The sequence below is a fragment of the uncultured Massilia sp. genome, assembly GCF_913773735.1.
Taxonomy (GTDB): Bacteria; Pseudomonadota; Gammaproteobacteria; order Burkholderiales; family Burkholderiaceae_D; genus Telluria.
Window position 1 is genome coordinate 1 of sequence record NZ_CAJYEB010000046.1, and the last position, 56665, is coordinate 56665.

Below are 56665 nucleotides of genomic sequence, written 5' to 3' on the forward strand. Positions count from 1 at the left end.
GGTTCGTAGCCAAGTACTCTATCCAGCTGAGCTACAGCCGCCCCGAGGCACGGATTATAGCAGCCATTCCCGGAATGGCAAAGCGCGTCGGGTCGCAGTCCGGTGGGCGCGCGGCCGGAAAAGAAAAAGGCCAGATCCGCGGATCTGGCCTTTCGAATGGGTTGGTGCGGCTGGCAGGAATCGAACCCACGACCCCTTGGTTCGTAGCCAAGTACTCTATCCAGCTGAGCTACAGCCGCCCCGAGGCCGGTATTATAGCAGCGCCGGCGCGATCGGCAAAGCCCGTTTCCGCGATGATCCTGCCCGGCACGGGACGCACATGGCGCAGGGGCAAAAGAAAAAGGCCAGATCCGGAGATCTGGCCTTTCGTATGCATTGGTGCGGCTGGCAGGAATCGAACCCACGACCCCTTGGTTCGTAGCCAAGTACTCTATCCAGCTGAGCTACAGCCGCCCGATGCACGCATTATAGCAGCGGGATGCCGAATGATAAAGTCTTAATTTCTTTCAACATTTTCGATCGTTCTGGTAGATTAGGGCGGGTCCTCCGCCGCGCCCGTAGACCGCCACCATGATCCGTCCGCTCCCGCCCCGTGCCGTCGCCCCCGCCGCGCTTGCGCTGCCTGGCGGGCCGCGTCGCCCGTCACGCCACCCGTTGCGCCGCCTGCTGTGCCGCACGCTGTGCCTCACGCTGTGCCACCTGTCGAGCCTCGTGCTGGCGCTGGGCCTGTGCCTGCCGGCGGTGGCCGGCGCCCCGCGCGGCCTGCGTTTCGAACACATCGGCCTCGAGGAAGGCCTGTCGCAGGAATCGGTGCTCACCATCCTGCAGGACCGCGAGGGCTTCATGTGGTTCGGCACCCAGTCCGGCCTGAACCGTTTCGACGGCTACCGCAACCGCATCTTCCGCAACGATCCCAACGATCCGGACAGCCTGGTCGACAACTACGTCAAGGCGTCCTACGAGGACGCGCAGGGCCGGCTGTGGTTCGGCACGCGCGGCGGCCTGGTGCGCTTCGACGGCGGCGCCGAGCGCTTCACCCGCTATCCGCTGACCCGGCGCAGCGAGGGCACGGCGCGCAACGCCGCCGTCAACGCCATCGTCGGCGACGGCCGCGGCGGCCTGTGGATCGGCACTGGCGACGGCCTCGTTCACCTCGATCCGGACACCGGCCAGTTCCGCACGCTGCGCCACGACGCCGCCAATGCCGGCACCCTGCGCGACGACCGCGTCAACGCGCTGGCGCTGGATGCGCGCGGCGGCCTGTGGATCGGCACCGGCGCCGGCATCGACTACCTGCCGGCGAACGCCGCGCGCGTCGAGCACGTCGGCACCGGCGCGCGCGGGGACGGCAAGCGCGACAACGTCAACGCGCTGGCGCTCGACGCGCGCGACGTGCTGTGGATCGGCACCAGCGGCGGGCTGCTGGCCTGGCGCGTCGGCGACGGGCCGCCGCAGCGCGAGGTCGTCGGCGTGATGGACGGCCTGGGCGAGACACGCATCCGCAGCCTGTACCTCGACGCCGGCAACAACCTGTGGGTCGGCACCGAATTCGACGGCCTGAAATGGCGCGATCCGGCCAGCGGCCGCTTCGTCGGCTACGTCAACCAGCCGCTCGACCGGCACACGCTGTCCGACAACCAGGTCACCGCGATCTGGGTCGACCGCACCGGCACGCTGTGGGCCGGCACCAATTTCGGCGGCGTCAACCGGGCCGACCTGGCCAGCGGCGGCTTCGCGCGCTTCGTCAACCTGGCCGGGCAGAGCGCGGACAGCGGGGCGCGCAAGATGCGCGCGATCGCCGTCGGCGGCGACGGCGGCCTGTGGGTCGGCACCACAGGCGGCGGCGTGTTGCGCCTGGATGCGGCCGGCCGCCACGTCGAGACGATCCGCCACGATCCGCGCCGCCCGGGCAGCCTGCCGGACGACGTGGCCAGCGCGCTGGCGACCGCGCACGGGCGCCTGTGGGTCGGCTCGCCCAGCGGCCTGGCCTGGCGCCCCGAAGGCGGCGGTCCGTTCACCCGCGTCGCGCTGGGCCGCGACGCGGCGGCCAACTATGTCCAGGAACTCAAGCCGGGCCGCGACGGCGCGCTGTGGATTTCCACGCGCGGCGGGCTGTTCATGCTGGAGGCGGACGGACGCACGCTGCACGGGTGGCGCCACGATCCCGCCGACGACCGCTCGCTGGGCGACAACTACCTCTACGGCGTGCTGGAGGACCGCAGCGGCGCCATCTGGGTCGGCACCGAGAACGGCCTGGACCGGCTCGACCGCCGCACCGGCACGTTCTCCCACTTCCGCCACGACCCGCGCGACCCGTCCACCCTGCGCCACAGCCGCATCTACGACCTGTACCAGTCGGCGCGCGGCGACATCTGGATCGGCACGGCCGGCGGCCTGCACCGGATGGAGCGCGGCGCCGACGGGCGCATCGTGTTCCGCCTGTTCTCGGTGACGGCGGCGCGCGAGCAGGTGCCGATCGGCGCCATCCTCGACGACGCCCGGGGCGCCATCTGGGCCAGCACCATCGTCGGCATCACGCGCGTCGATCCGGACTCGGGCCGCTACAAGAACTACAGCGCCAAGGACGGGCTGGTCGACGGCGCCTACTTCGTCGGCGCGGCCGCGCGCGGCGCCGACGGCGAGCTGCATTTCGGGGGCGGCAACGGCATGACCTCGTTCCATCCCGACGATATCCGCGACAATCCGTACGCGCCGATCGTCGTGATCACCGACTTCTGGGTGTTCAACCGCCCGCGCCCGCTGATCGGCGGCAGCGGCGACGCCCGGTCGGTCGAGCTGGGCCACCGCGACGCCGTGTTCACGCTGGAATTCGCCGCGCTGCACTACGCCGACCCGCAGGCCAACCGCTATGCCTACCGCCTGCTCGGCTTCGATCCCGCCTGGACCGACGCCGACGCGTCCAAGCGCTTCGCCACCTACACCAACCTCGACCCGGGCAGCTATGTGTTCGAGGTGCGCGCCGCCAACAAGGACGGCGTCTGGAGCGAGAAGCCGGCCCGCCTGCAGATCACGATCACGCCGCCGTACTGGATGACCTGGTGGTTCCGCCTGCTGGCGACCGTGCTGGTGCTGGGCAGCGCGGCGCTGGTGTACCGCGTGCGCGTGCGCGTGCTGGTGCAGCAGACCGCCCAGCTGGAGCGCCAGGTCGGCGCGCGCACCGCCGAGCTGGTGCTGCAGAAGGAGCGTGCCGAGCGGCGCAAGCAGGAAGCCGAGGCGCAGAAGGAGGCCGTGGAACAGGCGCGCCGCAACATCGCGCTGCTGTCCGAGATCGGACGCGAGCTGACGGCCAACCTGGACAGCGAGGCGATCATGGCCAACGTCTACGGCCAGGTGCGGCGCCTGATGGACACGCGGGTGTTCGCGATCGGCCTGGCGCGCGCCGGCGGCCGCCTCGAATATCCGTACGTGGTGGAGGACGGCAGCCGCGCCGACGGCGAGCGCGACTGGCCCGACGCCGTGCGGCGCCTGGGCGAGCATTGCCTGGCGACCGGCGAGGAGATCCTGATCGGCGACCTGCGCCGCGAAGCCGGCCTGTACGTCGACGCGGACCTGGACGCCGCCGGCCACGCGCCGCTTCCGGGCTCGCTGCTGTTCGTCCCGATCGCCGTGGGCACCAGCGTGCTGGGCGTGATCTCGGTCCAGAGCTGGCGCGAGGACGCCTACCAGAACGTGCAGCTCGACATGCTCAGCACGCTGGCATCCTACGTCGGCGTCGCGCTCGACAATGCCGCCGCCTACCGCCAGCTGAAGGAAACCCAGGCCCAGCTGGCCGCGCACGAAAAGCTGGCCTCGCTCGGCTCGCTGGTGGCCGGCGTGGCGCACGAGCTGAACACCCCGATCGGCAACAGCCTGCTGATGGCCAGCACGCTGCAGGAAAAGACCGACGACCTGGCCGCGCGCTTCGCGTCCAGCAACCTGAAGAAGTCGGACCTGGAAGCCTGGATCGCGGCGGCGCGCGAGGCGACGGGGCTGATCATGCGCAGCCTGCAGGCGGCGGCCGACCTGGTCAACAGCTTCAAGCAGGTCTCGGTCGACCAGGCCAGCACCCAGCGCCGCCGCTTCGGCCTGGGCCAGGCCTGCCAGGAAATCGCCGCGACGATGATGAACCAGGTGCGTCGCGCCGGCCACGTGCTGGAGCTGGAGGTGGGGCACGGCATCGAGATGGACAGCTTCCCGGGGCCGTTCGGCCAGGTGGTGATCAACTTCATCAACAACGCGCTGCTGCACGCCTTCGACGCGCCCGGCGGCCACATGGTGCTGAGCGCCGCGCCGCTCGACGGCGAGCGGGTGCGCATCGTGTTCCGCGACGACGGCCGCGGCATCGCCCCCGAGCACTTGGGGCGCATCTTCGACCCGTTCTTCACGACCCGCATGGGGCAGGGCGGCACGGGCCTCGGCCTGAACATCGCCTACACGATCGTGACGACGCTGCTCGGCGGGACGATCCGCGTCGAGAGCGAGCCGGGACGCGGCACCGCGTTCATCCTCGACCTGCCGCTGCGGCCGGCCGACGTGCCAGTGGTGGGCCAGGTGGAAACCGAATCCGCGTGAGCGCCCGCGTGGGTGCGCCAACGTCGGGATACGCCGGGCGGCGTGACGGCGTCGGTTACGCGACGACGTTCTTCGGCGCTCCCGCCGCCCACGCCTCCAGGTTATCGACCAGCATGTCCGCCAGCGTCTGCATCGCCCCGCCGCTGGCCCAGGCCACGTGCGGCGTCAGCACGAAGTTCGGCAGCCGCAGGCGCAGCAGCGGGTTGTCCGGCGGCGGCGGTTCCTGGCTCAGGACGTCGAAGCCGGCGCCGGCGATCGTGCCGTCGCGCAGGGCGGCCGCCAGCGCCGCCTCGTCCACCAGGCCGCCGCGCGCCGTGTTGACCAGGATGCTGCTGCGCTTCATCGTGGCCAGCTCGCGCGCGCCGATCATGTTGCGGGTCTGCGGCGTCAGCGGCACGTGCAGGCTGACGACGTCCGAAGTCGCCAGCAGCTCGTCCAGCGGCAGCGCCAGCACGTCCGGATCGGCGATGGGCGAGCGCGCGCTGGCGGCGACCTCCATGCCGAACGCGCGCCCGATCGCGGCCACCCGCTTGCCCAGCGCGCCGTAGCCGACGATGCCCAGGCGGCTGCCGGCCAGGTCGGCGATCGGGTGGTCGAGCAGGCAGAAGCGCGTCGAGCGCTCCCACCGGCCGGCCTCGACGTCGGCGGCGTAGGCGCGCAGGTTGCGGCGCACGGCCAGCATCAGCGCGAAGCAGTGCTCGGGCACCGACACCACCGAATAATCGCGGATGTTGGCGACGACGATGCCGCGCGCGCGGCAGGCGGCGAGGTCGACGTTGTCGGTGCCGGTGGCCGCGACCGCGATCATGCGCAGGCGCGGCAGTTGCGCGATGTCGGCGGCCCCGATCTTCACCTTGTTGACGACGGCGATGGTGGCGTCGCGCAGGCGCGGCACGACCTCGTGCGGCGCGCTGGCCGGATGGTCGGTCCAGCGGTGGGCGAAGGCGGGGGTGCGGAGGGTGGCGAGCAGGCTGTCGCGGTCGAGGAAGACGATGTCGTGCATGGCGGTTCCGGTGGGAGGCGGACCGTCATTGTAGAAGACGGGCGAAAAAAAGACAGGGCGAGCCCTGTCTTTCGAGGATGGCGGGGCGTGAGCCGCTCCGGCCGCGGCGCGGGATCAGTGCGCGGCGGCGGTGTCGACTTTCTTGTCTGCGTGGTCGGCGGCCTTGTCGGCAGCTGCCTCCGCTTTGGCTTTTTCGGTCTTCTTGTGGGCCTTGGCCTTGTGCTTGGCCGCATCGGCCTTCGCCTCGGCGACGTCCGCCTTCGCTTCGGCGGCCTTCTTCTCGACTTTCGCATCGGCCTTGGCGGCAGCCTTGTCTTCCTTGGCCTGGGCCTTGGCGACATCCTTGTCGGCCTTGACTTCCGCCTTGGTGGCCGGCGTCGTCGTGGACGGCGTGGTGGCGGTCGACTGGGCGGCGAATGCCGAGGTGGCGAACAGGCCTGCGATCAGGGTAGCGACGATTTTGCTCATGGCGAGGTTCCTTCAGGAGTCGTTGATCTAGTGGGGACAATCCCCGTGCTGCTGACCGGAAAACGCGGGCGCTACAGCGCCGGTTGACGTCCGCCGCCAGCCATTTACATCCGCTTACAACTGCGCGCGAAACCGCGCCGTTTGACAGGGACAGGCGCGCCGACGATACTCGTGCGGCATGCGCGCACCCGTCGCGCCGGCCTACGCCGCCAACGCGGCGACCCATGCCGACCATACCAACGATACCGGAGCGTCCCGCTTGAAGATCGCCTTCCGCCTTGCCGCCATCGCCCTCGCCGCCGCCGTGCCGTGCGCGCAGGCGGACGACGCCGTCCACATCGACCCGAAGCGCCTGTCGCAGGACGTCAAGGTACTGTCGTCCGACGCCTTCGAAGGCCGCGCGCCGGACAGCGCCGGCGAGAAGAAGACCGTCGCCTACCTGGTCGAGCAGTTCGCCAGGGCCGGCCTGCAGCCGGGCGGCGACGTCGTGGACGGCAAGCGCGGCTGGACCCAGGACGTGCCGCTGGGCCGCTTCGAGATCCAGGGCCCGGTCGCGGCGTTTATCGGCGGCGCCGGCGGCGGATTGACGCTGGCGCAGGGCGAGCAGGTCGCGTTCCGCGCCGCGATGACGGGCGCCAGGGCGGTCGACGTGAAGGATGCGCCGCTGGTCTTCGTCGGCTACGGCGTCACCGCGCCGGAGCGCAAGTGGGACGACTTCAAGGGCGTCGACCTGAAGGGCAAGCTGGCCGTGGTGCTGATCAACGATCCCGACTTCGAGACGGGAGCGGGCGACTTCGGCGGCAAGGCCATGACCTACTATGGCCGCTGGACCTACAAGTTCGAGGAAATGGCCCGCCGCGGCGCGCTCGGCACGATCATCGTGCACGAGACCGCGCCGGCATCCTATGGCTGGGCGACCGTCAAGAATTCCAACACCAACGTGATGTACGACGTGGTGCGCAAGCACCCGCTCGAGGCGCACGCGCCGGTGGAAGCCTGGATCCAGCGCGACGTCGCGCAGGACCTGTTCCGGCGCGCCGGCCTCGACTTCGACAAGCTCAAGCGGGAAGCGCAGGGCCGCGCGTTCCGGCCGGTCGAACTGCGGGGCGTCACGCTGTCGGCGCGCTACGCGGTGGACGCGCAGGTGATCACGTCGAAGAACGTGGTCGCGCTGCGTCCGGGCAGCAAGCACCCCGGCCAGTACGTCGTCTACAGCGGCCACTGGGACCACCTGGGCATCGGCCTGCCGGACGCGAAGGGCGACAGGATCTACAACGGCGCCGTCGACAACGGCACCGGCATCGCCGCGCTGCTGGAACTGGCGCGCGCCTACGGCAAGGCGCCGGCGCCGCAGCGCAGCGTCGTGTTCCTGGCCGTGACGGCGGAAGAAAAGGGCCTGCTGGGTTCCGAATACTACGCGACGAACCCCGTGTATCCGCTGGCGCAGACGGTCGGCGTGATCAATATGGACGCGCTCAGCCCCTACGGCCCGGCACGCGACTTCACCATTTCCGGCAGCGCGAAGCTGGACCTGCTGGACCGGCTGGTCGCCGGGGCGAAGCAGCGCGGTATCCGCTTTTCGCCGGACCCGAAACCGGAAGCCGGCCACTTCTTCCGCTCCGACCACTTCCCGTTCGCCAAGCGCGGCGTGCCGGCGATCTCGTTCGGCTCCGGCGAGGACTGGGAGCAGGGCGGCGTCGCGGCCGGCAAGGCGGCCGAGGAACGCTACGTGACCGACAGCTACCACCAGCCGTCGGACGAGTGGCGCGCCGACTGGCCGTTCACCGGCATGGCGCGCGACCTCGGCATGCTGTATGCGCTGGGCCGCGACCTGGCCGACGGCACCGCCTGGCCGAACTGGGCGTCCGACTCGGAATTCCGCGCGGCGCGCGACCGCAGCGCGGCCGAGCGCAAGTAGGCCGGGCCGGCGGCGCCCGGCCATCGGCCTGGCGTTAGCTGGCGTACAGTCCCGTCCACGCCTTTTTGCCTACACTGGCCATCTCGTGGACGTAGAGGTGATGCCATGCCCGACGCACTCAAGCTGTACAAAGCCAAGCGCAATTTTTCCATCACGTCGGAGCCGGAAGAGGGTGGCGAGGCCGGCAAGGACGCGCTGACCTTCGTGATCCAGAAGCACTGGGCCACCAGGCTGCACTACGATTTCCGCCTGGAACTGGACGGCACGATGAAGAGCTGGGCCGTGCCCAAGGGGCCCAGCTACGACACCCACGACCGCCGCATGGCGATCCACGTGGAAGACCACCCGATTTCCTATTCCGACTTCGAAGGCACGATCCCGCCGCACCAGTACGGCGCCGGCGAGGTGATCATCTGGGACAAGGGCACCTGGGCGCCCATCGGCGATCCGCGCGCCGGCTTCGCCAAGGGCGAGGTCAAGTTCGAGATCCACGGCCACAAGATGCACGGCCGCTGGGTGCTGGTGCGCATGCGCGGCAAGCCGGGGGACAAGCAGGAACCCTGGCTGCTGATCAAGGAAAACGACGAGTACGCGCGCCCGGCCGCGGAATTCTCCGTCGTCGACGCCTTCCCGGACAGCGTCAAGGACCTGCCCATGCCCGCCGGGCCGGGGGAGAAGGACGCGGCCGGCGCCAGGGGCGCGGGATTGAAGACGGGGCGCGCGCCGGCGAAGCGCGCCGCCGCCAAGGCGGCGACCACCAAGGCGACCACCAAGGCGACCACCAAGGCGGCAGGCACCAAGGCGGCGGCCGCGACCGCGCCTGCGGCCGCGTCGCGCCGCGCGAAGCTGCCCGCCGGCGCCGTCAAGGCCGACCTGCCCGAGAAACTGACGCCGCAGCTGGCCACGCTGGTCGACGGCCCGCCGCCCGATCCGGACGACTGGATCTACGAGATCAAGTTCGACGGCTACCGCATGCTGGCGCGGGTCGAGGGCAAGGACGTGCGCCTGGTCACGCGCAACGGCAACGACTGGACCGACAAGCTGGCGCCGCTGCAGGCCGAGATCCGCCGCATGAAGCTGCCCGACGGCTGGTACGACGGCGAGATCGTCGTGCACGACGAGAACGGCAAGCCGAACTTCAACCTGCTGCAACTGGCCTTCGACGGTTCCAATACCGCGCAGATCGTCTACTTCGTGTTCGACATCCCCTACTACAAGGGCTACGACCTGCGCGCCGCGCGCCTGGATGCGCGCCGGCCGCTGCTGCAGGAGCTGCTCGCGCAGCGCCAGTCCGACACCGTGCGCTTTTCCGCCGAATTCGGCACCGATCCGGCCCAGCTCGTGGTCGCGGCCTGCCAGGTCGGCCTGGAAGGCGTGATCGGCAAGCGCCGCGACGCGCGCTACGTGACGCGCCGGTCGCCGGACTGGATCAAGCTCAAGTGCGGCCAGCGCCAGGAGTTCGTCATCGGCGGCTACACCGACCCGCAGGGATCGCGCACCGGCATCGGCGCGCTGCTGCTCGGCTACTACGACGACGCGGGCTTGCTGCGCTACGCCGGCCACGTCGGCAGCGGCTTCAACGGCGCCTCGCTGCGCCACCTGCGCGAGGTACTCGAAGGCATCGGCGCCAAGGCCAGCCCGTTCCCGCCGCGCGCGGTGCCGGGCAAGGGCAAGCACTGGGTCGAACCGAAGCTGGTGGCCGAGGTCAGCTTTTCCGAATGGACGCCGGCCGGCGTGATCCGCCATCCGGTCTTCCAGGGCCTGCGCGAGGACAAGCGGCCGAAGAGCATCCGGCGCGAGCGCGCGCAGCACCTGGAGGAGGCCGGCGCCAGGCCGGCGCGCGCCAGCCAGGCCGCGCCCGCGGCCGGCAAGGCGCCGGCGTCCGGGCTGCCGGGCGACCTGCCGGCCACGTTCAAGGTCACGCACGGCGAGCGCGTGATGGATGCCGAGAGCGGCGTGACCAAGATGGACCTGGTGCGCTACTACGCGCTGGTCGGCGAACTGATGATGGCGCACCTGGCGGATCGTCCCGTGTCCCTGGTGCGCGCGCCCGAGGGCGTGGGCGGCGAACTGTTCTTCCAGAAGCACGTGGGCGCGACGGACAAGATGCCGGGCGTCGCGCAGATGGACCAGGCGCTCGATCCGGACCATCCGCGCATGACCCGGATCGCCACCGCCGAGGGCCTGCTGTCGGCCGCGCAGTGGAACGTGGTCGAGATCCACAGCCAGAATGCCACCGGGCGCCGCTACGACACGCCGGACCGCTTCGTGTTCGACCTCGACCCGGGCGAAGGCGTCGCCTGGCCGCAGGTGCAGGAAGCGGCGGCGCTGCTGCGCGCCTTCCTGGTCGAGCTGGGCCTGCATCCGTTCCTGAAGACCAGCGGCGGCAAGGGCCTGCACGTCGTGGTGCCGATCAAGCCGAAGCTGGACTGGGATACCGTCAAGGACTTCAGCCGAGCGATCGTCGAGCACCTGGCGCGCACGCTGCCGGAGCGCTTCGCCGCGAAGAGCGGCGCGAAGAACCGCGTGGGGCGCATCTACGTCGACTACCTGCGCAACGGGCGCGGGGCGACGACCGTCGCCGCCTGGTCGGCGCGCGTGCGCCCCGGGCTGGGGATCTCGGTGCCGGTGCGCTGGGAAGAGCTGCCGGCGCTGGAATCCGGCGCGCACTGGACCGTCGCGACGGTGCACGAGCGCCTGCACGAGGGCAATGCCCCGTGGGCGGACTATGCGAAGAGCGCGACCACGCTGACCAAGGCGATGAAGGCGCTCGGCTTCAAGCCCGGCAAATGAGCATGGAGCTGGCGTGGGCGGCGCCGGACGCGCGCCGCCCGCGCCCGCGCGGGGGCGGCGTCAGGACGCCGCGTCGTTGCGGATGATCCCGCGCACGTTCATCGCGCACAGGCCCGCCTGCAGGGTGATCAGGGCCCAGGCCTCGTCGTGCACGCCCCAGATGATCCACAGCACGTTGCTGGCGATGAAGGCATAGAAGCCGACGATGCGCCGCCTGGCATGGCGCGCGCCGACGAGGAAGGCGGCGCACAGCGTCACCAGCATCGCCGGCCACTGCAGCAGGTCGATCAGCGTGTCCCAGTCCATCAGGCCGCCTTCCTGCGCGCCGGCGTCCTGGTTGCGGTCTTTGCCGCTGTCTTTACTGCGGATTTTACTGCGGATTTTGCCGCGGACGTTGCCGCCGTCTTTGCGGCGGTCTTGCGCGCCGGCGCCTTCTGCGCCGCCGGCTTGGCCGCGGACGCATGCGCGCCGGACCGTGCCGGCGCCTTGCGACCGCGCGGCGGCGCGGCGCCGCCTGCGTCGTCGTTCGCGTCGTCCTCGCCGGCGGACGGCTTGCGCGCACGGCGCGGCGGCGGATCGTCGTCGTCGTCGTCGTCGTCGTCGGCTGCGGCGCGCGCGGGCTTCTTGCCCAGGCTCGCCTGGAGCAGGGCCACGAGGTCCACGACGTTCGACTTCGCCGGCTTGTCCTCCTCCGGTTCGGGCTCGGTCAGGGTCTTGGTCTGGTTGGCGGCGATCTTCTTCTTGATCAGCGCCATCAGGTCTTCGCGGTAGGTGTCGCGGTACTGGCCGGGCTTCCAGCGCTCGCTCATGCCTTCCACGAGGGCCCGGGCCATCTGCAGTTCCTTGGGCGTGACGCGTGCCGCCTTGGCGTCGTCGGACGGGATCGACAGCTCGTCGGTCGGGCGGATCTCGTCGGGATAGCGGATCGTGTTGAGCACGATGGCGTCGCCGATGCAGATCAACGCGGCCAGATGCTGCTTGACGCGGATGACGACGTTGGCGATGCCGATCTTGCCGACGTCGCGCAGCGTCTCGCGCAGCAGCGCGTACACCTTCTCGCCGCCCTTGCCGGGCGCGAGGTAGTAGGGCTGGTCGTAGTAGATCAGCGGCACCTGGCCGGCGTCGACGAAGGCCAGGATGTCGATGGTGCGCGTCGCCTCCGGGTTGGCGCGGCGCAGGTCCTCGTCGGACAGCACGACGTACTCGCCGTCCTTGTACTCGTAGCCCTTGACGATGTCGTCCCAGGCGACTTCCTTGCCGGTGTTCTTGTTGTAGCGCTTGAACCCGATCGGCGAGAAGTCGCGCCGGTCGAGCATCGACAGGTCGAGCGCATGGTCGCTCGTCGCCGGGTACATCTCGACCGGGATGTGGACCAGCCCGAAACTGATCGCTCCCTTCCACAGGCTTCTCGCCATCATGCGCTCCTTTCGCGGTTTATTCGCCGACCACCCCGGTGATCGGCAGCACGACGCCCGTCACGTAGCCCGAGCAGACGTTCGAAGCCAGGTAGACGTAGGCCGGCGACAGCTCTTCCGGCTGGGCCGGGCGGCCGTAGGTCGTGCCCTGGCCGAACTTGGCGATCTTGTCGGCGCTCTGGTCGGCCGGGTTCAGCGGCGTCCACACCGGGCCGGGGGCGACGGCGTTCACGCGGATGCCCTTGTCCAGCAGGTTGGCGGCCAGCGACATCGTGAAGGCGTGGATCGCGCCCTTGGTGGTCGAATAGTCGAGCAGCTTGCCCGACCCCTTCAGGCCCGTGACCGACCCCGTGTTGACGATGGCGGCGCCGCGCTTCAGGTAGGGCAGGCAGGCCTTGGCCATGTGGAAGTAGCCGTAGATATTCGTGCGCATGGTCTCGTCGAAGCGGTCCTCGTCGAGGTCGAGCAGCGATTCCGCGTGTTCCTGGAACGCGGCGTTGTTCACCAGCACGTCCAGGCGGCCCCACTTGGCGACGACCTGATCGACGGCCTGCTGGCAGAACGCCATGTCCTTGACGTCGCCGGCGATGGTCACGCAGCGCTGGCCTTCGGCCTCGATGCAGCGCTGGGTCTCGGCGGCGTCCTCGTGCTCGTTCAGGTACAGGATGGCGACGTCGGCGCCTTCGCGCGCGAACAGCACCGCGACCGCGCGCCCGATGCCGGAATCGCCGCCGGTGACGATGGCGACCTGGCCGGCCAGCTTGCCGCTGCCCTTGTAGCCCTCGGCCATGAATTTCGGCTTGAGTTCCAGCTGGGCCTCGATGCCCGGCTTGGCGATGTGCTGGGCCGGAAAGTCGCCGGCCGGCTGGTCGACCCCGGTCTGGGCCGCGCCGCCGCCGTTGCCCGCATCGCCCTTCTGCATGCTGGCGTCGCGCTGGTCCTGGCGGTTCTGGATCGCCTTCTGCTTGTTCGCTACGTCATCCTGGTTTGCCATGTTTCCCTCCTGTGCATGATCCCGCCAGTATTCCCCTCGCATGGACCGCGTGACGGTGCGCTTCCACACACAGGCGTGCATTCGCTGGCCGCTCCATGTGCTTTATGGCAAACTCACGCGCACTGTCTTCCAGGAGTCCCCGATGTCGCAGCCTCCCGAGCCGTCCGCCCGCCGGACCGGTATCTACCTCAGCCCGCTGGCGCAGCGGCGCGCCGAGTTTTCCGGCGCCTGCGGCGCGGCCTTCGCCTCGCTGCACCTGGCCGACAGCGTCGATGCCGCGGCCAGCCTGCTGGCGCAGGGCCAGCCGGACCTGCTGGTGCTCGACCTGGAACGCTTCGAACCGAGCATCGACCTGGCCGCGCTGGGCGCGCTGGTCGGGGCGCGCGCCGGCGCGCCGACGCTGCTGCTGTGCCCCTTCGGCGGCGCCGGCTGGCTGCCGGCGCTGATGGCCTTCGGCCCGGCCGGCTATGCGATGACGCCGCTGCCGCCCGAGGAACTGGGCGCGACCGTGGCGCGCCGCCTCGCCGATCCGGCGCGCTGCGCGCCCGCCAGCGACGCCGACGGCCTGCGCGGCCTGCTGGCGCTGCGCGCCGGCGCCCAGGCGGCGCTGGCCGGGGCCGAGGACAGCGCGCGGCTGGTCGAGGACCTGTGCCAGGTGCTGTGCGCCTGGCCGGGCGTGCTGCACGCGGCCGTGCTGCGCCGCCAGCCCGACGGCGACCTGCAGGTCGAGGCCCAGCAGGGGCCGCGCGGCCTGCTGCTCGGCGCGCTGCTGCAGCGGACCGACCGCCTGCTGCAGGCGCCACTGCGCCACGCCTTCCCGGGCCTGCTGGCGGCCGCCAGCGGCGCCACCGTCCTGCTCGACCCGCCCGAGCAGGCGGGCGAACCGGCGCTGGCCGCCGGCCTGCGCGCGCACGGCGTCGAGATGGCGCTCGGCCTGCCGGTCCCGGCCGACGGTCCCGGCCCCGCGCGCGGCGCGCTGTCGCTGCTGTTCGACGTGCGCCGCGAATTCTCGCGCGACGAACTGGACACCCTGCGCGACGTGGCGGCCCTGGCGGCGCTGGGCCTGCGCATGACCGAGACGGCCCAGGAGAACGAGGCGCTGCTGGCGCGCCTGACCGTCATCTCGAGCACCGACGCGCTGACCGGCGTGGCCAACCGCCGCCACGGCGAGGAGCTGCTGGAAAAGGAAATCCGCCGCGCGCGCCGCTACCGCGTGCCGCTGGCGCTGCTGTCCTTCGACATCGACCGCTTCAAGGTCGTCAACGATACCTATGGCTATCCGGTGGGCGACGTCGCCCTGCGCATCGTCGCCGACTGCGCGCGCGGCGTGCTGCGCGCCAGCGATATCCTGGTGCGCTCGGGCGGCGAGGAGTTCCAGATCGTCGCCCCGCACACCAGCGCCATCGACGGCCTGCGCATGGCCGAGAAGGTGCGCCAGGCGATCGCGCTGGCCGAGATTCCCGGCTGCGACCACGTCACGGTGAGCATCGGCGTGGCCCAGCTGGGCGAGCAGGAGAGCGCCGACTCGCTGACCCAGCGCGTCGACGCCGCCGTGGCGCGCGCCAAGCGGGCAGGGCGCAACTGCGTCGAACTGGCGATGCAATAAGGACCGGCATGCTCGAGTGGCTCAGGACGTACCGGAAGGACTACCTGGCCGGCGACGTCGGCGCCGGCGTGGTCGTCGCCATGATGATGATCCCGCAGGGGATGGCCTATGCGCTGGTGGCCGGCCTGCCGCCGGTGACGGGGCTGTACGCGAGCATCGTGCCGCCGCTGCTGTACGCGCTGCTGGGCACCAGTTCCACGCAGTCGGTCGGGCCGATGGCCATCGTCTCGCTGATGACGGCATCGGCGCTGGCGCCGCTGGCCGCGCCGGGCAGCAGCCTGTACGCCACCCTGGCGGGCCAGCTCGCCATCCTGGCCGGCGTGGTGCTGCTGGCCTGCGGCCTGCTGCGCGTGGGCTTCCTGGCCAACTTCTTCTCGCGTCCCGTGATGAACGGTTTCACGCTCGGCTCGTCGCTGACGATCGCGCTCGGCCAGGTGGACACGCTGCTGGGCGCCGCGCCGCCGCGCTGGCACGCCCCCAGCGCGGCCCTCGGCCTGGGCGCGGTCGCGTTCCTGCTGCTGGCGCGGCGCTGGCTGGCGCCGCTGCTGCGCCGCGCCGGCGCGCCGCCGGCGGCGGCCGACGTCGGGGCGCGCCTGGCGCCGATGCTGCTGGTGCTGGCGAGCGTGGCGCTGGTGGCGCTGCTGCGCCTGGACGCGCGCGGCGTGCACGTCATCGGCGCCGTCCCGGCCGGGCTGCCGCAGCTGCACCTGGCGCAGTCGGGCCAGCACTGGCTGCCGCTCCTCAAGCCGGCCCTCCTGATCGGCTTCGTCAGCTTCCTGGTGGCGATGTCGGGCGCCCAGGCGCTGGCGCTGAAGCGCGCCGAAAAGCTGCACACCGACCGCGAGCTGGCGGCGCTGGGCGCGGCCAACGTCGGCAGCGCGCTGAGCGGCGGCTTCCCCGTCACCGGCAGCCTGTCGCGCTCCGCCGTCAACTTCGCGGCGGGCGCCAACACCCAACTGGCCGGCGTCGTCACGGCGCTGCTGCTGGCGGGTGCCCTGGTGCTGCCGACCGGCTGGCTGGCGCTGCTGCCGCTGCCGGTGCTGTCGGCCACGATCATCGTCGCCGTGCTGGGCATGCTGGAATGGCATACGCTGCGCACCTCCTGGGCCTACGACCGCGCCGACGCGCTGGCGCTGCTGGCCACCGCCGGCGGCGTGCTGGTGCTGGGAGTGGAGGGCGGCGTCGTGCTCGGACTGGCGCTGTCGCTGGGCGCGATGATCTGGCGCGAGAGCCGCCCGCACATGGCGCTGCTGGGGCGGATCCCCGGCACCGAGCACTTCCGCAACGTCGAGCGCCACGCCGTCGAGACCGATCCGCGCGTGCTGCTGCTGCGCGTCGACGCCGCTTTGTTCTTCGGCAACGTCGAAGCCGTCAACGCGCGGATCGAAGACCTGCTGGCCGCGCATCCGGCCGCGCGCCACCTGGTGCTGGTGTTGTCGGCGGTGAACACCATCGACACGTCGGCCCTGTTCGGCCTGCTCGACCTGCACCAGACCCTGGGCCAGCGTGGCGTGCAGTTGCACCTTGCAGAGGTCAAAGGGCCGGTGATGGACCGATTGCGCGCATCGAGCCTTGTAGAAAAGCTCCATGGCCATATCTTTCTCAGTACTGCCAATGCCTGGGACGCGCTCACGCGCACAACACATGATTGCAAGCAAAACCCGGATGTGGCAGGATGAACCCAACGGCTTTTGACAGAAAGGTGACACCATGCCCCGCCCGAGTACCCTCGTTATCCTGATTGCAAGTCTCGTGCTGTCGCTGTTCGGCGTGGCCGCCGCGCTGCCGGCCGGTATCGCCATGGCGCTGGCCCTGGAACTCGTCGTGTGGAAGGCCGAGGCCGACCGCCAGCGCGAGATGCGCCTGGCACGCGTGGCACGGCCGGTGCGGAACCAGCGCGGGAGGCGTTGACCCGGTTGCCGGCGCGGGTCTCCGGGCCACCATGGCCCGTAGGACCCGCTCGGCCCCTTTTGCCCGCATGACCCGCATCGTGCGCGCGGGTCGGCCCGGCGCGTGGCTGGTGCCGGGGTCCGGGCGCGCCGGCGCTGCGTGACGCGCGGCGCACGGCGGCGTCGTGCACGACGCGGCATCGTCCCGTCCCTGCGCGTTCCCGAGCGTCGTGCCCATCCGCGACGTGCGCGGCCGGGCGGCTTACGCGGCCCGCTCCCGACCACTCGTCCGCCACACCGGCGGCACGCCCTCGGTGTGGTTTGTCGTCGAACCGCGATCCGCCCGTCGCCGGCAATTCCCCGTCCCCCTGTCTTCTTGTCACCCTTCGCCGTGTCCGGCAGTCGCTCGTGCTCCGGATCGCGACATGCGTCCCGATGCGGGCGCGGTCTCCTTCTCCCTGTGCGTACCCGGCGCTGCTGACGTTCCGGCGCCAACGCTGAGCATACGGCCGGTTTTGCACCAATATGGTGCAACCATCCTAAGGTAGTGCACGTTCGCCAACCTCGTTCGCGCAGATGCGGTCCCGAATGCCGCCAGGACGGTGGCACGCATCGTGCTAAAGCCCAGGTATGCCCGACTGCAACCACTCCGCCGTTCCCGCCGATCCCGCGCCTGCCTGGCAAGCCACGCTGCGCCTGGGCTTCGCCCGCGACGGCGCCACCACGCGCCTGTTGCGGCGCGAACACCGCGGCCCGCTGCGCGTGCAGAAGGCGCTGTACCCGGAAGGACCGCAGCACTGCCACGTGATCGTCGTCCACCCGCCGGGCGGCGTGGTCGGCGGCGACCGCCTGGACATCGCGCTCGACGCCGGCGCCGGCTGCCGCGTGCTCGCGACCAGTCCCGGCGCGGCCAAGTGGTACCGCGCCAACGGCCGCGTGTCGCGCCAAGACGTGCGCCTGCGCGTGGCGGAGGGCGGCGCCATCGAGTGGCTGCCGCAGGAAACCATTGTCTACGACGACGCCAGCGTCGAACTCGAGCACGAGGTCGAGCTGGGCGCCGGCGCCGTCTATCTCGGCAGCGAGGTGCTGTGCTTCGGCCGGCAGGCGTCCGGGGAGCGCTTCGTGCGCGGCCAGGTGCGCCAGCGCACGCGCATCCGCCAGGACGGACGCCTGCTGTGGTGGGAGCAGGGCGCGCTGACGCCGGCCGCCATCGCCAGCCCGCTCGGCCTGCACGGCGCCTCGGTGTGCGCGACCTTCCTCGCGGTCGGCAAGCCGGTGCCGCCGGCGCTGCAGGCCGCCATGCGCGCGCAGGATCCGCAGCTGGCGCTGAGCCAGGTGAAATCGGTGTTCGTCGCGCGCCACGTGGGCGACGACGGCGAGGCGGCGCGCGCGGCCATGCTGCGCGTGTGGCAGGCGCTGCGCCGGCACTATCTCGACCGGCCCGCCTGCGTGCCGCGCATCTGGCATACCTGAAGGAGAACCATGGACCTGACCCCGCGCGAAAAAGACAAGCTGCTGATCTTCACCGCCGCCCTGCTGGCCGAGCGCCGCCGCGCGCGCGGCCTGAAGCTGAACTACCCGGAAGCCGTGGCGCTGATCACGGCCGCCATCATGGAGGGCGCGCGCGATGGGCGCAGCGTGGCCGAGTTGATGAGCGAGGGGACCACCGTGCTGGCGCGCGCCGACGTGATGGAGGGCGTGCCGGAGATGATCCCGGAGATCCAGGTCGAGGCGACCTTCCCGGACGGCAGCAAGCTGGTCACCGTCCACCACCCGATTCCCTGAGCCGAGGAGATGCCATGAAGATCTGCAAGCTCGATGCCATGGCCTGCGCCGCGGCCCTCGACCAGCTGGACGACCTGCTGCTGGACGCGGTGGCGCACGGCGCCTCGCTCGGCTTCCTGGCCGGCGTCGACGGCGGCGAGGCGCGGCGCTACTGGGACGGCGTGCGCGCGGCCGTCGCCGACGGCACGCACGTGCTGCTGGCCGCGGCCCACGAGGGCACGCTCGTCGGCACCGTGCAGCTGGCGCTGTGCCAGAAGGCCAACGGGCGCCACCGCGCCGAGGTGCAGAAGATGATCGTGCACAGCCGCGTGCGCCGGCGCGGCCTCGGCAGCGTGCTGCTGCGCGCGGCCGAGGCCGAGGCGCGCGCGCTGAACCGCGGCCTGCTGTTCCTCGACACCGAGGCCGGCTCGGGCGCCGAGCAGCTGTACCGCGACCTGGGCTACACGCGCGTGGGCGAGGTGCCGGACTACGCCTGCACGCCGGGCGGCAAGTGGCACCCGACCGCCATCTACTACAAGACCCTGTTCGCACCGGAGAGCGCATGATCCCTGGAGAATACTTCCTCGACGACGGCGAGATCGCCATCAACGCCGGCCGGCGCACGCTGGTCGTCACCGTGGCCAATGCGGGCGACCGGCCGGTGCAGGTGGGCTCGCACTACCATTTCTTCGAAACCAACGATGCGCTGCAGTTCGAGCGCGCGCCCACGCGCGGCATGCGCCTGAACATCCCGGCCGGCACCGCGGTGCGCTTCGAGCCGGGCCAGCGCCGCACGGTGGAGCTGGTCGAGCTGGCCGGCGCGCGCGTCGTGCACGGCTTCCAGGGCCGCGTCGCCGGCCCGCTGGACGGCGCCGACGGCGCGGGAGGACACTGATGGCCACGATCACGCGGCAGGCCTATGCCGACATGTACGGTCCCACCACGGGCGACCGCATCCGCCTGGCCGACACCGGCCTGGTCATCGAGATCGAGCGCGACTACGCCACCTACGGCGAGGAAGTGAAGTTCGGCGGCGGCAAGGTGATCCGCGACGGCATGGGCCAGTCGCAACTGGCGCGCGCCGGCGTGATGGACACGGTGATCACGAACGCCGTCATCGTCGACCACTGGGGCATCGTGAAGGCCGACATCGGCATCAAGGACGGCCTGATCGCCGGCATCGGCAAGGCCGGCAACCCGGACATCCAGCCGAACGTCACCATGGCCATCGGCGGCGCCACCGAGATCATCGCGGGCGAGGGGATGATCGTCACCGCCGGCGGCGTCGACACCCACATCCATTTCATCTGCCCGCAGCAGATCGAGGAGGCGCTGGCTTCCGGCATCACCACCATGCTGGGCGGCGGCACCGGACCGGCGGTGGGCACCGCCGCCACCACCTGCACGCCGGGCGCCTGGCACATCGCGGCGATGCTGCGCGCGGCCGACGCCTTCCCGATGAACCTGGGCTTCTTCGGCAAGGGCAACGTCAGCCAGGCGCGCCCGCTGGAAGAACAGATCGAGGCCGGCGCCGTCGGCCTGAAGCTGCACGAGGACTGGGGCAGCACGCCGGCCGCGATCGACAGCTGCCTGTCCGTGGCCGAGCGCATGGACGTGCAGGTGGCGCTGCACTCGGACACGCTGAACGAGGCCGGCTTCCTCGAATCCACAGTGGCCGCCTTCAAGGACCGCACCATCCACACCTTCCACACCGAAGGCGCGGGCGGCGGCCATGCGCCGGACATCATCGCGGCCGTCGGCCAGTCGAACGTGCTGCCGTCGTCGACCAATCCGACCCGGCCGTTCACCGTCAACACGCTCGACGAGCACCTCGACATGCTGATGGTCTGCCACCACCTCGACCCGGCCATCGCCGAGGACGTGGCCTTCGCCGAGTCGCGCATCCGGCGCGAGACCATCGCCGCCGAGGACATCCTGCACGACATCGGCGCCATCTCGATGATGTCGTCCGACTCGCAGGCCATGGGCCGCGTCGGCGAGACGATCCTGCGCACCTGGCAGACCGCGCACAAGATGAAGGCCCAGCGCGGCCCGCTGGCGGGCGACGGCGCGCGCAACGACAACACGCGCGTCAAGCGCTACGTGGCCAAGTACACGATCAACCCGGCCATCGCGCACGGCATTTCCCATGCCGTCGGTTCGCTGGAGCCGGGCAGGATCGCCGACATCGTGCTGTGGCGCCCGGCCTTCTTCGGCGCCAAGCCCTCGATGGTGCTCAAGGGCGGCTCGATCGCCGCGAGCCTGATGGGCGACCCGAACGCGTCGATCCCGACGCCGCAGCCGGTGCATTGGCGACCGATGTTCGGCGCCTTCGGCGGCGGCCTGAAGACCTCGTTCACCTTCGTCTCGCAGGCCGCCTTCGACGCCGGCATCGGGCGCGAGCTGGGCCTGGCCAAGACCACGATCCCGGTGCGCGGCACGCGCGGCCTGCGCAAGCGCGACATGATCCACAACGGGGCCACGCCGCACATGGAAGTGGACCCCGAAACCTACGAAGTGCGCGCCGACGGCCAGCTGCTGGTGTGCGAAGCGGCCACCGTGCTGCCGCTGGCCCAGCGCTACTTCCTGTTCTAGAAAGACGAAACGCCATGCTGTCCCTGCATACGAAAATCCCCGGCGCCCCCGCCGTCCACGACCTGCTGGTGCTGCCCTACGACCAGCGCGAGCGCTGCCGCCAGAAGGCGCGCCTGGCGTCGGGCGAGGAGGTCGCGCTGTTCCTGGTGCGCGGCACCGTGCTGCGCGACGGCGACCTGCTCACCGGCGAAGGCGGCCGCGTCGTGCGCGTCGTCGCCGCGCCCGAGCCGACCTACCTGGTGCGCTGCCGCGACGCCACCATGCTGGCGCGCTGCGCCTTCCACCTCGGCAACCGCCATACCCAGACCCAGGTCGGACCGGGCTGGCTGCGCATCCGCGTCGATCCCGTGCTGAAGGAGATGGTCGAGGGCCTGGGCGCCCAGGTCGACGAGGAACTGGCCAAGTTCGAGCCGGAGGCGGGCGCCTATGCCGGCGGCCATGCCCACGGCCACGACCATGGCCACGGTGGCGGCCTGCTGGCGCCGGTGCCGCTGCGCCAGAAGATCCATCGGCCGTCCGATATCGCGCCGGCCGGCGCGGAATCGACGTGAGCGCGACGTGAGCGCGACATGAACGCGGCGGCGCTGTTGCATCTGCTGCAGTTCGCCAGCCCGGCCCTGCCGATCGGCGGCTACAGCTATTCGCAGGGCCTGGAGGCGGCGCTGGAGCAGGGCCTGGTGCGCGACGCCGCGAGCGCGCGCGACTGGATCGCGCGCCAGCTCGACGAGGTCGTGGCACGCTGGGACGCGCCGCTGCTGTGGCGCCTGCTGCGCGCCTTCGCCGCCGGCGACGCGGTGGGCATCCGCGGCTGGGCCGACTGCTTCCTGGCCTCGCGCGACACGGCCGAGCTGCGCGCCGAGACGGTCCAGATGGGCTATTCGCTGGCGCGCCTGGTCGAGGAGCTGGGCGTGGCCGATACGGCCGCGCTGGGGCCGGACGTGTCGCTGCCGCTGGCCTATGCCTGCGCCGTCGACGGCCTCGGCATCCCGCACGAGGAGGCGCTGCTGGCGATGCTGTTTTCCTGGGCCGAGAACCAGGTGCTGGTGTGCGTGAAGTCGGTGCCGCTGGGTCAGGTGGCGGGCCAGCGCCTGCTGCTGTCGCTGCGGCCCGACATCGAGCGCGCGGCGGCCCTGGCGCGCACGCTGCACGACGACGACCTGTCGAACTGGGCGCCCGGCCTGTCCATGCTGTCGATGCGGCACGAGGTGCAGCATGGCAGATTGTATCGTTCGTAACGCTCGGGGTCGGAGCCCGGTTTTCATGCCTGGGCTCTGTCTCCGACAGATTGTTACCCTCGGGGTCGGAGCCCGGCTTTCACGCTTGGACTCTGACCCCGACTGACTAGGAAATCAACATGACGACATCCAACCCCCTGCGCGTCGGCATCGGCGGCCCCGTCGGCTCCGGCAAGACGGCGCTGTGCGAAATGCTGTGCCGCGCGATGCGCGAGCGCTACGACATGGCCGTGATCACCAACGACATCTACACGCGCGAAGACATGGAGATCCTGCTGCGCGCCGACGCGCTGCCGCCCGAGCGCCTGATGGGCGTGGAGACGGGCGGCTGCCCGCACACGGCGATCCGCGAGGACGCGTCGATCAACCTGGAAGCGATCGCGCGCCTGCAGGCCGATTTCCCGGCGCTCGAACTGGTGCTGGTGGAATCGGGCGGCGACAACCTGGCCGCCACCTTCAGCCCCGAGCTGTCGGACCTGACGCTGTACGTGATCGACGTCGCGGGCGGGGAGAAGATCCCGCGCAAGGGCGGTCCCGGCATCACGCGCTCGGACCTCCTGATCATCAACAAGACCGACCTCGCGCCCCACGTGGGCGCGGACCTGGACGTGATGGCGCGCGACGCGCGGCGCCAGCGCGGCGAGCGCCCCTTCGTGTTCACCAACCTGCGCACGGGCGCGGGCGTGGACGAGGTGGTGGCGTTCATCCGCGAGCAGGGCCTGCTGGATCACTGATTACCGACGACGAGGAGAAGACATGACGACGATGACGATGCGCGCGCTGCTGGCGCGCGCGAGCGTGGCCGCGGGCGGCCTGGCGCTGGCCCTGCCGGCGGCGGCGCACCCGGGACATGGAACGGAGAGCGGCTTCGTGGCCGGCTTCCTGCATCCGCTGGGCGGGCTGGACCACCTGCTGGCCTTGCTGGCCGTGGGCCTGTGGAGCCGCCAGCAGCGCCATGGCGCCGTGCTGGCGCCGACCTTCCTGGTGCTGATGGCGCTGGGCGCCTCGTGCGCCGGCGGGATCGACCTGCCGCGGCTGGAATTGTCGATCGCGGCCACCGTGCTGCTGCTGGGCATGCTGGCCGCGTTCGCGCTGCGCCTGCCGCCGCAGCTGGCGGTCGCCACGGTGGGCGGATGCGCCTTCCTGCACGGCCTGGCGCACGGCCAGGAATTGACGGGCATGGCCAGCGGCGCCGGCTTCATCCTCGCGAGCCTGCTGCTGATGGCGGCGGGCGCCGTGCCGGGCGAGCGCGTGCGCCGCATGCTGGGCGCGGCGATCGGCGCGGCCGGCCTATGCCTGCTTGCGCTGGCGGGTTGAGGACGGCTGCGCGTCCGGCGGCGCCAGGCGGATCGGCGCCGCATCCTTCGGGTGCAGCGCCTGCACGCCCTCGAACGCCTGCGCGATGGCCGCCATGTCGGCCGCCTCGTCGCCGGTCAGGACGATGCTCTGGGTGACGTCGATCGTTTTCGTGCCGTAGTCCAGCTTGACCAGCACCAGCGGCAGGTTCGCGGCGAGCGCGATGCGGTAGAAGCCGCTCTTCCAGTAGGGGCGGTAGCCGCGCGTGCCTTCCGGCGTGATCGCCAGCCAGCACCAGTTCGATGCGCGGATGGTCTGGGCCAGGCGCACGATCGCGCCCTGCGGCGAGCTGCGGTCGATCGCGACGCCGCCCCAGTAGCGCATCAACCGGCCCATCGGGCCACGGAACAGCGAATCCTTGGCCAGCCAGCTGAACTGGTGCGTGACCGTCCACTTGGCCAGCAGGCCGACGAAGAAGTCCCAGTTCGACGTGTGCGGGTAGACGACGGCGATGCCGTGCGGGCCGGGCAGGGGTTTCCAGCGGAAATTCCAGCCGAACAGGTTCAGCAGGCGCAGCGACGTGCGCTGGCCCCAGGTAGGCAGTGCGCCGGGGCGCATCAGGTAGTCATCCATCGTGTTCTCTCCATGCGGGCGGGCCGTGGGCGGCCTCTGTCGTCGGCATTGTTCGTCATGCAATCGCCGTGCGCGCGAGCAAAACGCATTGCGATCCAGAAAGCAAACCGCGCATTCTATCGGGCCGCCCATCGCCGAACAAGCGAAAAAACTGGAAGCATGGCGCCGCTGCCCGTATCATCCTGGCCTTCTTGCCAATGCATTGACAATCCGTTGTGCGCGAACCACGGTGCGCGCCAGGAGATGAAAAGGATATCAGGATGGACGTCACGATTTTCCATAACCCGCGCTGTGGCACCTCGCGCAACACGCTGGCCGCGATCCGCGCGGCGGGCATCGAACCGCAGGTGGTCGATTACCTGGCGCATCCGCCGACGCGCGCCGCGCTGCGGGACATGATCGCGCGCGCCGGCCTGCAGGTGCGCGCCGCGCTGCGCGCCAAGGAGCCGGTCGCGGCGGAACTCGGCCTGCTCGCGCCCGGCGTCGGCGACGAGGCGCTGCTGGACGCGATGCTGGCGCATCCGGTCCTGATCAACCGTCCGTTCGTCGTCACCCCGAAGGGCGTGCGCCTGTGCCGCCCGGCGGAGCTGGTGCAGGACATCCTGTAGCGACGCCCGCCCGTCAGCGCTGGCACGCGCCGATGTCGACGCGGCCCGCGCGGCCGGGCGCCGTGGCGCAGGGGCCGGCCGGGGTGCCCGTCGGGGTGCCGGCCGGCGTACCAGCCGGGGCGGCGGCGCCCGCGGCGGCGGCCGCGACCCTGGTGGCCCCGCTGCTGGCGACGGCCCCGACCCCGGCATGTTCTCCCCGGCTGGCAGCGACTGTGGCCCCCCCGACGGCCCCCGCGTCCCCGGCGGCGCCATCGGGCGCGCCGTCCGCCACGCCGGTCTCCTTGCCCGCCAGCCCGCGGCCGATGGCCGGCGAGGTCGCGGCCAGCCGCAGGTCGGGCGTGCCTTCGCGCGTGTAGCCGACGAAGCCGGGCGGCGCGGCCACCGTGCCGCTGTGCGTCATGCCGGGCGCCAGGCGCCAGTCGTCCTCGCGGTTGCCGAACACGAGGTTGTTGCGGTAGCTGTTGTGCTTGCCCGTTTGCCCCTGTTCCAGGATGCCGTAGCGGTTGTCGAACACGATGTTGTTCAGCACCCGCGTATGGTCGTTCGGTCCGCTGGCGTGGTAGAAGTCGCCGCCGCCGACGACGATGCCGGTCGTCGACGCCACCACCGTGTTGTTGACGACGACGACCTCGCGCGCGTCGTGCCACAGGTGGATGCCGGCCGCGGCGATGCGGTAGACGACGTTGCCGCGGACGACGGCGGGGGTGTTCACGTAGATGCCCTGGACCCAGCGGCAGCCGGGCGGGCCGATGTCGTGCACGCTGTTGCCCAGCACCTGCGCGTGCCGGCCCCGGAAGAAACTGTCGATGCCGATGCCCGATCCGCCCGCGCTGGTGCAGGGAATGGCCGTGGCCACGTGGTGCACGTGGTTGTCCACGATGCGGTCGTAGGAGCCGGCGTTGTAGATGCCGATCGTCCAGCGCGTGCCGATGCCCGCCGCGGCGTCGGGTCCGTGGGCGCTGCCGTCGACCTCGAAGCCTTCGATGTCGACGTAGCTGGCGCGGTTCTCCCAGGCCATGGCGCTGCTCGACACCGGCGGCGGCACGATGCGGGCGCCCCGGCGCTGCGTGGCGCGAAAGACGATGCGCGCGTTCGGCAGCCCGCTGACGGCGGTGCGGAAGCCACCGTGGTAGGTGCCCGGCAGGACGTTGACGATGGTGCCCGGACGCACCACCCGGGCGGCGCGCGCCAGCGTGCGCAGCGGCGCCGCCCGGGTGCCGGGATTGCTGTCGAGCCCGTCGGGCGCGACCCAGAGTTCGGTGGGCACGACCTGGGGCGTGACGCTGACGGGCGGCTTGTCCTTGACGGTGCAGGCGGCCAGCGGCAGGACGGCTGCCACCGCCGCGAGGGACGCCCGCACCGCCAGCGCCGCCAGCGCCGCCAGCACGCCCGGCGGCCGCAGCGCCCGCAGCGCAGGTAGCGCCCGCGGCGTTCGTAGCGCCCCGAGCGCAGCGCGCCACCGCGCGCATCCGGCGATTGCCGGCAAGAAGATGAGCGATAAAAACATTGGGCAGGTCGGCGAAGCGGATGACGGCGCCAGTGTGCGCCGCAGACGCCAGCGCAGGCTTGCCTGCCTCAATGTCGCGCTTGATCCCGCATAAGATGCGGGATCAAGGCCGGGTGTCAGTCCGCGTCGTTCTGCACGAACACGGCCGCCGTCCTTGCCGGCACGGTGAACGTGCCGCTGGCGCGCTCGTAGGTCGCGGACTTGACCACCTCGTCGCTGCCGCGGCGCTGGATGCCGTGCAGCGCCAGCTTGCGGCCCTGCAGCTCGGGGATGGCGAAGCGCCTGGCCGCCTTGTCGACGTTGAACAGGACCACCACGCGCGCGTACTCGTTGCCCGGATAGCGGCGCGGCGAGAAACCGTCGATGCTCATCGCCACCAGTCCCGGCACCTGGTCCGGGCCGACGTTGTGGAACTTCAGGCGCTCGACGACGTCCTGGGCCGTGCGCAGGCGGAACAACGGGGTGCTCTTGCGGATTTCCAGGAATTCCTCGAACACGTCGCGCGCCGACACGATGGCGCGGCTGTCCGGCTTGACGAGCGGGTTGGCCAGCACCGGCGCCATGAAGCTCCAGTTGTCCTGGTTCGGGCCGGCCATCGGCAGGCCGACGCCGAAGTTGTTCGACGCGTAGCCGTAGTCGAGGCGGTTGAACCAGTCGCCGGCGTTGTAGCTGTCGCGGTCCAGCGACTTCGAGCGCAGCAGTTCCTGGCCGGCGTGGACGAATGGCACGCCCTGGGCCAGCAGCACGATGGCGGCGCCGAGGTTCTGCACGCGCACGCGGTCGGCCAGCGACGTGCCTTGCGGCAGGCGCAGCGCATTGATGTCGAACAGCGTCTGGTTGTCGTGCGCCTCGATGTAGTTGATCGTCTCCGCCGGGTTGGCGGCGAAGCCGGCGGCCTGGCCGAAGTAGTCGATCTGGGCATTGCTGCGCAGCGTGCCGGTGCGGTCGGTGAAGCGGTAGTCGCGCAACGTGCCCGACAGGGCCACGCGCACCTGGTCGGCCATGCGCAGGACGTCGTCGCGGCCCAGGCTGGCCTGGCCGTTCGGATCGAGGAAGGCGCCGTTGATGAAGCCCTGCTGGGTGACGAGGGCGCTGCCGGTGTCGCAGCAGCCGCCGCCGCGCACGGGGTCGCGCATGCGGTCGTTGAACGAGCCGATGCCGCTGCCGTACATATTGGCCTGGCGCGCCTGGACGAAGCGGGCGTCGTTGGCGACGCTGCCGAAGTTCCAGGCTTCGCCGTACAGGTAGATGTCGCGGCCGGCCGCCCTGTTCACGTCGGCCTGCAGGCGCTTCATCAGGTCGAGCGGGGTGAAGCCCATGATGTCGAAGCGGAAGCTGTCGACCTTGTACTGCCGGGCCCACAGCGACACCGAGTCGATCATCAGCTTGCCCATCATGACCGTCTCCTGCGCGGTGTCGGCGCAGCAGCTGTCGTTCAGGATGTTGCCGTCCTGGCCCAGGCGGTAGTAGTAGGCGGGGACGATGCGGTCCAGCACCGACAGCGGTCCCTGCTTCGACTGGCTGGTATGGTTGTAGACCACGTCCATGGTCACGCGCAGGTCGGCGTCGTGCAGCGCCTGCACCATCGCCCGGAATTCGCGGATGCGCGCCGCGCCGTCGGCGGCGTCGGTGGCGTAGCTGCCCTCGGGCGCGTTGTAGTGCACCGGATCGTAGCCCCAGTTGAAGCAGTCGCTGTCCTGGGTGGCCGCCACCGCCGCCTGCTGGGCCGTGCCGTCCGGCGCGCCGTTCGGCACGGCGGGCGTGGTGCAGCCGGCCTCGTTCACGCTGGCGAAGTCGAAGCTGGGCAGCAGGTGCACGTGGGTCATGCCGGCCCTGGCCAGCGATTTCAGGTGGCGCATGCCGTTCGAGCGGGTGTCGGTGAAGGCCAGGTACTTGCCGCGGTGCGCCGCCGGCACGCTGTCGTCGGAGGCCGAAAAGTCGCGGATGTGCAGTTCGTACAACGCGATGTCGGTCGGATGGGCGAGCGCCGGGATGCGCTGCAGGTCCCAGCCGAAGGGCTTGAGCAGCGGGCTGTCCAGGTTGGCGACGAAGCTGCGCGCGCTGTTCGCGTCCAGGCTCACCGAGTACGGGTCGGTCACCGTGTTCGCCACCACCTTGTTGTCGGCCCAGCGCGACAGCACGTTCACCGTGTACGTGTAGTAGGCGCGGTTGGTCCAGGCGATGTTCGGCGCGGTGTAGCTCCACACGCCGCTGGCGGCGTCGCGGCGCATCGCCACGGTGGTGGCGCTGGTCGCGGTGGCGCTGGGGTAGACGTTCAGCGCCACCGACTTGGCGGTGGGCGCCCAGACGCGGAAGGTCGGCATGCCCAGCAGGTTGAAGCTGACGCCGAGCTGGGCCTGCTGCGCCCGCGCCGCGAACACGTCATCCAGCATGCCGGCCATCTGCAGCGAGGTCGCCTGCAGCAGCCGGCCGGCGCCGTCGTACTGGGCGATGGCGAACTGGTAGCTGGCCAGCGCGGCGAGCTTGGCCGCATCGGCATCCTGCAGGCGCAGGCCGGTGGCGTTCGCCAGGTGCGGGTATTTCCGCCGGATCGCGTCCGGCAGCGCGGCCGCGGACAGGTCGACGCTGCCGTCGGCGCCGGAGACGCCCGACTCGCCGAAGGCCAGGCCGCCGTCGGCCGCATAGAACAGTTTGTAGGTGGCGTCGGCCGCGGCGCCGGGCCAGGCCAGCGTGGTAGCCGACAGCCAGTGCGCACGCGCATTGGCCAGGTTGCCGTAGGTGAGCGCCGGCGGCGCCGTGTAGATCGCACAGTCGCCCTCCAGCATCCAGATTTCCTGGCCGCGCGTGGCCACGTCGGCACTGAGTCCGGCGCGCTGGTCGGCTTCGCAGTTCTTGCTGCCGTTGCCGTCCGTCACCAGGAAGGAGATCGCCGTCTTGCCGGCGGCCAGCGGGATGTCGACCCAGCCGCCGAAGCCGTCGGTGCCGGTGAACATGAAGCGGTCGGTGATCCACGTGGCGCTGGGCTGGCGCGGACCGTCCCAGGAATACACGCCCCATTGCGCCGTGTCGCCCTGGATGCGTCGGAAGTGCATGCGGATGGTGTTGGCGGCCACCGGCGCGGGCGCAGCGCTGCCGCTGCTGCTGCTGCTGCTGGCCAGCAGGCGGCTGCCGGCGGTGGCGCCCGCCTGGGTACCGTCGCCGGCGCCGCAGCCCGCCAGCAGGATGGACGCGATGCAGGCGGCCGCGGCGAAGCCGCGCCGTGAAGTCAAACTACATATTGTGAACATACTGTCTCCGTGATCGTTGTGGTAATTATGTTGACGCTTCACCAGAATGTTCCACCCGTGCAAGCAGCGTGCTCGACGGTGGCATGTAATATTACTACTGAGTGAAACGATTCCGTGCCAAAAACCTGGCGTGCGCGGGGGTGTGGCGGATTTGCCGACAGGCCGGCGGGCGCGGGTGCGCGGCCGCTCCCGCCGGTCGTCGGTTTCGCAGCGTTCGTCCAGGCGTCCCGGCGTTTCGTCGGATCGGGCGTGCGCCTGCCTTGCCGTGCGGGCAGAGTGGGGCTTTCACACGAGGAGCGAGCATGGACAAGCGACTGGCGGCGATTTGCCTGATGGCGGCAACGGTCACGTCAATGGCAACTGCGGCAACGGCGGCGGACGAGGATCCGGCACGGGCGCGACTGGAGCGGGAGATCGTGGCGGCTGACGCGCGCCTGTTCGCGGGGCTGAATGCGCGCGACATCGGCCCGCTGAAGGAGGGGTTCAGCCCGCGGCTGGAGTTCTACCACGACCGCAGCGGCGTCACCGGCTACGCCGAGAACATCGCCATCTTCGAGCGCAACTTCCGCGCGCCGAACCGCGTGCGGCGCGAAGCGCTGCCCGGGACGGTGGAGGTGTTCCCGGCGGGCCCCGACCATGCCATGCACATCGGCAAGCACCGCTTCTGCAACCGGCCGTCCCCGGCGGCGCCGGAAGCGTGCAGCGTCTACCGCTTCGCGATGGTGTGGGAACGCGACGGCGGGCAGTGGCGACTGCTGCGCGTACTGAGTTACGACCACTGAACGGGCCGCCGAGTGGTATGCTCGCGGCCATGACTACCGAATCCGATATCGAGCTGTCCGGCCCGTTCCAGGCCAAGGACGGCAATGGCCGTACCCACGACGTCAAGGCGATCCGCATCTTCGACGAGGGCTACGGGATCATCGACGTCTACGTCGAGTTCAAGAACCGGCTCGAACCGGGCGCCTACAAGGACGACGTGCTGGTGCGCCAGCTCGTCGACCGCCTGCGCGCGGTCGGCTACAAGGGGCCGGACTTCGGCCACAGCGACCCCGGCCTGCAGGAAAGCCGCCTGATCGTGCTCGAGGCCCCGGAGGAATTCGCGCCGTTCGCCAAGAGCCGCGGGTGGAAGAACCTGGCCGAGGATTTCGACGAATAGCGCGGCGCTCGTCCTGCTACCGGCCGCCCGGGCCGCGCAGGAATGACAGGATCGGCGCGTCCGCTTCCCGCGGCCGCTCCTGCGGCAGCCAGTGTCCGGCCCCCTCGATCGCGACCGATCCGCGCAGGTCGGGCACGCCGGCGCGCGGGCCGTCGCCCGCGGCAGCGGCGTCGATTCTCCTCGGCGCCGAGCGGACATCGCGCTCCGGCACCCGTTCGGCCATGCCCCGCTCCTGAAAGTATCGCGTGTAGAACACAGCGCCTCCCCGGTGCGCGGAACCGGCTGCGTCGGCGGCATCGGCGCGCGTCCCATCATCGGCACGCCGAGCGCCACCACACTTCTGACGCGATCCGGCAGCCTCCGTGCGGCCTGCCATGCCAGCGCCGCGGCCGGTCGCTGCCGACGACGACCGCCGGATCGAGCGGGCCGCCGTGGCGCGGCTGGAAGCGATCTTCGCCGCCACCGGGGCGTTCATGCTGCGGGCCATGGGCGACGTCCGGCTGTCCGCCATCGCCGGCGAGGTCGACGGGGCAGGGCGCGCCGATGCTTGACGAACTGTCCAGATGATCTTAAAGTGATATCACTTTCAGATCACTACGGAGAACGAGGATGACCACGCACCAACGTCACGAAACGCCCCGCGCGTCGGCAAACGGTTACCTGGCCTTCGGCGGCGGCCTGCTGGCCGTCCTCGCCGGTGCCTGGCTCGTCAAGGTCGGCGTGGAAGCGGGCCCGGGCACGGCGATCGCCGGCGTCGCGCTGGTGCTGCTGGGCGTGTTCTGCTGCGGCGGGCTGTACATGCTGCAGCCGAACGAGACGGCCGTGCTGACCCTGTTCGGCCGCTACGTCGGCACCGACCGCAGCGAGGGCCTGCGCTGGGCCTTTCCGCTGTACCGCAAGCACCGCCTGACGGTGCGGGCGCGCAACCTGAACATCCCGATCCTCAAGGTCAACGACAAACGGGGCAACCCGGTGGAGATCGCGGCCGCCGTCGTCTGGCGCGTGCGCGACACGGCGCAGGCCTTGTTCGAGGTCGACAATTTCGAGCGCTACGTGACCGTGCAGGCGGAAGCGGCGCTGCGCCACCTGGCCGCCCAGTACGCCTACGACGAAGGCGAGGATTTGCGGCCGGACGAACTGACGCTGCGCGGCGGCGCGGCCGAGGTGGGCCTGGCCCTGCGCACCGAGCTGACCGCGCGCTTCGAGGCGGCCGGGGTCGAGACGGTGGACGCCAAGCTGACGCACCTGGCCTACGCCCCCGAGATCGCCCAGGTGATGCTGCGCCGCCAGCAGGCCCAGGCGATCGTCAGCGCCCGCGCCCAGATCGTGCGCGGCGCGGTCGGCATGGTGGAAGATGCCCTCAAGGGCCTGGCCGAGCGCGAGATCGTCGAACTGGATGCCGAGCGCAAGGCGTCGATGGTCAGCAACCTGCTGGTGGTGTTGTGCTCGGACCGCGAGACGCAGCCGATCGTCAATGCCGGCACCCTGTACAACTGAGCGGCCGGCCCGAGATCCTGAGATACTGCGCGCATGGCAAGTCCCGGCAAAAAATCCTATCCGCTGCGCATCGATCCCGCCCTGTGGGAGCAGTTGCAGCGCCTGGCCGCCAACGACCTGCGCAGCGTGAACGCGGAGATCGAGTTCCTGCTGCGCGAGGCGCTGGCGCGGCGGGGAATACGGGTCGGGACGGCGCCCGCGGACGACGGGGACGAGTGAAACCCCGTCCTGCGCGCCGCGCCGTCACCGGCTTTGACATCCGGAAATCGCGAGTGATATAGTGGCCGCCATAATTTGGCAACGTTTCCAATCCGTGCGGCCTTCCCGGGCCACGAGAGAGCGCTGCCCTGGCCGGCCGGCGAACGCATTCCGCCTCGCCCCGGCAACGAGGAGACAAGCATGCATCCGAAACACCCCGGCTGGCGCCGCATCGGCGCCGGCGCGCTGCTGGCCGCCTGCTTCGCGGCGCAGCACGCCGCCGCCGCCAACCCGACCGTCCAGGCCTGGGTCACCACCGGCGACCGCGCCAGGCTGCTCGCCCACGAAGCGGACACGCGCTTCGACGCCGCGGCGGCCGGCGCCCCCACGGCGGGCCCATCGATCGACATCGACCCTGCCAAGTCCTACCAGCAGATGGCCGGCTTCGGCGCCGCCATCACCGACGCCACCGGCTGGCTGGTGCAGCAGAAGATGGCGCCGGCCCAGCGCGACGCGCTGCTGCGCGAACTGTTCGGGCGCCAGGGCGAGGGCATCGGCCTGTCGTTCACGCGCCTGACGATCGGCGCCTCCGACTTCTCGCGCGCGCACTACACCTTCGACGACGTGCCGCGCGGCCAGCAGGATCCCGCGCTGGCGCGCTTCTCGCTGGACCCGCAGCGCGCCACCGTGCTGCCGACCGTGAAGGCGGCCCTCGCCATCAATCCGCAACTGAAGGTGATGGCCTCGCCCTGGAGCGCGCCGGCCTGGATGAAGAGCGGCGACAGCCTGGTCAAGGGTTCGCTCAAGCCCGACGCCTACGATGCGTTCGCGCGCTACCTGAGCCGCTACGTGGGCGACATGAAGAAGGAGGGCGTGCCGATCTTCGCGCTGACGCTGCAGAACGAGCCGCACTTCGAACCGGACGACTATCCCGGCATGCGCGTCGAGCCGGCCCAGCGCGCCGCCTTCATCGGCGGCCACCTGGGCCCGCGCCTGGCGGCCGACCATCCCGGCACCCTGCTGTTCGACTGGGACCACAACTGGGACGAACCGGAGTCGCCCGCCATCGTGCTGTCCGACCCGAAGGCGGCGCGCTTCGTCAGCGGCATCGCTTGGCACTGCTACGCCGGCGACGTGCGCGCCCAGGGCCGCCTGCACGACCGCTTCCCGGACAAGGACACCTGGTTCACCGAGTGCTCGGGCGGCGGCTGGGCCACCGACTGGGCCAAGAACCTGATGTACTTCACGCGCACGCTGGTCATCGACACCACCCGCAACTGGGCGCGCGGCGTGCTGTTCTGGAACCTCGCGCTGGACGAGAAGGACGGCCCGTTCCTCGGCGGCTGCAAGAACTGCCGCGGCGTCGTCACCATCGATTCGCGCAGCGGCGCGGTGACGCGCAACGTCGAGTATTATGCGCTGGCGCACGCCAGCCGCTTCGTGCTGCCAGGGGCGCGCCGCGTCGAATCGCACAGCGCCGACAAGGACCTGGCCAACGTCGCCTTCCGCAATCCGGACGGTTCGCTGGCGCTGCTGGTGGCGAATGCGGCGGACGGCGAGCGCGCGTTCTCGGTGCGCGTCGGCGGCCAGGCATTCCGCTACCGCCTGCCGGCATCGAGCGTGGCCACGTTCACGTGGCGCGCATCCGACTGAACGCGACGCAGCGAGGGGAGGCAGGGTGGCGACGATCAAGGACGTGGCGCAGATGGCCGGCGTCGGGCTGGGGACGGTGTCGCGCGTCGTGCGCGGCCAGGGTTCGGTCTCGCCCGACAAGCTCGAACGCGTCAGGAAGGCGATCGACGCGCTCGGCTACCGGCCCTCGCACGCCGCGCGTTCGCTGCTGTACGGGACCAGCCGCATGGTCGGCGTCTACATCCCGCTGCTGTCCGGCACCTTCTATGCGGCCATCCTGCAGATCATCGACGCCGAGTTGCGCGCCGCCGGCCTGCACATGATGGTCACGTTCGGCGTCAGCCGCGAGGATGCGCGGCGCCAGGCCCTGGAAGGCGTGGGCCTGCTGGTCGACCGCGGCTGCGACGGCGTCATCGCGATCACCTGCCCGTTGACCGAGGAAGACCTGGCTACCCTCGGGCCGAAGCGCGAGCGCCTGGTGGCGCTGAACCAGCACTTCGACGGCATGCCGGGCCAGTGCTTCACGGTCGACCACCGCCTGGGCGGCAAGCTCGCCGCGCGCGCGCTGCTCGACCATGCGCACCGCGACATCGCCGTGATCGGCGGGCCGGCGTCGGCGCCCGACAACGTCGAGCGCATCGACGGCTTCCTGCGCGAACTGGCGGCGGCCGGCATCGACACCGGCAAGGTGTGGATGGCCGAGCGCGACTTCTCGCCGGACGGCGGGCGCAGCGCCGCGCGCGAACTGGTGGCGTCCGGCCGGCCGTTCAGCGCCGTCTTCTGCGCCAACGACGAGATGGCGCTGGGCGCCTTGTCCTTCTTCCACGAAGCGGGCATCCGCGTGCCGGCCGACGTGTCCGTGATCGGCTACGACGACGCGCCGGGCGCCGCCTACGCGACGCCGCGCCTGACCTCCGTGCACATCCCGTGGCGCGAGATGGCGCGCAACGGCGTGGCCGAACTGCTCAACCTCTGCTACGGCCACGCGCGTCCGGTGACGCGCACCTTCCCCGTCAGCGTCAGCCTGCGCTCGACGCTGGGCCACCGCGCGCCGAAAAAGCGCCCCCGCAAGGCGACATGAGGCGCCGCCCCGGCGCCGGGGCGATGTTTTTCATGCGCCGATCCACGTAAAACCGTTGCGCACGCGCCAAGCGGCCTTGACATCGGATTTCAGTAACGACAATAATCGCAGTCATTAGTTTGGCAACGTTTCCAATCCAGATCGACGACAGGAACGCTGCCGGCCAGGCCGTACCAACCGAGGGGAAGCCAGGACAAGGGCGGATCGGCCGCTCGATGTGGCAACGTTTCCAAATTGCATCTTGATTTGGCAACGTTTCCAAGCGCATTACCCACTACAACGACAACAGGAGACGCACCATGCACCAGCAAGGCCAAGCCCGCCGCGGCAGCCGTTCCACCTCTTCATCGCCATCCCTGACCCCGATCGCCACCGCCTGCGCGCTGCTGTTGTGGAGCGCCGGCGCCGTCGCGCAGGAGCAGGGAAGCACCAGCAATGCCGGCGGCGCCAGCCAGGTCGTCGTCACCGGCATCCGCGGCAGCATCGAGAGCTCGACCGCCATCAAGAAGGACGCCGACCAGATCGTCGAGGCGATCACCGCGGAAGACATCGGCAAGCTGCCGGACGTGTCGATCGCCGAATCGATCGCGCGCCTGCCGGGCCTGACCGCGCAGCGCGTGGCCGGCCGCGCCCAGGTGATCTCGCTGCGCGGCCTGGCACCGGACTTCGCCGTCACGCTGCTCAACGGCCGCGAACAGACGTCCACCAGCAACGACCGCAGCGCCGAATTCGACCAGTACCCGTCCGAGCTGCTCGGCGGCGTCACCGTGTACAAGACGCCGGACGCGTCGATGACGTCGGCCGGCCTGTCGGGCACCATCGACCTGCGTTCCGTGCGTCCGCTGGACCGCCGCGGCCGCACGATCGCGCTGAACGCGCGCGGCGAGCACAATGGCAACGGCGCCATCAACTCGGGCTGGTCGGCCAACGGCGGCCGCTTCTCGGTCTCGTACATCGACCAGTTCCTCGACAACACCTTCGGCGTGGCGATCGGCTACGCCCACCTGGATTCGCCGGGCCAGCAGAAGGAGTACAAGTCCTGGTACTGGGGCAACAACAACAAGCTCCCGCCGGGCAACGAGGACGTCACGGCGCTCAAGGGCGCCGAGGTGACGGCCACCTCGCGCGACCAGAAGCGCGACGGCCTGATGGCGGTGCTGGACTGGAAGCCGAACCGCAACACGCGCTCGGTGCTGGACCTGTACTACTCGCAGTTCGACCAGAAGGAGATCATGCGCGGCGTGATGTGGAACTCGGCCGACAGCGTGACCTACCGCGATCCGATCATCGAGACCATCGGCAACCAGCGCATGCTCACCGGCGGCACCATCGTGAACCTGGAGCCGATCGTGCGCAACGACGCCAACCGCCGCAAGGACCACCTGGGCGCCGCCGGCTGGAACACCAACTGGCGCGACGGCAAGTGGACCGTGGACGGCGACCTCTCGTACTCGACCGCCAAGCGCAAGGAAGAGACCTCCGAAACCTACTCGGGCCTGGGCCGCGCCGGCAGCGGCGCCGCCGACAACAACTTCGGCTTCCGGATCCCGGTGGGCGCCGGCCTGCCGACGTTCACGCCCGGCGTGGACCTCGCCAACCCGGCCATCGTCAAGCTGACCGACCCGGGCGGCTGGGGCCACGACGCCACCATGCACCACCCGATCGTCGAGGACAAGCTCGGTGCCGCGAAGTTCAACGTCAAGCGCGAACTGGACATGCCGATCCTGCGCGACGTGCAGGCCGGCCTGAGCTACACCAAGCGCGACAAGTCGCACGAGGACGTCTCGCAGCGCTACGCGCTGAAGAACGACCGCGCGCTGACGACGGTCCCGTCGGACATCATCCAGCCGACCACCTCGCTGGCCTGGGCCGGCATCCCGGGCGTGCTGAGCTACGATCCGCTGGCCGCGCTGAACCGCTTCTACGACAAGATGCCGATCGATACCGACGTGGCGCAGCAGGACTGGGCCGTCACCGAGAAGCAGTCGGTGGGCTTCGTGCGCCTGGGCATCGACACCGAGATCGGCAAGATCCCCGTGCGCGGCAACGCCGGCGTGCAGTACGTGCACGTGAACCAGCGGGCCGAGGGCAAGGCCGTCAACAGCGGCGTGGTCACCGACCTGCGCGACGGCGCCAGCTACCACGACGTGCTGCCCAGCCTGAACCTGAACTTCGACCTCGGCAACTACCTGGGCGACACCTACCTGCGCTTCGGCGCCGCCAAGACCGTGGCGCGTCCGCGCATGTCCGACATGCGCGCCGGCATCGCGGCCGGCGTCAGCCAGTCCACGCTGGAGTGGAACGGCAGCGGCGGCAACCCGCACCTGGAACCATGGCGCGCCAATTCCTACGACCTGTCGCTCGAGCACTACATCAACAAGGGCAGCTACGTGTCGGCCGCGTACTTCTTCAAGGACCTGAAGAGCTACATCTACAACCAGCAGCGCCCGTTCGACTTCACCGGCTTCCCGAACCCGAGCACCGTGGTCCCGATCTCGAACATCGGCACGATCAACCAGCCGTCCAACGGCCAGGGCGGCTTCGTGCGCGGCATCGAGCTGACCGCCTCGCTGCAGGCCAGCATGCTGTGGGACCGCCTGGACGGCTTCGGCGTCCAGGCCAGCGCCTCCGGCACCGAGAGTTCGATCTCGCCGAACGGCCCGGGCACGAAGGAAAAGCTGCCCGGCCTGTCGGGCGTGGTCGCCAACCTCACGGTGTTCTACGAGAAGAACGGCTTCTCGGCGCGGATTGCGGAGCGCTACCGCTCGGCCTTCCGCGGCGAGGTCACCGGCCTGTTCGCCCAGCGTTCGTTCAGCGAGATCCTGGCCGAGAAGCAGATCGACGTGCAGGTCGGCTACGAGTTCCAGGACGGCCCGTACAAGAACCTCGGCCTGCTGGTCCAGGTGAACAACCTGGGCAACCAGCCGTACCAGACCAAGCAGGGCAGCGCGTTCGCCAGCGGCGCCTATGCGCCGGAGCGCTACACGACCTACGGCCGCCAGGTGCTGTTCGGCCTGAACTACAAGCTGTAAGCGCGTGATCCTGCGACGCACCCTCCCGGCGCTGGCGGCGCTGGCCCTGCTGTCCGCCTGCGCGGGGACGCCGGGCGCATCGTCGGCGCCGATCGCCGGCGCCGGCCAGATGATCCGGACCGACGGCACGCGCTGGGTGCGCGCCGACGGCGCGCCGGTCGTGCTGCGCGGCGCCAACCTCGGCAACTGGCTCGTCAACGAATTCTGGATGATGGGCCAGGGCGTCGGCGGCATCGACGACCAGTGCCGGCTGGAGGGCCTGCTCGACCGCCGCTTCGGCCGCGCCGAGCGCGCGCGCCTGATGGACCTGTTCCGCGACAACTGGATGACCGAAGCGGACTGGGACCGCCTGGCCGAATTCGGCGTCAACCTGGTGCGCCTGCCGTTCCTGCACACCGTGGTCGAGGACGAGGACCATCCGGGCCGCCTCCGTCCCGACGCCTGGCGCTATCTCGACCAGGCGCTGGAGCGGGCGCGCCGGCGCGGCATCTACGTGGTGCTGGACCTGCACGGCGCCGCCGGCAGCCAGGGCCTGGAACACCACAGCGGTTGCGCGGGACGCAACCTGTACTGGAGCACGCCGGCCTACCGCGAGCGCACCGCCTGGCTGTGGCGCGAGATCGCGGCGCGCTACCGCGACCGTCCCGAGGTGGCCGGCTACAGCCTGCTGAACGAACCCTGGGGCACCGACCCCGACACCATGGCGCGCGAGATCGCGGTGCTGTACCGCGCCGTGCGCGCCGTGGACCCGCACCACGTGGCGATCCTGCCGGGCCATGCGAAGAACGGCATCGACGCCTACGGCGACCCGCGCGCGCAGGGCATGCGCAACGTCGCCTTCGAGATGCACCCGTACCCCGGCTTCTTCGGCTGGGGCCGGCCCGGCCTGGACGTGCACCGCGGCTGGCTGCAGTGCACGGCGCCGGACGGCGGCACCTGCGCGTGGCAGCGCAAGCTGGCGGCGCTCGACACGGCCTTCTTCGTGGGCGAGATCCAGCCCTGGGCCGGCCAGGGCCTGGAGCAGGGCGGCCAGGTGGCGCGCGCCAGCTTCGACCGCTACGCCCAACTGGGCTGGGCGGCCGCCGCCTGGTCCTACAAGGTCGTCACGAACGAGGGCGGCCACGGCGACGGCACCTGGGGCATGGTGACCAATGCCGCCGGCGCCCGGGTGCCGAAGATCGATTTCCGCAGCGCCTCGCTGGCAGAGATCGAAGGTTTTTTCCGCGGATTCGGCAGCCTGCGCTACGATTCCCATCCGCGCCTGCTGCACTGGATGACCAGCGCGCAGGCGCCGCGGCCGTTCGCCCCGGGCGGGGACGGCGGTCCGCAGCCGACAACGACGAACAACGACAAGGAGACGAAAGAGTGACCACACGACGAGACGCACTGCGCCTGATGGGCGCCGCCACCCTGGCCGCGGGCCCGCTGGCACGCGCCGCCGCCCCGGCCGGCCAGGCCGCCGGCGCCACCGGCAGCACCAGCGCCACCAGCACCGCGGGCACGCGCCCGTGGCAGGTGGTAACCACCGCCAAGGACGCGCAGCGACGCCTGGTCGCCAGCAGCCTGGCCGCGCCGGTCGCGGCCACGCAACCGGTGGAGACCGACATCTCGGTGTTCGTCGACACCGGCAAGCGCTACCAGGCGATCTTCGGTTTCGGCGGCGCCGTCACCGATGCCACCGCCGACCTGTACGCGAAGCTCAAGCCGGCCGCGAAGAAGGCATTCATCACCGCCTGCTTCGACCCGCGCCAGGGCCTGGGCTACAACATCATGCGCACCACGATCAACAGCTCGGACTTCGGCACCGACACGTACAGCTACGTGCGCGACGGCGACACCTCGCTGGCGTCGTTCGACATCGCCCACGACCTGAAGCACCGCATTCCGCTGCTGCGCGAAGGCATCGCCGCGGCGAAGGTCCACAGCAGCGAGATGCGCGTGATCGCCACGCCGTGGAGCGCGCCGGCCTGGATGAAGTCGAACAAGACCATGCTCAAGGGCGGCACGCTGCTGCCGGAATACCGCGCCGTGTGGGCGAACTACTTCGTGAAGTTCATCCAGGCCTACGAAAAGGCCGGCGTGCCGATCTGGGGCGTGTCGCCGCAGAACGAGCCGATGGCCACGCAGACCTGGGAGTCGATGCTCTACACCGCCGAGGACGAGACCCGCTTCCTGGGCGACCACCTCGGCCCCACGCTGAAGGCGGCCGGCATGGGCGGCAAGAAGATCCTCGTGTGGGACCACAACCGCGACCTGCTGCCGCAGCGCGCCCGCCACGTGCTGGAAGACCCGAAGGCGCGCCCGTACGTATGGGGCGTGGCCTACCACTGGTACGAGACCTGGGCCGGCGGCGAGCCGATGCACCGCAACGTCGCCGCCGTGCACGAGGCCTATCCGGACGTGCCCCTCCTGATGACGGAAGGCTGCATCGAGAAGTACGATGCCACGCGCCTGCAGGACTGGGCCAACGGCGAGCGCTACGGCAGCCAGATGATCGCCGACCTGAACGCCGGCAGCAGCGGCTGGGTCGACTGGAACATGCTGCTCGACATGCAGGGCGGCCCGAACCACGTGAAGAACTACTGCTTCGCGCCGCTGCACGCCAGCGACGACGGCGAGCTGGTGTTCACGCCGATCTTCCACTACATCGCCCACGTCAGCCGCTACATCAAGCCGCAGGCGCGCCGCGTCGGCGCCGCCACCAGCCGCAGCGTGCTGGACGCGACCGCCTTCCGCAACCCGGACGGCGGCCTGGCGATCCTGGTGCTGAACAAGACCGACAAGCCGCAGAAATACCGGCTGTTCGTCGACAAGGTCGAGACCACCGTGGAGATCCCGGCGCGGGCGATCCAGACGGTGCTCGCGTAAGCGCCACCGCCGGCAGTACCTCGTCGCCCCGGCGCAGGCCGGGGTCCAATTCTGCACGCGTTTCGACGGCGTCACGACATTGGGCCCCGGCCGTGCGCCGGGGCGACGGTGTTTTTTTTTGGGGGGGGGGGCGCGCCTGCACACCGCGCCGGTTTCGGCTACATTGCTCGCTGGTGCCGGGCCGCGTCGAACGCTTCCATGCACCCGGCATGCCGTCCCTATCCTTGGACCAGTCGCACCGCCTGCCGGGCTTGAAAGCCGGAAACACGTCTCCACCTACGCGTCCTCGGAAGCCGCCATGGGCCGCTTCCTAATCCACTGGAGATTGTGATGAGCCGTAAAACCCCCATCGAACGCTACCGCAATATCGGCATCAGCGCCCACATCGACGCCGGCAAGACGACCACGACGGAACGCATCCTGTTCTACACGGGTGTGAACCACAAGATCGGGGAAGTCCACAACGGCGCGGCGACGATGGACTGGATGGAGCAGGAACAGGAACGCGGCATCACGATCACCTCGGCCGCCACCACGGCCTTCTGGAAGGGCATGGCCGGCAACTTCCCCGAACACCGCATCAACATCATCGACACCCCGGGCCACGTCGACTTCACTATCGAGGTCGAGCGCTCGATGCGCGTGCTGGACGGCGCCGTGATGGTGTACGACTCGGTCGGCGGCGTGCAGCCGCAGTCGGAGACCGTGTGGCGCCAGGCCAATAAATACAAGGTGCCGCGCATCGCGTTCATCAACAAGATGGACCGGGTCGGCGCGGACTTCTTCCGCGTGCAGCAGCAGATCAAGGATCGCCTGAAGGGCAACGCCGTGCCGATCCAGGTGCCGATCGGCGCCGAGGACCGCTTCGAGGGCGTCGTCGACCTGGTCAAGATGCGCGCCATCAAGTGGGACGACGCCGGCCAGGGCGTGCGCTTCGAATACGGCGACATCCCGGCCGAGCTGCAGGACGTGGCGCGCAAATGGCGCGAGACCATGGTCGAAGCCGCGGCCGAGGCCACGCCCGAGCTGACCGAGAAATACCTGAACGGCGAGGAGCTGACGGAAGACGAGATCAAGGCGGCGCTGCGCCAGCGCACCATCGCCGGCGAGATCGTGCCCATGCTGGCCGGCAGCGCCTTCAAGAACAAGGGCGTGCAAGCGATGCTCGACGCCGTGGTCGAGTACCTGCCGTCGCCGGTGGACGTGCCCGCGATCGCCGGTACCGACGAGGACGACAATCCGATCGAACGCCATCCGGTTGATTCCGAGCCGTTCTCGGCGCTCGCCTTCAAGATCATGACCGACCCGTTCGTGGGCCAGCTGACCTTCTTCCGCGTGTATTCGGGCGTGGTCAACTCGGGCGACAGCGTGTACAACCCGACCAAGGGCCAGAAGGAGCGCCTGGGCCGCATCCTGCAGATGCACGCCAACGAGCGCAAGGAAATCAAGGAGGTGTTCGCCGGCGACATCGCGGCGGCCGTGGGCCTGAAGGCCGTTACCACGGGCGACACGCTGTCCGATCCGGACAAGGTGATCGTGCTGGAAAAGATGGTGTTCCCGGAGCCCGTGATCTCGCAGGCGGTGGAGCCGAAGACCAAGGCCGACCAGGAAAAGATGGGCATCGCCCTGAACCGCCTGGCGCAGGAGGATCCGTCGTTCCGCGTGCGCACCGACGAGGAATCGGGCCAGACCATCATGTCCGGCATGGGCGAGCTGCACCTGGAGATCCTGGTGGACCGCATGAAGCGCGAGTTCGGCGTCGAGGCGACCGTCGGCAAGCCGCAGGTGGCCTACCGCGAGACGATCCGCAACACCGTCGAGAACGTCGAGGGCAAGTTCGTCAAGCAGTCGGGCGGCAAGGGCCAGTACGGCCACGTGGTGCTCAAGCTCGAACCTTTGGCCCCGGGCAAGGGCTACGAGTTCGTCGATGCCATCAAGGGCGGCGTCGTGCCGCGCGAGTACATTCCGGCGGTGGACAAGGGCATCCAGGAGACGCTGCCGGCGGGCGTGCTGGCCGGCTACCCGGTGGTCGACGTGCGCGCGACGCTGACGTTCGGCTCGTACCACGACGTCGACTCGAACGAGAACGCGTTCCGCATGGCCGCCTCGATGGCGTTCAAGGACGGCATGCGCCGCGCGGCGCCGGAACTGCTGGAGCCGATGATGCAGGTCGAGGTGGAGACGCCGGAAGAGTTCACCGGCAACGTGATGGGCGACCTGTCCACGCGGCGCGGCCTGGTGCAGGGCATGGACGAGATCCCGGGCGGCGGCGGCAAGCTGATCAACGCCGTCGTGCCGCTGGCCGAGATGTTCGGCTACTCGACCACGCTGCGTTCGCTGACGCAGGGCCGGGCGACCTACACGATGGAGTTCAAGCACTATGCGGCGGTGCCCAAGCATGTGCTGGACCAGATCGCGACGGCGCGCGCGTCGCGCTAAGGCGGCCTGAATACCGTCGCCCCGGCGCAGGCCGGGGTCCGATCGTGCGCCGCCACGGTGCGTGAAAACCGGGTCCCGGCCTGCGCCGGGACGACGCCGGCCGATTTGCGGTATGGTTGATGCTGCGACTTCCACCCTGGAGGAAAGATGAAACAGCTGACCCTGCCATCCGGCCGTACCATGCCCATCCTCGGCCAGGGCACCTGGAACATGGGCGAGGACCCGGCGCAGCGCAAGGCGGAAGTGGCGGCGCTGCGCCTGGGCATCGAACTGGGCGTGACCCTGGTCGACACCGCCGAGATGTACGGCGAGGGCGGCGCCGAGGAAGTGGTGGGCGAGGCCATCGCGGGGCGCCGCGACGCCCTCTACCTGGTCAGCAAGGCCTATCCGCACAACGCCGGCCGCGACGGCCTGCGCGCCGCCTGCGAGCGCAGCCTGCGCCGGCTCGGCACCGACTGCCTCGACCTCTACCTGCTGCACTGGCGCGGCCGCGTGCCGCTCGAGGACACGCTGGAGGGCTTCGAGCGCCTCGTCGACGCCGGCAAGATCCGCGACTACGGCGTCTCCAATTTCGACCTCGACGACATGCTGGAAACGACGGCGCTGCCCGGCGGCGCCGGGGTCGCCGCCGACCAGGTGCTGTACAACCTGGCCCGGCGCGGCATCGAATGGGACCTGCTGGGCTGGTGCCGCGAGCGCGGCATCCCGGTGATGGCGTATTCGCCGCTGGAGTCGTCGGCGTCCGAACAGGCCGCGCTGCTCGGCAACGCCCAGCTGCGCACGGTGGCGCGGCGCCACGCGCGCACGCCGGCGCAGATCGCGCTGGCCTGGCTGCTGCACCAGGAAGGCGTGGTGACGATTCCCAAGGCCACGCGCCTGGAGCACGTGCGCGCCAACCGCGAGGCGCTCGACATCGTCCTCACGGCGGAAGACCTGGCGCAGCTCGACGCCGGCTTCCCGCCGCCGCACCGGCGCCTGCCGCTGGCGATGCGCTGAGGCGCGGCGGCGCCAGGATTTCCTACGCGGCCGCGGGCGCGGTGGTGGCGCCGGCGGCGGCGGCGTCCGCGAGCCATGCCAGCAAGGCCTCCGACTCCAGCGGACGGCTGAACAGGTAGCCCTGGCCCTTGGCGCAGCGCAGTTCGCGCACCACGCGCGCCTGCGCCTCGGTCTCGATGCCCTCGGCCACCGTGCCCATGCCCAGGCTCTGCGCCACCTTCACCGTCGCCTCGATCAGCACGCGGTGGTGGTTGCTGGTGTCGGCCTGGCAGACGAACGAGCGGTCGATCTTGACCGTGTCGACCGGCAACTGGTGCAGGCTGGACAGCGACGAATAGCCGGTGCCGAAATCGTCCAGCGCCAGCGTGACGCCGATGCCCTTCAGTTCGTGCAGGCGCCGCTGCACCTCCTGGTCCTGGGCCGCCAGGCTTTCCGTCACTTCCAGCTGCAACTGGTGCGCCGGCATGCCGGCTCCGCGCAGCACCGCGCGCACGGTTTCCGGCCAGGCCGGCTCGGCGAGCTGGGCGCGCGACAGGTTCACCGCCATGCGGCGCGGCGCGCGCGGGCCCAGCGCGCGCTGCCAGGCGGCGAAGTCGCGGCAGGCGCGGCGCAGCACGAAGTCGCCGAGCGCGCCGATCAGGCCCGATTCCTCGGCCACGCCGATGAACTCGATCGGCGGCACGATGCCGCGCTGCGGGTGGCGCCAGCGCACCAGCGCCTCGACGCCGGCCGCGTGGTCGACGACGCCGTCCGCGCCCAGGCCGACCACCGGCTGGTACACCACGAACAGTTGCTCTTCCAGCAGCGCCAGGCGCAGGTCGGCCTCGATGTCGGCGCGGCGCGCGGCGCGTTCGCGCATCGCCGGCTCGAACACGGTGCAGCGGGCGCCGCCGGCGCGCTTGGCCTCGACCATCGCGGTGCTGGCGTCGCGCAGCATCTCGCCGGCGAAGTTGCCGGCGTCGCCGCTCCACACCAGGCCCATGCTGAGCGTGCAGGTGACGTCCTGGCCGAACAGTTCGTGCGGGCGCGCCAGCGTGTCGAGCAGGCGCGCCGCCACGCGCTCGGCGTCGTCGCGGCCGCGCAGCCCGTCCAGCAGCACCGCGAACTCGTCGGCGCCGACGCGCGCGGCCATCTGGCCGGCGCCGGACTGCGGGTCGATGCGGTCGCAGGGCGGGCGCAGGGCGCCGCGGATGCGCTCCCCGACCTGCACCAGCAGGCGGTCGCCGGCGGCCTGGCCGTGGGCGTCGTTGATCTGGCGGAAGCGGTCGCAATTCATGAACAGCAGCGCGAAGCCGGGTCCGCCGGCGGGGCGCGCCAGCATCTGCTGCAACTGTTCCAGCACCGCCTCGCGGTTCGGCATGCGGGTCAGGGCGTCGGTGCGGGCCTGGGTCCGCAGGCGCCGCGCCAGGCGCTCCTGTTCGCGCTGCACCTCGGCGGTGGCGTCGGTGACGGTGGCCATCAGGCGGTCCGCGTCGAGCTTCAGGATGCTCAGCGACAGCACCTGCGGCCCGCCCGGCACGGCGGCGGCGCCCAGCGGCAGGCGCAGGCCCTCGCAGACCACGCCGGAAGGCTGGCCGAACGAGGCGGCCAGCGCCGGCAGTTGCGGCGCGACGTCGCGCAGCACCTCGAACAGGTTGTCCAGGCTGCCGTCGCGCGCCAGCGGCATCAGCAGGCTCGACGACATGGGGTTGAGCATGTCGACGGCGCCATCCAGGCCGGCCTGCACGAGGCCGATCGGTGCGCGGTACAGGAACTGCACCAGCGCCTCGTAGGCGTCGATGCGTTCGGCCTGGCTGGCAAGTTCATCGTGCGTCATCGCGTGCTCCTCGAGGCTGGGTCCAGCATTCGACCCGGTTGCGGCCGTTGGCCTTGGCGGCGTACAGCGCCCGGTCGGCGCGTTTCATCAGGGCGTCCAGGCCGAGCGCCTCGCTGTCGCTGGCCGCCACGCCGGCGCTGACCGTGCAACGGATCTGCGCGTCGTCGTACGGCACCGCCTGCGCCGCCACCAGGCGGCGCAGTTGCTCGGCGACGGCGACGGCGCCTTCCAGCGTGGTCGACGGCAGCAGCACGGCGAATTCCTCGCCGCCGATGCGCGCCACCACGTCGACCTGGCGCACGGCGCCCGCCAGCAGGCCGCCCAGCGCGCGCAGCACGGCGTCGCCGCCGGGATGGCCGTGGCGGTCGTTGACGTCCTTGAAGCGGTCGATGTCGAGCAGGACCAGCGTCGTCGGGCGTGGCGTGCGCCGGTGGCGCGCCAGTTCGAGTTCGGCGGCCTCGAAGAAGGCGCGCCGGTTGGCCACGCCGGTGAGGTGGTCCGAGAACGCCGCGCGGCGGCGCTGCGCGATGGCGTCGCGCTTGTCGCTGATGTCGCGCACCACCATGCAGTAGGCGGCGTCGCCGCTGTCGCGCAGGGCGTGGTCGCCGTCCGGCAGCGGCGAGATCATCGAGCTGGCCCAGAACTGGCTGCCGTCGGCGCGCACGCGCGGCCCCTCGTCCAGCGACCAGCCGTTCTGGTCGGCCTCGCGCAGTCGGTCGTGCACCTGCTCGGCCGTGGTCGCGCCGGGCGGATAGAACACGGAATACGGGCGGCCGACGAGGGCCTCGCCGTGGCCGGTGACGCGGCCGATGGTCGGGTTCCAGTCGCTGACGCGGCCCGCGCGGTCCAGGCCCACCAGCGCGTAGTCGGTGATGCTGGTCAGCAGCGCGTTCAGCCAGGCGTCGTTCTGGCGCAGCTGGCGTTCGCGGCGCACCTGTTCGCTGACGTCGGAGAGCACGGCCATCAGGCGCTCGCCGTCGAGCTTGAGCAGCGACAGCGACAGCACCTGCGGCTGGCGCCGGTCGCCGGCGCCGCCGGCGTGCAACTGGATGTGCAGGCCGTCGCAGATCATCCCGCTCGGCGCCGCGAACGTGGCGCACAGGTGGCGCAACTCGGGCGCCACGCCTTCCAGCGCGACGAACAGGTTGGCCAGGCTGCCGTCGCGGGCCAGCGGCATCAGCAGCTGGGCCGAGACCGGGTTGATCATCGCGATCTCGCCGTCGACGCCGGCCTGCACCAGCCCCACCGGGGCCAGGTACAGGAACTGCATCAGGGCTTCGTGCTCGGCGGCCAGGTGCGCGCAGGCTTCGGTACTCATGTGGATGTGCCGCCCGCGGGATTACTTGCGCTGGACCAGGACGTAGCGCAGCGCCTGGCCGGGTTCGGCCAGCAGGCGCAGCCGGACCTTGACCGGGCGCATGCGCAGGGTCAGCACATAGTCGATGGTGTCGTCCAGGCTCGTGCCCTCGTCGTGGGCGTCCTCGAAGCGCTGGGCCACCATGAAGTTGTTCATGCACGGCGCCACGTTGGTGAACAGCGGCTGGTCCAGCACGCGCGCCGGCGCCAGGCCGGCGGCCTCCGACTCCGTGCGGTTGTACAGCACCACGTTGGTGTTCGTGTCGAAGCCGATGACGCCGAAGTCCAGGCTGTCGAGATCGGTGGCATGCATTCCGGCCAGCAGGGCGTGCAGGCCAGGGGTCGCGAAGGACAGGTCGGTGACGTTCATGGGTTCCCGGTTCGGTTAGGCTGATATTGCATTCAAGAAATTGATAGTGACATGGTGCCATGTCTGTGTCAAATGACCCGGGTCAATCGTGCGCAGTATTTACACATTTCTGCGTAGCTATCTTGATGCACCCCATGCGGCGTCCCGGCCGCCCCGGCCGGGGGCTCAGGACGATGGCGCGACCACCGCCGGCATGTAGGCGTCGACGAATTCCTGCGGCATGCGGCGCGGGCGGCCGCTGCCGATCTCGATGCAGACCAGGTCCCAGCGCCCGCGCAGCACGGTGGCGCCGTCGCGCTCGCGCACCAGCTGGAAGCGGCGCTCCATCGCCAGCCTGCCGTCGCCGCCCACCAGCCAGGTGCCCAGCACCAGTGCCTCGCCCGCGAAGGTGGGCAGCAGGTAGTCGTAGTCGCCGCGCCGGATCGCCATCGCGCGGTCGAGCCGGCGGTAGTCGGCCAGCGCCAGGCCGAGCGCCTCGGAATGGGCCCAGCCGGCCTGCTCGCACCAGCGCACGTAGACGGCGTTGTTGGTGTGGTCCAGGCCGTCGATGTCGGCGGCCTGCGGCATGCGCGCCAGCGTGAAGGGGTGCGGATAATCCCAGTCCAATGCGGTTCCTCGTGGTCGTGTCCGCCGTATTCTACGCGTCCCGCGGCGCGCGCGCATGCGCCGGCCGCGCCGCCGATTTGCGAGAATGGCGGGCGACCGACACGCGCACGGAGGCGGCCATGTACACGATGATTCTCCTGCTGTACCTGCAGCAGAACCTGGACGTTTCGCTCGACCGGGCGCAGCTGCGCGGCCAGTACCTGCGCCAGGCCGACTGCGAGGCGGCCGCGCGCGACCTGCGCGGGCCGCTGCCGGTCCCGCGCAACGCGGACGCGGCGTGGCAGGACGTGCTGTGCGTGAAGATCGCCAACAACGTCCGCGTCAACCAGATGAAGCCGCTGGACCTGGCCGCGGCGCTACAGGCGCATGCCCCGTTGCGCTGCCAGGCCGAGGGGGCGTGGGAGCGGCTGGTGGCGCTGTGCCGCGATCCGGCGCCGCGACGGGGTGGGGACGAGGACCGCAGCGCTGCGGCGCCGCGCTCGCCGTAGCGCCGTGGCCCCGGGCGCCGGCGCGCCGGGCTGGTCGGGCTAGTCGGGCTAGTCGGGCTTCCAGGCGACGCCGCGCGGGCAGGGGACGCTCCCCGCCGACCCGGCTTCGGCCATGCTCGACGGCAGCACGCCGACGCTGCCGCTGCGCGTGCAGCGCACGCTGTTCCCCTGGCGGAAGCGGTAGATGATCACGCCGTCCGGCGCCGTGTAGGTATCGACCAGCAGCATCATCGAGCGGTCGATGTGGGCGCGCTCGACGCCGCGCCGGAAGCGTCCCCAGGGCGTATCCGCCTCGGTCGGCACGCCGGATCCGCCCTTGCGTAGTTCACGGTCGATGCGGCCGGCCTGCCTGCGCGCCAGGCCCAGGGCGAAGCCCGGCTCGCTGGTGGCGGACGCATCCGCTGCAACCGCATCCGCCGCGGGCGCGGCGTCGCCGGGACCGGCGCCGGCGGGCGGTGGCGCGGGATCGGCGACGGGTCCCGGATGCGGGACCGGGGCGGGCGGGGTTGCCCCGGGCGGGGCGGGGCGGACGGCGGGGCGGACGGCGGGGCGGGCCCGGGATGTCGCCGCTGGTGGCGACGTCGCGGGCAAGGTCGCCGGCGACCGCGCGGCGGGACGGGGAGGCGCCGGCGCGGCCGGCGGCAGCACGATGGCGAAGAATGCGCGCTGGCGCGCCGGGTCGGGCGCCGGCGCCACGGGACGCTGCTGCATCCACAGCAGCGCCGCCAGCAGGTGCGCCGCGCACGTGCCCGCCAGCGCCAGCCGGTCGCGCGACGGGGCCCGTGCCGGCGCGGCGCCGAAGTGCATGCGCCGCTTACTGCGCCGTCATGGCCTGCTTGATCGCCACGCAGCGCTGGTCGTCCTGCAGCGTGTCGAGCAGGTTGCGGCGGGTGCCGGCGGACAGGTCCTTCATCGTGTCGACGGCATCCTGGAGGCGCTTGACGCTGGCCGGCGTGCAGCCGACCGGGATCATCGAGGCGCCGTAGGCACGCATGAACACCGGGCCGGCCGCCTTGTCGATGGCCGCCAGGCCCTGCAGGCGCGCCTCGGCGGTCTGCTCGCTCAGCGCGTGCTGGCCGGCCGGGTACATGCTGCCCATCGCGGTGCGGATGCGCGAGAACTGCAGCGGCGTCTTGAGGTCCTGGATCTTGCCCAGCCATTCGGCCTTGACGGCCGGATCCGGCCGCACGACGGTCGCGGCCAGCGCCGCGGCCTGGCCGCTGTCGGACTTGTCGCGCGCCTGTTCGGCCGCGAGTAGGGCGGCGGCGCCCGGGTAGTCGTAGCGGTTCAGGCGGTTGACGATGGCCCAGCGCACGTCCTGGTTCAGCGTCAGGCCCTCGATCTTGACCTTGCCGTCCAGCAGGGCGGCCAGGCGGTCCAGCCCCTGGCGCGAGCTGGCCACGGCCAGGTAGGTGCTCAGCCAGCGGCGCTGGAAGTTGTCGTCGCCCTTGCTCGCCTCGGTCGCGGTCCAGGCCATGTCTTCCAGCTGGCGGGTGGCGGCCTGGGTGTAGGCGCCTTGCGGATCGATGTTGTCGAGGTAGCGCTTGGCCGCGTCGATCTTGCCGGTGATGTCGAGCAGCAGGGTGTAGTCCTTTTCCTGCGGCGCGTTATTCAGGGCGGTGGCGATGAAGTCGTTCAGCGGCAGCTTGGCGTCGCGCACGCCGTCCCACAGCGCCTGCCACAGCATGGCGCGCAGCAGCGGGTCCTCGACCTTGGCCAGGTGGGCGCGCGCGCTGGCGAACGAGCGCTGGTCGAGCTGCACCTTGACGAAGCCCCAGTCGCCGAAGTTCGGATAGACCAGGTCCGGGCACGCCGCGCCGTCCATCGCCGGCACGCTCGTCCTGGCGCCCTTGTAGATGACGGGCACCGTGCGCGCCGGCTGGAACGCCTTGCCGTCGAAGGTGAACGCGGCGACCTGCACGCGCTGCTCGCGCAGCGTCGGCAGCGCGGCCGACGGCGCGCTCTGGTCGAGCGTGAAGCCACTGATCTTGCCGCCCTTGCAGCTGTAGTTGGCGGCGATGGTGTTGACGCCGGCCTGGTACAGCCATTCCTTGGTCCAGCCGGACAGGTCGCGGCCGGCGGCCTGGCCCAGGCTGCCGATGAAGTCGTCCAGCTTCGCATTGCGGTACTGGTATTTCACGAGGTAGTTGTGCACGCCCTTGCGGAACACGTCGGCGCCCAGCAGGTGGCGCAGCTGCATCAGCGTCGACGCGCCCTTCGAATACGTGATCGCGTCGATGTTGTCGAAGGCGTTCTGCGTGGACGGCACCGGCACCTCGATCGGGTGGGTGGTCACGCGCTGGTCCTGCGCGTAGGCGGCCTGCTTGCCCTGCGAATAGAACGCGCGCCAGGCATCCTTGAACTCGGTGGCTTCGGCGGTGGCCAAGGTGCCCATGAACGAGGCGAAGCTCTCGTTCAGCCATAGGCCGTTCCACCACTGCATGGTGACCAGGTCGCCGAACCACTGGTGCGCCATCTCGTGCATGATGACGCCGGCCAGGCGCGCGCGCTGCTCGGCCGTCATGTCGGCCTTGAATAGGAAGCCGCCTTCGGCGAAGGTGATGGCGCCGGCGTTCTCCATGGCGCCGTACAGGAAGTCCGGCACCAGCAGCTGGTCGTATTTCTCGAACTGGTAGGGGATGCCGAAGTAGTCGTCGAAGAAGGCCAGCCCCGCCTTGGTGTAGCGGAACCATTCTTCCGGCTTGACCTGGCTTGCTACCGACTGGCGCGCCATCAGGCGCATCGGGTACTTGCCGCTCTTGTCTTCCCAGACCTTGTAGGGGCCGGCATGCATCGAGAAGTTGTAGGGGCTGAGCTTTTTCGTCTGCTTGAACGTCCAGCGGCGGGCGTCGCCGACGTTCTCGACCCTGGTTTCGCGCGTGGTCGAGACGACGGTCCAGTCGGCCGGGGCAGTGGTCGTCACCGTGTAGGTGGCCTTCAGGTCGGGCTGGTCGAACACGGCGAACATCTGGTGCGCGGCGGCCGGCTCGAAGTGCGAATAGGTATAGACGCGGCCGTCGACCGGGTCGACCATGCGGTGCAGGCCTTCGCCGTTGGTGCTGTGCTTGCGCTCGTAGGCGACGACGACGGTGTTGCGGCCCGTCTTCAGGTCGCCGGCGGCCAGCGTGATGAACCAGCCGTTGTACTGCGGCGTGACGGCCTTGCCGTTCACCGTGAGCGACTTGACGGTGGCCTGGTCGAGGTCGACGGTGAGGGCGGCGGCGTTGTCCTTCAGGTCGAAGGCGAGCGTGGTGGTGCCGGCGAAGGTTTCCTTGCCGGTCAGCGTGAAGTCCAGCTTGTAGTCGACGTTCGACACGCGCGCCGAGCGGGCGGCGGCATCGGCCTGCGACAGGAAGGCGTTCTCGGCGCGCGCAGTAGCGGCGGCGGGGGCCGGAGCCGGGGCAGCGGCGGCGATCGAGGTGGCGGCGAGTGCCAGCGCGGAGGCGACGGCGAGCGACATCAGGCGGGGTACGAAGGTGTTCACGTTGATCCTTGCGACGATGAAAGGGGTGCGGCTCGTGACCGCGGCCTCAAGATACGTTCTTGGGAAGATCGCAAGAATAGCATGGCAGCAACTGCCATCGTACCCATCGAGATTGTGTCCGGGACGATTTTTCGCGGATTTTTACCTTGATCGCGTGTCGCGACATATGCATGCATATATCGACACGCGCGGCGTCTCAGCCGCAGTCGGTCACGGTCGCCGTGATGGCCGGCGGCGTGCCCGGCGCGGCCGGCTCGGTGTAGGTGACGTTGCACTGCGCGCGGTCGGCGACGCCGGCCGGGGAGACGACCAGGCGGCCATTGGTCCAGGTGGCGTCGAAGCTGGCGCGCTTGTCGAGGCCGGCCGCTGCCGCCAGGTCGCGGTCGGCGACGGGATAGCCGTTGCGGAACGTGACGGTGGCGTCTTCCATGGGCATGCCGGTGCCGTCGTCATACGCGGCCGGCCGGACCAGGTATTTGCTGTGAACCATGGCCAAAGTGGAATCGAGCGCGCCGCGCGCCGAATGCACGGTGGCGGCGCGCGCGTCGGCGCTGAGGTTCGCATACTTGGGCAAGGCCACGGCGGCCAGGATGCCGACGACGGTCATGACCGACACCAGTTCGACCAGCGTGAAGCCGCCTTGCCCTTGAAACTTGCCGATTGTGCGCATCGCTCCTCCCCGTCATCGATCCGGGAAGGATTTTAAGTTATAAAAAATGCAATTGTCGCACGATTCGGCGCGGCCTATTCGCGGCCGAAGTCCGGGTTACGGCGCGTCATGTAATACCACTCCTGGTTCGGACCGGCGTTCGTGTCCGGGAACAGGATGCGCCCGGAAAACTCGGCCAGCACCGGGGTGCCGTCGGCGCGCGTGCCGATCAGCTCGCCTTCCTCGACCGGGTCGAAGCTGGCCCAGGTACGCGCGAAGGTGTCGGCGGCGTCCAGCTTGTCGTGCACGACGACCATCTGCAGCGCCTCCATCTCCTCGAACGGCACCGGCTGCGGTTCCGGCGCGTCGATGATCTTCAGGAAGGCCAGGGTGTTCAGGATCGCGCGGTAGGCCACCTCGGGCGCCTGCGGATCGAGGTGCTGGCCGCATTCCAGCGTCAGCGCGTAGCCGCCGGTGCTGCGCATGTATTCGGTGGTGCCGACGCCGTAGCGCATCACGGTTTCCAGTTCGGCCGCGTTGCCGCGCGCGCGCCGCTGCACGCCGCCGCCGTAGGCCGCCATCCAGCCGGTGACGAAGCGGCGCACGCCCAGGCGGCGCGCCAGCGCGCGCTCCTCGGCCATGTGGTGGAACGGCTCGATCGGGCCGTCGTTGTCGAGCGGGCCGACCATCACGAATGGCTCGCCGTGGGCCGCGTTGAACGAGTGCAGGTCGAGCAGCACGTCGTGCCGGGCCAGCAGCGGGCACAGCCAGTTGGCGACCTGGTCCTCGAAGTCGCGCGGCTGCGCTTTGGGGAACAGGTCGCGGTTCAGGTTGCGGTCGCCCGAGCGGGTGTTCTTCTCGTAGGCCAGCGGATTGACGATCGGGACGAAGGTCACGCTACCGCCCACGACGTGCAGGCGGCCCTCGTCGATCTCCTGCATGACGCGGCGGATCGCCAGCGTGCCGCATTTTTCGTTGCCATGGGTGGCGCCCATGATGATGACGTTCGGGCCGGGCTGGAGGCCGGTGTAGTTGACGGACTTGAACTGGTACTGGCTGGCGGTGCTCATGCGTTTGGCGGTCGGGGTGGAGGAGTCGACATTCTAGCGGGAAGGGCGCGCGACCGCACGGGGCAGCCATCGACCCGCGCGGCGCAGGTGCGCCACCGCGAAGGCGAAGCGGCGACGGCATGCCCGGCACGCCGCCTGCTGCGCGGCGGCGGCGCGATGACAATGCGTGAGATTCCGGGCCGCTCCGCTGCCGTATAGTGGCGTTTTCGCTGACTTGTTGGAGAGCGCATCCATGGTGCTGGACATCGCCTGCAGGGTGCTGGGTGCCATCGCCCTGGCGGCGGCCCTGTGCCCGCTCGTGGCCCTGCTGGCGCCGCGCAGCAGCACGGCCGGCCGGGCGGCCGCGCTGCGCAACCTGGGCGCGGCGGCGCTGGTCGTCGTCGCGATGGCGGGCGCGGCAACGGGCTGGACGCTGCCCGGCCACGCGGCGAACGTCGTGATCGTGTGGGCGGCCTTCCTTGCGGCGGGGCTGCTGGCGCTGTTCGCGTTCACCATGCGTCCACGCCCGTTCGCGTTGCTGCTGGGCGGCGCGTGCGTGCTGGCCTGGCCGCTGGCGGCGCTGCTCGCGCTGCTGGTCGCGGCCTTCGAGGGAAGCTCGCCCGCCACGGTCGATCTCGGGCATGGCCTGTCTTGCCGCGTGACGGTGTACGGATCGGCGGTCGGCGATTCCGGGGAGGACGTCGAACTGTTCGAGCGCCTCGGGCCGCTCGAGCATCGCCGGGCCCGGGTCAGGCAGTCCGCGCTACATCCCGGGCACGACGACGCGACGGTGCCCGGGATGTCGCTGCTGGCGACGCTGTGCCGGGCCCGCATCGAGCAGGAGCGCGGCGCGGATGACGACCGCGCCGAACGCGCACTCAGCGCCCCGGCGCCTCGATGACGTCGAACGCCGCCGGCATGTCCAGCAGCCAGGCCTGCAAATGCGCCACCCGCATCGACGGGTCGTAGCCTTCGGTGGACGCGATCGCCGCGCGCAGGCCCGGTAGCGCCTCCGGCGTGTGCGGGCTGGCGTAGGCGTCCACCAGCATGGCCACCAGATCGGTGGGCGCCGTGCTTGCGCGGCGCAGGCGCGCGTGGATGGTCGCCAGCAGGGTGCGCTGCATGCGCGGCGTCGGGTGCGCGACGTAGGCGAAGATGCTCGGCGTGTTGGCGATGGCGTTGCAGACCGCGTCTTCCATCTGCGCCGGCGCCAGGTCCGACGGCACGTCGAAGTAGGCGCGGTCCCAGCGCGTGCGCGCGTACTGGTGGCCGGGCGGGAAGCGGTCGACGCTTTCCAGGCCGAGGGCGCGGCTGGCGCGCGAAAGCAGGTTGGACAGGACGGGGAGCAGCGACATCGGGCGAAATCGGGAATAGGGCGATGCCGGCTAGTGTAGCGGAAGCGCGGAACGCGGGGGGCGGTGGGGAAACCGCCCGCCCGCGCGGAAAGCTGGAGGAAAAGGCGTCAGGCGGCGAAGCGGCCGGCGCGGAAGTCTTCCACGGCCTGGAACACCTCGGCCTGGGTATTCATCACGAACGGGCCGTACTGCGCGATCGGCTCGTTCAGCGGCCGTCCGGCGATCAGGAGCAGGCGTGCCGGCTCGGCGGCCTTGATGCGCACGCCGTCGGCGTCCTTGGCGTTGTCGAGGATGGCCATGCGCGCCTGCGGCACGCCCTTGCCCTCGACCACGACCTCGCCGCGGAACACGTACAGGAAGGCGTTGTGGCCGGCCGGCAGCGGCTGCTCGAACACGGCGCCGGCGGGCAGGTCGATGTCCAGGTACAGCGGTTCGGTGCCGGCGCGCTGCACGGCGCCGTCGACGCCGTGGCTGCTGCCGGCGATCACCTGCACCAGCGCGCCCGACGCCAGCGCGAAGCGCGGCACTTCCTCGGTCGGGATGTCGCGGTACCACGGCGCGCTCATCTTGTCCCTGGCGGGCAGGTTCAGCCACAGCTGGAAGCCTTCCATCAGGCCCTCGTCCTGTTCCGGCATCTCGGAGTGGATCACGCCGCGGCCGGCCGTCATCCATTGCACGCCGCCGTTGGTGACGAGGCCCTCGTTGCCGGCGCTGTCGCGGTGGCGCATGCGCCCGGCCAGCATGTAGGTGACGGTCTCGAAGCCGCGGTGCGGATGTTCGGGGAAGCCGGCGATGTAGTCGCCGGCCTTGTCGCTGCCGAAGGCATCCAGCATCAGGAACGGATCGAGGCGGCGCTGCAGCGGCTGCGTCAGCACGCGGTTGATCTTGACGCCGGCGCCGTCCATCACGAACTGGCCGCCGAGCACGCGCTCGACGCCGCGCGTCTTCGTCACCGGTTGGCTTGCCGTTTGCTGGATCATGGTGTTCTCCTTCGAGGCGAATGATGTGTTGCGTTGTCCGTAGGGTGGACGGCTCCGCCGTCCACG

Annotated in this window: 48 protein-coding genes, 2 tRNA genes and 1 pseudogene; 30 read left to right on the top strand and 21 right to left on the bottom strand. The window is 70.5% G+C overall.

The features are described from left to right. Positions 1-162: 162 nt before the first annotated feature. Positions 163-239 (bottom strand) — tRNA-Arg (locus tag QZ749_RS23395). Between the two features lie 137 nt (positions 240-376). Continuing rightward, positions 377-453 (bottom strand) — tRNA-Arg (locus QZ749_RS23400). 201 nt (positions 454-654) lie between these two features. Here QZ749_RS23400 and QZ749_RS23405 point away from each other — a divergent pair. Continuing rightward, a complete protein-coding gene (locus QZ749_RS23405; protein WP_296952232.1) occupies positions 655-4572 on the top strand; it encodes a two-component regulator propeller domain-containing protein in 3918 nt (1305 codons plus the stop codon). A 55-nt stretch (positions 4573-4627) separates the two neighbouring features. Here QZ749_RS23405 and QZ749_RS23410 read toward each other — a convergent pair whose 3' ends face one another. Together QZ749_RS23410 and QZ749_RS23415 are read right to left on the bottom strand one after the other, a co-directional pair. After that, complete coding sequence (locus QZ749_RS23410; protein ID WP_296952235.1) at positions 4628-5575, bottom strand: D-2-hydroxyacid dehydrogenase; 948 nt, start codon at positions 5573-5575, stop codon at positions 4628-4630. A 114-nt stretch (positions 5576-5689) separates the two neighbouring features. After that, a complete protein-coding gene (locus QZ749_RS23415) occupies positions 5690-6043 on the bottom strand; it encodes a hypothetical protein (RefSeq protein ID WP_296952237.1) in 354 nt (117 codons plus the stop codon). A 178-nt stretch (positions 6044-6221) separates the two neighbouring features. On the opposite strand from QZ749_RS23415, the gene QZ749_RS23420 reads away from it, so the two are divergent. Next, positions 6222-7961: a M28 family metallopeptidase gene (locus tag QZ749_RS23420; RefSeq protein WP_296952240.1), complete on the top strand. Its 1740-nt coding sequence runs from the start codon at positions 6222-6224 to the stop codon at positions 7959-7961. Positions 7962-8066: 105 nt separating this feature from the next. Next, entirely contained in the window at positions 8067-10754 is a 2688-nt protein-coding gene (ligD, locus tag QZ749_RS23425; RefSeq protein WP_296952243.1) for a DNA ligase D, read from the top strand. Positions 10755-10814: 60 nt separating this feature from the next. On the opposite strand, the gene QZ749_RS23430 is transcribed toward ligD, so the two are convergent. From QZ749_RS23430 to QZ749_RS23440, 3 genes are read right to left on the bottom strand one after another with little or no spacing between them, the layout of a single operon-like run. After that, positions 10815-11060 (bottom strand): hypothetical protein, encoded by a 246-nt coding sequence (locus QZ749_RS23430; RefSeq protein WP_296952247.1) that lies wholly within the window; start codon positions 11058-11060, stop codon positions 10815-10817. Further along, positions 11060-12172, bottom strand: a complete 1113-nt coding sequence (locus QZ749_RS23435; protein ID WP_296952250.1) for a Ku protein — start codon at positions 12170-12172, stop codon at positions 11060-11062. Before QZ749_RS23435 ends, QZ749_RS23430 begins: the two co-directional genes overlap by 1 nt. Before the next feature lie 16 nt (positions 12173-12188). Further along, on the bottom strand, positions 12189-13163 hold the full coding sequence (locus QZ749_RS23440) for an SDR family oxidoreductase (protein ID WP_296952253.1): 975 nt from the start codon (positions 13161-13163) through the stop codon (positions 12189-12191). Between the two features lie 142 nt (positions 13164-13305). Between QZ749_RS23440 and QZ749_RS23445 the strand changes: the two genes are divergently transcribed. The 12 genes from QZ749_RS23445 (at position 13306) to QZ749_RS23500 (ending at position 23569) form a co-directional block, all read left to right on the top strand. Next, positions 13306-14769 (top strand): diguanylate cyclase, encoded by a 1464-nt coding sequence (locus QZ749_RS23445; protein WP_296952257.1) that lies wholly within the window; start codon positions 13306-13308, stop codon positions 14767-14769. An 8-nt stretch (positions 14770-14777) separates the two neighbouring features. Then, on the top strand, positions 14778-16448 hold the full coding sequence (locus QZ749_RS23450; RefSeq protein WP_296952261.1) for a SulP family inorganic anion transporter: 1671 nt from the start codon (positions 14778-14780) through the stop codon (positions 16446-16448). Positions 16449-16479: 31 nt separating this feature from the next. Beyond that, positions 16480-16680 (top strand): hypothetical protein, encoded by a 201-nt coding sequence (locus QZ749_RS23455; protein WP_296952264.1) that lies wholly within the window; start codon positions 16480-16482, stop codon positions 16678-16680. A gap of 608 nt (positions 16681-17288) precedes the next feature. Then, a complete protein-coding gene (locus tag QZ749_RS23460) occupies positions 17289-18131 on the top strand; it encodes an urease accessory protein UreD (RefSeq protein ID WP_296952267.1) in 843 nt (280 codons plus the stop codon). A gap of 9 nt (positions 18132-18140) precedes the next feature. Then, positions 18141-18443, top strand: coding sequence for an urease subunit gamma (locus QZ749_RS23465; RefSeq protein ID WP_296952268.1), 303 nt, complete (start codon positions 18141-18143; stop codon positions 18441-18443). Positions 18444-18457: 14 nt separating this feature from the next. Continuing rightward, the gene (locus tag QZ749_RS23470; protein WP_296952270.1) at positions 18458-18988 is read left to right on the top strand and encodes a GNAT family N-acetyltransferase; all 531 of its coding nucleotides are present in this window, start codon (positions 18458-18460) and stop codon (positions 18986-18988) included. After that, a complete protein-coding gene (locus QZ749_RS23475) occupies positions 18985-19317 on the top strand; it encodes an urease subunit beta (RefSeq protein WP_296952272.1) in 333 nt (110 codons plus the stop codon). The genes QZ749_RS23470 and QZ749_RS23475 overlap by 4 nt, the downstream gene beginning before the upstream one ends. Continuing rightward, positions 19317-21017 carry an urease subunit alpha gene (ureC, locus tag QZ749_RS23480; protein WP_296952273.1) on the top strand — a complete coding sequence of 567 codons (1701 nt, stop codon included), beginning with the start codon at positions 19317-19319 and terminating at the stop codon, positions 21015-21017. The genes QZ749_RS23475 and ureC overlap by 1 nt, the downstream gene beginning before the upstream one ends. Before the next feature lie 14 nt (positions 21018-21031). Further along, a complete protein-coding gene (gene ureE, locus QZ749_RS23485; protein ID WP_296952276.1) occupies positions 21032-21568 on the top strand; it encodes an urease accessory protein UreE in 537 nt (178 codons plus the stop codon). An 18-nt stretch (positions 21569-21586) separates the two neighbouring features. After that, complete coding sequence (locus QZ749_RS23490) at positions 21587-22252, top strand: urease accessory protein UreF (protein WP_296952278.1); 666 nt, start codon at positions 21587-21589, stop codon at positions 22250-22252. A 113-nt stretch (positions 22253-22365) separates the two neighbouring features. After that, entirely contained in the window at positions 22366-22986 is a 621-nt protein-coding gene (gene ureG / locus QZ749_RS23495; protein WP_296952392.1) for an urease accessory protein UreG, read from the top strand. Between the two features lie 22 nt (positions 22987-23008). Continuing rightward, a complete protein-coding gene (locus tag QZ749_RS23500) occupies positions 23009-23569 on the top strand; it encodes a HupE/UreJ family protein (RefSeq protein ID WP_296952281.1) in 561 nt (186 codons plus the stop codon). Here QZ749_RS23500 and QZ749_RS23505 read toward each other — a convergent pair. Then, the gene (locus QZ749_RS23505) at positions 23543-24181 is read right to left on the bottom strand and encodes a 1-acyl-sn-glycerol-3-phosphate acyltransferase (RefSeq protein WP_296952284.1); all 639 of its coding nucleotides are present in this window, start codon (positions 24179-24181) and stop codon (positions 23543-23545) included. The genes QZ749_RS23500 and QZ749_RS23505 overlap by 27 nt on opposite strands. Before the next feature lie 260 nt (positions 24182-24441). Between QZ749_RS23505 and arsC the strand changes: the two are divergent. After that, positions 24442-24786 (top strand): annotated as a pseudogene (gene arsC, locus QZ749_RS23510) (arsenate reductase (glutaredoxin)); the annotation flags it as partial. Positions 24787-24802: 16 nt separating this feature from the next. Here the strand turns inward: arsC and QZ749_RS23515 are convergent. Both QZ749_RS23515 and QZ749_RS23520 read right to left on the bottom strand, forming a co-directional pair. Further along, complete coding sequence (locus QZ749_RS23515) at positions 24803-26296, bottom strand: DUF1565 domain-containing protein (protein ID WP_296952286.1); 1494 nt, start codon at positions 26294-26296, stop codon at positions 24803-24805. Positions 26297-26412: 116 nt separating this feature from the next. Beyond that, positions 26413-29526 carry an alpha-1,6-glucosidase domain-containing protein gene (locus QZ749_RS23520; protein WP_296952289.1) on the bottom strand — a complete coding sequence of 1038 codons (3114 nt, stop codon included), beginning with the start codon at positions 29524-29526 and terminating at the stop codon, positions 26413-26415. A gap of 320 nt (positions 29527-29846) precedes the next feature. Between QZ749_RS23520 and QZ749_RS23525 the strand changes: the two genes are divergently transcribed. Together QZ749_RS23525 and QZ749_RS23530 are read left to right on the top strand one after the other, a co-directional pair. Then, the gene (locus QZ749_RS23525) at positions 29847-30326 is read left to right on the top strand and encodes a nuclear transport factor 2 family protein (protein WP_296952292.1); all 480 of its coding nucleotides are present in this window, start codon (positions 29847-29849) and stop codon (positions 30324-30326) included. A gap of 29 nt (positions 30327-30355) precedes the next feature. Then, positions 30356-30703 (top strand): hypothetical protein, encoded by a 348-nt coding sequence (locus QZ749_RS23530; protein WP_296952295.1) that lies wholly within the window; start codon positions 30356-30358, stop codon positions 30701-30703. A gap of 16 nt (positions 30704-30719) precedes the next feature. Here QZ749_RS23530 and QZ749_RS23535 read toward each other — a convergent pair whose 3' ends face one another. Further along, on the bottom strand, positions 30720-30926 hold the full coding sequence (locus tag QZ749_RS23535; protein ID WP_296952300.1) for a hypothetical protein: 207 nt from the start codon (positions 30924-30926) through the stop codon (positions 30720-30722). A gap of 151 nt (positions 30927-31077) precedes the next feature. Between QZ749_RS23535 and QZ749_RS23540 the strand changes: the two genes are divergently transcribed. The 10 genes from QZ749_RS23540 to QZ749_RS23585 all read left to right on the top strand — a co-directional run bounded on the left by QZ749_RS23540 (position 31078) and on the right by QZ749_RS23585 (position 44446). Next, on the top strand, positions 31078-31254 hold the full coding sequence (locus tag QZ749_RS23540; protein WP_296952303.1) for a hypothetical protein: 177 nt from the start codon (positions 31078-31080) through the stop codon (positions 31252-31254). Between the two features lie 58 nt (positions 31255-31312). Then, entirely contained in the window at positions 31313-32200 is an 888-nt protein-coding gene (locus QZ749_RS23545; RefSeq protein WP_296952306.1) for an SPFH domain-containing protein, read from the top strand. A 33-nt stretch (positions 32201-32233) separates the two neighbouring features. Continuing rightward, complete coding sequence (locus QZ749_RS23550) at positions 32234-32419, top strand: hypothetical protein (protein ID WP_296952309.1); 186 nt, start codon at positions 32234-32236, stop codon at positions 32417-32419. Between the two features lie 180 nt (positions 32420-32599). Continuing rightward, positions 32600-34051 carry a glycoside hydrolase family 30 beta sandwich domain-containing protein gene (locus tag QZ749_RS23555; protein ID WP_296952313.1) on the top strand — a complete coding sequence of 484 codons (1452 nt, stop codon included), beginning with the start codon at positions 32600-32602 and terminating at the stop codon, positions 34049-34051. Between the two features lie 25 nt (positions 34052-34076). Then, complete coding sequence (locus QZ749_RS23560) at positions 34077-35111, top strand: LacI family DNA-binding transcriptional regulator (RefSeq protein ID WP_296952316.1); 1035 nt, start codon at positions 34077-34079, stop codon at positions 35109-35111. A gap of 299 nt (positions 35112-35410) precedes the next feature. Next, the gene (locus QZ749_RS23565) at positions 35411-38143 is read left to right on the top strand and encodes a TonB-dependent receptor (RefSeq protein ID WP_296952319.1); all 2733 of its coding nucleotides are present in this window, start codon (positions 35411-35413) and stop codon (positions 38141-38143) included. Between the two features lie 4 nt (positions 38144-38147). After that, the gene (locus QZ749_RS23570) at positions 38148-39512 is read left to right on the top strand and encodes a glycoside hydrolase family 5 protein (protein ID WP_296952321.1); all 1365 of its coding nucleotides are present in this window, start codon (positions 38148-38150) and stop codon (positions 39510-39512) included. Continuing rightward, a complete protein-coding gene (locus tag QZ749_RS23575) occupies positions 39509-41011 on the top strand; it encodes a glycoside hydrolase family 30 protein (RefSeq protein WP_296952323.1) in 1503 nt (500 codons plus the stop codon). Before QZ749_RS23570 ends, QZ749_RS23575 begins: the two co-directional genes overlap by 4 nt. A 330-nt stretch (positions 41012-41341) precedes the next feature. Next, positions 41342-43450, top strand: a complete 2109-nt coding sequence (fusA, locus tag QZ749_RS23580; RefSeq protein ID WP_296952326.1) for an elongation factor G — start codon at positions 41342-41344, stop codon at positions 43448-43450. Positions 43451-43597: 147 nt separating this feature from the next. Further along, positions 43598-44446 (top strand): aldo/keto reductase, encoded by an 849-nt coding sequence (locus tag QZ749_RS23585; protein ID WP_296952329.1) that lies wholly within the window; start codon positions 43598-43600, stop codon positions 44444-44446. Positions 44447-44468: 22 nt separating this feature from the next. On the opposite strand, the gene QZ749_RS23590 is transcribed toward QZ749_RS23585, so the two are convergent. The 4 genes from QZ749_RS23590 to QZ749_RS23605 all read right to left on the bottom strand — a co-directional run bounded on the left by QZ749_RS23590 (position 44469) and on the right by QZ749_RS23605 (position 48594). Then, positions 44469-46262 (bottom strand): bifunctional diguanylate cyclase/phosphodiesterase, encoded by a 1794-nt coding sequence (locus tag QZ749_RS23590; protein ID WP_296952332.1) that lies wholly within the window; start codon positions 46260-46262, stop codon positions 44469-44471. Further along, entirely contained in the window at positions 46249-47580 is a 1332-nt protein-coding gene (locus QZ749_RS23595) for a sensor domain-containing diguanylate cyclase (RefSeq protein ID WP_296952335.1), read from the bottom strand. Before QZ749_RS23595 ends, QZ749_RS23590 begins: the two co-directional genes overlap by 14 nt. A 21-nt stretch (positions 47581-47601) precedes the next feature. Continuing rightward, a complete protein-coding gene (locus tag QZ749_RS23600) occupies positions 47602-47988 on the bottom strand; it encodes a PAS domain-containing protein (protein WP_296952337.1) in 387 nt (128 codons plus the stop codon). 165 nt (positions 47989-48153) lie between these two features. Next, positions 48154-48594, bottom strand: coding sequence for a thioesterase family protein (locus QZ749_RS23605; protein ID WP_296952339.1), 441 nt, complete (start codon positions 48592-48594; stop codon positions 48154-48156). 119 nt (positions 48595-48713) lie between these two features. On the opposite strand from QZ749_RS23605, the gene QZ749_RS23610 reads away from it, so the two are divergent. Then, positions 48714-49082 carry a hypothetical protein gene (locus tag QZ749_RS23610; RefSeq protein WP_296952341.1) on the top strand — a complete coding sequence of 123 codons (369 nt, stop codon included), beginning with the start codon at positions 48714-48716 and terminating at the stop codon, positions 49080-49082. A 48-nt stretch (positions 49083-49130) separates the two neighbouring features. Here QZ749_RS23610 and QZ749_RS23615 read toward each other — a convergent pair whose 3' ends face one another. From QZ749_RS23615 to QZ749_RS23630, 4 genes are all read right to left on the bottom strand, one after another. Further along, positions 49131-49889, bottom strand: a complete 759-nt coding sequence (locus tag QZ749_RS23615; RefSeq protein ID WP_296952343.1) for a hypothetical protein — start codon at positions 49887-49889, stop codon at positions 49131-49133. A gap of 7 nt (positions 49890-49896) precedes the next feature. Then, positions 49897-52566, bottom strand: coding sequence for an aminopeptidase N (gene pepN / locus QZ749_RS23620; RefSeq protein WP_296952345.1), 2670 nt, complete (start codon positions 52564-52566; stop codon positions 49897-49899). A gap of 196 nt (positions 52567-52762) precedes the next feature. Next, the gene (locus QZ749_RS23625; RefSeq protein ID WP_296952347.1) at positions 52763-53236 is read right to left on the bottom strand and encodes a type II secretion system protein; all 474 of its coding nucleotides are present in this window, start codon (positions 53234-53236) and stop codon (positions 52763-52765) included. Positions 53237-53310: 74 nt separating this feature from the next. Continuing rightward, positions 53311-54285, bottom strand: coding sequence for a succinylglutamate desuccinylase/aspartoacylase family protein (locus QZ749_RS23630; RefSeq protein WP_296952349.1), 975 nt, complete (start codon positions 54283-54285; stop codon positions 53311-53313). 232 nt (positions 54286-54517) lie between these two features. Here QZ749_RS23630 and QZ749_RS23635 point away from each other — a divergent pair, with 232 nt between their 5' ends. Then, complete coding sequence (locus QZ749_RS23635; RefSeq protein ID WP_296952350.1) at positions 54518-55165, top strand: hypothetical protein; 648 nt, start codon at positions 54518-54520, stop codon at positions 55163-55165. Here QZ749_RS23635 and QZ749_RS23640 read toward each other — a convergent pair. Together QZ749_RS23640 and QZ749_RS23645 are read right to left on the bottom strand one after the other, a co-directional pair. Continuing rightward, positions 55143-55619 carry a hypothetical protein gene (locus QZ749_RS23640; protein WP_296952351.1) on the bottom strand — a complete coding sequence of 159 codons (477 nt, stop codon included), beginning with the start codon at positions 55617-55619 and terminating at the stop codon, positions 55143-55145. The genes QZ749_RS23635 and QZ749_RS23640 overlap by 23 nt on opposite strands. A 107-nt stretch (positions 55620-55726) precedes the next feature. After that, the gene (locus QZ749_RS23645; RefSeq protein WP_296952353.1) at positions 55727-56599 is read right to left on the bottom strand and encodes a pirin family protein; all 873 of its coding nucleotides are present in this window, start codon (positions 56597-56599) and stop codon (positions 55727-55729) included. Positions 56600-56665: the final 66 nt, after the last annotated feature.

What these genes read in the sequence shown, in the direction of transcription:
- QZ749_RS23640 (WP_296952351.1), bottom strand. Translation starts at nt 55,619, where the DNA reads ATGTCGCTGCTCCCCGTCCTGTCCAACCTGCTTTCGCGCGCCAGCCGC.
- QZ749_RS23450 (WP_296952261.1), top strand. Translation starts at nt 14,778, where the DNA reads ATGCTCGAGTGGCTCAGGACGTACCGGAAGGACTACCTGGCCGGCGAC.
- QZ749_RS23455 (WP_296952264.1), top strand. Translation starts at nt 16,480, where the DNA reads ATGCCCCGCCCGAGTACCCTCGTTATCCTGATTGCAAGTCTCGTGCTG.
- QZ749_RS23410 (WP_296952235.1), bottom strand. Translation starts at nt 5,575, where the DNA reads ATGCACGACATCGTCTTCCTCGACCGCGACAGCCTGCTCGCCACCCTC.
- QZ749_RS23490 (WP_296952278.1), top strand. Translation starts at nt 21,587, where the DNA reads ATGAACGCGGCGGCGCTGTTGCATCTGCTGCAGTTCGCCAGCCCGGCC.
- ligD (WP_296952243.1), top strand. Translation starts at nt 8,067, where the DNA reads ATGCCCGACGCACTCAAGCTGTACAAAGCCAAGCGCAATTTTTCCATC.
- QZ749_RS23540 (WP_296952303.1), top strand. Translation starts at nt 31,078, where the DNA reads ATGCCAGCGCCGCGGCCGGTCGCTGCCGACGACGACCGCCGGATCGAG.
- QZ749_RS23610 (WP_296952341.1), top strand. Translation starts at nt 48,714, where the DNA reads ATGTACACGATGATTCTCCTGCTGTACCTGCAGCAGAACCTGGACGTT.
- ureE (WP_296952276.1), top strand. Translation starts at nt 21,032, where the DNA reads ATGCTGTCCCTGCATACGAAAATCCCCGGCGCCCCCGCCGTCCACGAC.
- QZ749_RS23550 (WP_296952309.1), top strand. Translation starts at nt 32,234, where the DNA reads ATGGCAAGTCCCGGCAAAAAATCCTATCCGCTGCGCATCGATCCCGCC.
- QZ749_RS23460 (WP_296952267.1), top strand. Translation starts at nt 17,289, where the DNA reads ATGCCCGACTGCAACCACTCCGCCGTTCCCGCCGATCCCGCGCCTGCC.
- QZ749_RS23465 (WP_296952268.1), top strand. Translation starts at nt 18,141, where the DNA reads ATGGACCTGACCCCGCGCGAAAAAGACAAGCTGCTGATCTTCACCGCC.
- QZ749_RS23535 (WP_296952300.1), bottom strand. Translation starts at nt 30,926, where the DNA reads ATGGCCGAACGGGTGCCGGAGCGCGATGTCCGCTCGGCGCCGAGGAGA.
- ureC (WP_296952273.1), top strand. Translation starts at nt 19,317, where the DNA reads ATGGCCACGATCACGCGGCAGGCCTATGCCGACATGTACGGTCCCACC.
- QZ749_RS23530 (WP_296952295.1), top strand. Translation starts at nt 30,356, where the DNA reads ATGACTACCGAATCCGATATCGAGCTGTCCGGCCCGTTCCAGGCCAAG.
- fusA (WP_296952326.1), top strand. Translation starts at nt 41,342, where the DNA reads ATGAGCCGTAAAACCCCCATCGAACGCTACCGCAATATCGGCATCAGC.
- QZ749_RS23470 (WP_296952270.1), top strand. Translation starts at nt 18,458, where the DNA reads ATGAAGATCTGCAAGCTCGATGCCATGGCCTGCGCCGCGGCCCTCGAC.
- QZ749_RS23645 (WP_296952353.1), bottom strand. Translation starts at nt 56,599, where the DNA reads ATGATCCAGCAAACGGCAAGCCAACCGGTGACGAAGACGCGCGGCGTC.
- QZ749_RS23415 (WP_296952237.1), bottom strand. Translation starts at nt 6,043, where the DNA reads ATGAGCAAAATCGTCGCTACCCTGATCGCAGGCCTGTTCGCCACCTCG.
- QZ749_RS23515 (WP_296952286.1), bottom strand. Translation starts at nt 26,296, where the DNA reads ATGTTTTTATCGCTCATCTTCTTGCCGGCAATCGCCGGATGCGCGCGG.
- QZ749_RS23525 (WP_296952292.1), top strand. Translation starts at nt 29,847, where the DNA reads ATGGACAAGCGACTGGCGGCGATTTGCCTGATGGCGGCAACGGTCACG.
- QZ749_RS23475 (WP_296952272.1), top strand. Translation starts at nt 18,985, where the DNA reads ATGATCCCTGGAGAATACTTCCTCGACGACGGCGAGATCGCCATCAAC.
- QZ749_RS23625 (WP_296952347.1), bottom strand. Translation starts at nt 53,236, where the DNA reads ATGCGCACAATCGGCAAGTTTCAAGGGCAAGGCGGCTTCACGCTGGTC.
- QZ749_RS23600 (WP_296952337.1), bottom strand. Translation starts at nt 47,988, where the DNA reads ATGAACGTCACCGACCTGTCCTTCGCGACCCCTGGCCTGCACGCCCTG.
- QZ749_RS23445 (WP_296952257.1), top strand. Translation starts at nt 13,306, where the DNA reads ATGTCGCAGCCTCCCGAGCCGTCCGCCCGCCGGACCGGTATCTACCTC.
- QZ749_RS23420 (WP_296952240.1), top strand. Translation starts at nt 6,222, where the DNA reads ATGCGCGCACCCGTCGCGCCGGCCTACGCCGCCAACGCGGCGACCCAT.
- QZ749_RS23595 (WP_296952335.1), bottom strand. Translation starts at nt 47,580, where the DNA reads ATGAGTACCGAAGCCTGCGCGCACCTGGCCGCCGAGCACGAAGCCCTG.
- QZ749_RS23500 (WP_296952281.1), top strand. Translation starts at nt 23,009, where the DNA reads ATGACGACGATGACGATGCGCGCGCTGCTGGCGCGCGCGAGCGTGGCC.
- QZ749_RS23630 (WP_296952349.1), bottom strand. Translation starts at nt 54,285, where the DNA reads ATGAGCACCGCCAGCCAGTACCAGTTCAAGTCCGTCAACTACACCGGC.
- QZ749_RS23615 (WP_296952343.1), bottom strand. Translation starts at nt 49,889, where the DNA reads ATGCACTTCGGCGCCGCGCCGGCACGGGCCCCGTCGCGCGACCGGCTG.
- QZ749_RS23440 (WP_296952253.1), bottom strand. Translation starts at nt 13,163, where the DNA reads ATGGCAAACCAGGATGACGTAGCGAACAAGCAGAAGGCGATCCAGAAC.
- QZ749_RS23585 (WP_296952329.1), top strand. Translation starts at nt 43,598, where the DNA reads ATGAAACAGCTGACCCTGCCATCCGGCCGTACCATGCCCATCCTCGGC.
- QZ749_RS23545 (WP_296952306.1), top strand. Translation starts at nt 31,313, where the DNA reads ATGACCACGCACCAACGTCACGAAACGCCCCGCGCGTCGGCAAACGGT.
- QZ749_RS23435 (WP_296952250.1), bottom strand. Translation starts at nt 12,172, where the DNA reads ATGATGGCGAGAAGCCTGTGGAAGGGAGCGATCAGTTTCGGGCTGGTC.
- QZ749_RS23635 (WP_296952350.1), top strand. Translation starts at nt 54,518, where the DNA reads ATGGTGCTGGACATCGCCTGCAGGGTGCTGGGTGCCATCGCCCTGGCG.
- QZ749_RS23430 (WP_296952247.1), bottom strand. Translation starts at nt 11,060, where the DNA reads ATGGACTGGGACACGCTGATCGACCTGCTGCAGTGGCCGGCGATGCTG.
- QZ749_RS23505 (WP_296952284.1), bottom strand. Translation starts at nt 24,181, where the DNA reads ATGGATGACTACCTGATGCGCCCCGGCGCACTGCCTACCTGGGGCCAG.
- QZ749_RS23555 (WP_296952313.1), top strand. Translation starts at nt 32,600, where the DNA reads ATGCATCCGAAACACCCCGGCTGGCGCCGCATCGGCGCCGGCGCGCTG.
- QZ749_RS23565 (WP_296952319.1), top strand. Translation starts at nt 35,411, where the DNA reads ATGCACCAGCAAGGCCAAGCCCGCCGCGGCAGCCGTTCCACCTCTTCA.
- QZ749_RS23590 (WP_296952332.1), bottom strand. Translation starts at nt 46,262, where the DNA reads ATGACGCACGATGAACTTGCCAGCCAGGCCGAACGCATCGACGCCTAC.